The sequence below is a fragment of the Cytobacillus sp. OWB-43 genome (assembly GCF_034651445.1).
GTDB lineage: Bacteria > Bacillota > Bacilli > Bacillales > Cytobacillaceae > Cytobacillus > Cytobacillus kochii.
This window is the reverse complement of record NZ_JAYEFF010000002.1, coordinates 115,343-172,362: the sequence shown is the minus strand read 5'-3', so window position 1 is coordinate 172,362 and position 57,020 is coordinate 115,343. Positions and strand designations below refer to the sequence as shown.

Here is a 57,020-nt window from a genome sequence, read left to right as displayed (position 1 = left end):
CAAAAACCCAGGTTATATGACGGAAACTGAAAATGAACCAAATATTAATCAAGTAAATGTTCGTTTCATTGCCGATATTGATAGCTCACTTTCTGCCTTACGTAACGGAGAAACACATATCCAATACAGCGTACCAGAAAATAAATATGAGACAGTAGAAGGCGATAGCAAACTACAATTACAAAGCATTCCAAGTAATGCTGTATCATACCTTCTATTCAATACAGAAGGTCGTGCCGTTTCTGAAAGTGCCGATCTAAGAAGAGCCGTACTTTACTCTATCAACCAAGAGGAAATCATTGACTACTACCAAGGTAATAAAATCAAAGCCTCATCTACAGTAAGTCCACTAGTAGATACTGGCAATGAGCTAAAAGCCGATGCTGATAAAGTGAAGGAATTCTTAGGTAAGTATCAAGCTGAATAATGGATAGAAATGAAAGATACCCCTCACAGGAATTTGTGGGGGGTTTTTTTGTATGGAGCTATCGTTCTAGATGTGTGATGGGGTCAGTAAAAGGAGGAGAACAAATTTCAGTGTGACATATCGCGCTAGCAAGAGTAATCATTGCTTTCGATATAAAATACTGATTGGTTACTTGATAATAAAGTAATTTAATATTGAAGCAACAAATTCGTATTCCAACGTTCACAAATGCATGAACCCTGTGGTAACTAATTATTTTTTTCGTTTGTCAACTTCAATCGCAATGAACAGTGGCAAATAGCTGGGAGTACAACCTTTTGCTACCTTTTCATCTTTGTAAAGACCCGTTTTCTCACCAAGGTTCATACAACGTGTACGATTCTTTTCATCATAAACGCCTATCCAGCCTGCGGTGAAATTCATAGCCCATTGAACTTCCGGTTCCTCCTGCATAATATTAGCTTCTAATGCAGATAGCAAGTCTGCGGTGTTATCAGGCGGTGTTTGTCCAGTCCATCTCAATCGCCCTTGATAATACCAGAAAGCTCGCCTTTGAAGAGCAAAAGGACTATTTTTCCATGACTCCATCAATGCAATTTTCTTCTTGTCTTTGGTGAGCTGATTAGCCATTAACCAATCCATTAAGTTATTTCGCTCATCAAAAGTGTGAGTCTGCATATCCTTATCAAGCTTATTTAGCACATCTTGAGAAAGAAGTTTTTTGTCCATAATTAAGATTGCTAATAGTCTAGGCAAAAACTCTTCGGTTGACCAAAGTTCCATAGCTAGTTCGTGATCTTTTTTAATATCCTTCGCGATCTTTCGTAAGTCGCCTAGCTTCGTTTTACTATTGATCTGAAGTAGAATGTGTTCTGCTTTTGAAGAGCGCTTTATTTCTGTATCTTTGTTTTTATCCATTTTATCCAACTCCTTTTTAAAAGCACTGTTTCACAATATGTCCTTGATGGTCTATATAATTTTAATCCGTGGTGGTGTGCCCCCAAAGTTCACTGTTTTTTATATGTTAGCATATATCGTATTAATGCATTAGGTGTATATGTAGTACGTTTCGTACACATTACAAAATTGTCCTTTCCCATATAATTTCTTTATATTATTATTCAACATCAATAATCATGTACCTTCTCAATTAACCGTCCCTTTAGATAAACAAAAATATCTATTCCATTGATTCTTGTAACCAAAAGTTAATTTTAAGTTTATATTCCTTAAGTATGATTACATTCGAATACTTTAAGGAGGTTTGATTGTGAACAAACTGCTATATCCTATTACAAATTGGGTTTCAACTAAGCGAGGAATGTGGATAACGATTATTGCTTGGTTAGTACTAATGGTTGGATTAAGTGCTGGACCAAATCTTGGTGATTTTAAAGTAACAAATTTCCAGTCTCTGCCTGATGAAGCGAAATCCATCATCGCTGAAAAAAAAGTAGAAGACATTTTCCCAAATGAGCAAGGAACACCAGGAATACTTGTATTTCATAATGAAAATGGAGACATAAATATCGACGAATCTAAACAGATTTTAGATGGCATACTAGCTGAAGAAATTAATGGGGTCGAATCAATTCTCAATATTAACCAACTCCAGCCACAAGCGTTGAATACCTTTATCTCTGAAGATGGTTCAACTTTAATTGTTCCAATGGAGCTAGAACAAGGGCTTGGTAATGACGAATATTCGCAAATCAATGAACAAGCTTCTGAAATTGGTAATCATATTGCTAAAAATCTTGAAAGCACTTCCTTTTACATCACAGGCCCGGCAGGAATTGCGGGAGATACGGTTAAATTGTTCGAACAAGCTGATTTTGTCTTACTTATTGCTACAATTGTCATTATTTTAATATTGCTTATTGTCATCTATCGCTCACCATTACTTGCCTTTATTCCTTTACTCGCTACAATTATTGTTTACCAGGTAGTAAATCAAAGTGTGGCCTTAATGGGTGCAGCGGGCCTTGAGATTAATAACTCAACGACTTCAATTATGAGCATCTTGTTGTTTGCAGCTGTCATTGATTATTCATTATTTGTTTTCTCTCGTTACCGTGAGGAACTTAACAAATATGAAAGTAAGTACGAGGCGATGAAATATGCGATGCATGCAACTGGAGAACCTGTATTCTTTGCAGGTGGAACAGTTTTAGCTGCGATGCTCATTTTATTCTTCGCTGATTTTCGTGATTATCAAAACTTTGCTCCTATTTTCGGGATAGCAATGTTCATTATTATGCTGGCATCAATTACGTTAGTTCCAGCTTTATTTACGTTGTTTGGCCGTAGAGCATTCTGGCCAAAGGTGCCGAAATTCAAGATGGAAAAAGAAGTGAAACATGGTATTTGGGGCCCAATTGCAAAATTTGTTGTTAATAAACCCGTCTTATCCGGTGTATTCGTTGCCTTATTTATGATGATCACTGCTTTGAATGTCATAAATCTTAATTATGAATTTGACACAGTGAAAAACTTCCCAGAAGACCTTCCTTCGAGAGTAGGATATGAAATTGTTGAAACAAAATATGACAAAGGAGAGCTGGCTCCTTCCATATTTCTGATTGATAGTGATGAAGCTCTGACACAAGAAGAGCAAACGGCAATTATTGAAGAACTGTATACCTTTGACGAAGTTGCAGCTGTCCGATTGACTGCAATAAATGATGATACAAGCGCCATAAAATTGAATGTAGCTTTGTCTATCAGTCCCTATTCTACAGAAGCCATTGACTTTATTCAGGAATTACAGGATCAAACACCTGAGATTCTTAAGGACCTTTCAGTGGATGGAGAAGCCTATATTAGTGGAGTTACTGCCAAGTTAGTAGATGAGCGAGCAATTAATAACAATGATCTTATTAAGATTGTTATTTTAGAAACTTTACTAATATTAGCGTTATTATTCGTTCTTACACGTTCCATTAAGATGCCAATTTATATGATGGCAACAATCTTACTTTCCTACGTCTCAGCTTTAGGCCTCGGGATATTTCTCATAGATACCCTGTTTGGCTATGAGGCCTTAAGTACTCGTGTCCCAATTTATGCTTTTATCTTCCTCGTAGCATTAGGAATAGATTATAACATCATTCTTGTTTCACGTTTTATTGAAGAAAGGAAAACACATCGAGTAAAAAAGGCACTTGAAATCTCAATACGAAATACAGGAGGAGTCATTTCATCCGCCGGTATTATTTTGGCCGCTACTTTTTCTGCTTTAACAACTATGCCCATTGCGGATCTGTTTGTTTTTGGATTCATAGTAGCAATTGGGATTCTGATAGATACATTCCTTGTTCGCGGAATGCTACTACCAGCTTTAATGCTGTTATTTGAGAAAGAAAAAAATCCTTCTCACAATGATCAGTAGACTACAAAGAGATTCTTCTTTGTATAATAACTTTAAGGAGGGTCTCTTTATGAAAATACTTGTTGTAGATGATGATATCTACATTCAACAACTAGTTTCTATACACTTAAGCCGAGAGGGCTATCATGTATATCGGGCTAATCACGCTGAAGAAGCACTATCTTTTTTAGAAGATTCGATAGTTGATTTAGCTATTGTTGACGTCATGATGCCAGGGATGAATGGATTTGAATTGACCAAGCTGTTATCAGAAGACTTTCTTATCCCAGTCATCCTACTAACTGCGAAGGATCAACTGGATGATAAGGAAAAAGGCTTCCTATCCGGTTCGGAAGATTATATTGTTAAGCCATTCGAAGTGAAAGAATTATTGTTCCGTGTTGCTGTCATATTACGGCGTACGCAACGGGCTATGGAAACTGTGATTAAAGTGGGGAATTTAATGATGGATCGTCGAAGCTTCGAGGTAATGATTAATCAACAAACCATTCTTCTACCGTTAAAGGAGTTTGAACTACTCAGTCTCCTTGCTTCACGTGTAAATAAAATTACACCTCGTGCTGCTCTAATCGAGCAAGCGTGGGGATTGGAATATGAAGGCAGCGAACAAACACTTAATACCCATATCAATCGCATCCGAGAACGATTAAAAAGAAATCAATCATTGGTGGAAATTCAAACGATACGAGGAATTGGCTATAAGCTTAAGGTCATACAATGAAGACGCTTTATAGAAAATTCATCTTTGCCACAATTGTCATTTTAACTATAAGTATCATAATTGGGTTTTTATTAGCCAATTGGGTTTACATGACTTCGACAAAAGATAAAGTTGATCAGCAAAATGTAGAGATTGCAGAAGAAATCGCTTCGGGAATTGAGAAAATGCATTCCTCGAGCACCTCTTTTAAGCCTTATTTAGAATCACTTTCTAACCTGGGATATCAGATTTATGTGCTAAGTGAATCGGGTGAAGAGTACTATTTTGGCCAACCTTTTTCTGACAAGGAACTCCCTGAAGAAGCCTTAAAAGTGCTTAATAATAATGAGATTTATCATGGAATGAATAATTTCTCAAATCAATTTTTCATGATGGGTCATTTTTCAAATGAATTAAAAAATACTGTAGGTGTGCCCTTAACCAAGAATGGACAACAATATGGTCTATTCCTACGCCCCGATAACAAGCTGCTTTTTTCTGATATTCACATGATTCTCATGGGTTTCATTGTTGCTGTTGCTTTTGTAAGTATTAGTGGGATGATTTGGTTTGCTAAATACCTTATACAACCAATAACAAAGTTAACTGAAGCGGTAAAAGAAGTAGCACAAGAGAACTTCCATTACTCTTTAAAAATTAAAAGAAACGACGAGATTGGCCAGTTGATAGACAGCTTCATCAGGATGCAAACACAATTGAAACATAATGATGAAGCCCGAAAAGCCTTCATCAATAATGTATCGCATGATTTCCAATCACCATTGATGAATATTCAGGGATATGCAGAAATTTTGAAAGGGAATAAGTTAACAGAAAGGGAGCGTAACGAATATCTGCAAATTATTAACGACGAATCTAAGCGCCTTTCAAATCTTACTAAGCAACTGTTGCTTTTAACATCGCTTGATCAAAGATCTTATCCTATTAAGCTTTCGAACGTCCGATTAGATAAACAGCTTATACAAACGATACGTAGATATCAATGGAGGTTAGAAGAAAAAGAAATTGATATATCTTATAAGCTTCCCCCTCTTTATTTTAGAGCGGACCCTGAACTGATGATTAATGTTTGGGACAACCTGCTTACAAATGCGATAAAATATAATGTTCATGGGGGGAGTATTTTAATTAACCTTTCTCAAACAGATTCTCTGATTACAATTATTATTAAAGATACAGGTATTGGGATGAATGTTGAAGCTATCAGTCAGGTTTTTGATCGCTTTTATCGTGTTGACTCAGCAAGAAGAAAAGATGGGACAGGACTAGGGCTGGCTATAGTTAAGCAAATTCTCGATTTGCATGAAGGGAAAATTACAGTCGACAGTACGGAGGGCGAAGGAACAGCGTTTACAATTTTACTAAAAACAAAAAAAAATAAGGGAGAATGAAGAAATGGAACAAATATGGAGTATTCGATTAATTCGTTTCGCTGCGATATTTGGAATAATAGGCACATTCATTGGCTCTCAAATGTCTGGGAATATGGATTATTCATTAAGGCCCATTCATGCACATATTCTGCTAGTAGGATGGCTATCTGTCTTTGCATGGGGAATTTTTTATCGTGTATATACAATTAAGTATAAAAAGCTTGTTTCTATCCACAGTATTTTGGGAATGATAGGGGCCTTCGGATTGACTATAGGGATGTGGATGTACAACCTAAATCCATTTAATTTAAATGACATTTTTGTGATGGTACTTTTTATTATTGGAGGAACATTACTATTGATGGCATTTTTATTATTCGTCCCTATTACTTTTCTTATTGAAAAACAGGATAAAGATTTATAACTCTTTTATTTTTATATAAAAGCGTTCTAGATATCGATTTAGGGCGCATTATTTTTATTGCAAGGCGTCAACTTTAGATGCATGGCAGCGTTGAATTCATTTGTCATTTCTCCTTTTTTATCACCTTGTGTTAGATTGATAGAATTAGATTAAGTTACTATCATAACATTTACCGAACCTGCTCCGTTACCTTAGCAACAGATTAATTTTCGACCTTCATTTCTATCCTCATGATAAAGTAACAAATAAACATAATATAAAAGTAATACCTGATAATGGTGTCATAATAAGCCTTTCTTTCTTGCTTCGAGATATTAGGTTTGCTATTGTATTAAAACCGAGGAATAGGGTAATAACCCATACTAATATGTTTGTAGGTAAAGAACTAAACCCATTCAAGACACCTGTATGTTGCAGAAAAACAAAGCCCATAAATAAGAGAATTATGGCATTTATTACACTCACAATACGTAATTTTTGGGGTAAAACCTTATAATAGCCACCCATTGCGTATTCACCTAATGGATAACCAAGTGAAAGTAATATTTGAAAGACTGATATGGATATAAAGATAATTGCTACAATAATTGATGATAGAGACGCGAATTCCATTTCCTTATCTTTCCTCCAAACTCTTTTTAGTTTTTCTTTTGGTTAAAGCACCCTGCACCAAGACGAAAAAGAGCTGACGATCCATTTTGATTCCACACTATTAATTCCTGGGCGCTCTTTTCAATGAATACCTCTTACCAAAACATATCTATTTTCCTACTAAAATTTATATTCTCTCTTGGCTAAAAATATCCTTGTTCAACTAACCTGCTCCATGAGTAGAAGGAAAATATTTAAAAAACTATTTTTTAAAAGAGACTTTATTTTATCTCTACACTGATTAGAGAACGTTGCAAAATGCGAATCACGCATTCGAGAGAGAAAGTTGAACTGAGAGTGGTGCAAAAGAAGAAACCTCCACAATTGATAAGGAGAATAATGAGCTAAAAGTGATAAACCGGTCATCAAAGAGCTATTCACACCTTGTCTACCACCAAATTCATTGCATTGATTTCAACAATAATCTTTTCGCATTTCCCCATTGCCCACAAGTAGTGCTTGGATGTATTCGCAGCAAAATAGCTATATAGATTGCTTGTTTTTGTCCATTTGTAATGCTTTTTGGTTATGATTTCTTCAGTGGTATGGGTCCTGATAATGTTCATGATTCGCTCATGGCTTAATTTACATTTCATGATTGCTTGGTTGAGTTTCATATCTTGGTAGTTTTCCCAAATTTGTTGATTAAGCGGTTGAATATCTCGCCACTTATACCCGGGTGCCGGCATGGATGGTGTATCTCCGGCCATGCCTTCTCTATACCAGCGTTCCAACATCGCATGCCATTCATATAGGTGCATAAGAATATCACGAAAATTTTTATCCCGCTCAGCTGTCTCGATAGAAAGGCTTCTTTTTCTTACAGGAACAGATTCAATCAGTTTCATTAATGAGTGGAAATGTTGTTCACTTTCCTGTATGAGGCGTTCCTTTGTATCATCCATTTCGGCCATATCCCTCCATTTTCAAATCTATTGTTGCACCCCGTAAATAATAATGCTTAAAAAAACACTAATAAATAAAGTAATCAGCCAGTCTCTTTTTCTTGTCATTTTCAACAGAATATTAAGCACAGCACTAATGAGAAATAGAATAAGAAAAATAATAAAAACGTATATTAATTCCATAGTATACCCCTATAGACGATATTTTGTATGAAAACAATCATATGTATGAACATCACAATGGCGCAAAATAAAGCGATCCCTTTATGACCTTGTTGAAATAGAGTAATAGTCATAATAAGTAACATCAACCCTAATAGCAGTAACGACAATGGCTGCAATGTGAAATCTTCCGTTATGAAAATATATGTAATGGTAATTAAAGCGAGAATAGATAAGATCATTTGTAGAATTTTAAGCACACTTTCTCTCCATTCTTAAATTCTTATTAAGGCAGAAAAAAGATTCTTCTACTACAAAAATAATAACAAATATTTCCTTGTTTTACATGATAATATTTTTAAAGTTTGAAAAAATGTGTATGTTCAGTCCATAAAGTCAATAATTGTACAAATTACCTTGTAATACGATGTACATCGTATTACAATATATTTAGCGACTTTCCAAATAAAGGAGAAACAGAATGGACAAAGAAATCATGAAGGGTAGTATTGATATTTTATTGCTTTCATTATTATCTAAAAAAAATATGTACGGATATGAGATGGTGAAGAGCTTAAAGGAAAACAGTCATGAGTTGTATAACATGAGTGAAGGGACATTGTATCCGGCTTTAAAGAGGCTGGAGAAGAATGGCTGGATTGAAGCGTATTGGGAAGATTCACAGCTTGGTGGTCGAAGGAAGTATTATCAATTAACAAACGGGGGAAAAACAGAATTAAGTAGGAAACTAGGCGAGTGGCAAAAAGTGAATGATTTGATTAACGTAACAACGGAGGGGCTCAAGTGGACAAAGAGATTGAATCCTATATCAACCAAATTGTAAATACAATTGATTGTGATCATGTTGAAAAACAAGAGATCATTGATGAAATGAAAGACCATATTTTTTTACTGAAACAAGAACATAGGCAAAATGGCAAGAGTGAAAAAGAGGCCGTACAGTTGGCTCTAGCTGATTTTGGCAATCAGAAAAGTATTGCACATGGTTATAATCAATCTATCTTCCCATTCTATCGGCTCTATAAAGTGAGTAGCTGGTTGCTGTTTTCATTGTTTACGCTAGTCGTCTTATGGCAGTTAATTATCGGTCGGCTCTTGGAGAGAGTAATGAATTACGCTAATGGTTATGTAGATAATTTTTATTTTTTCTCAAGAGAAGCACAAATGAGCTTTTTTAACTTTAATTTATCTGAATGGGGCATGAATGTAAATATTATTCCTTTTAAAACGACAATCACCTATCTTTTAGGTGCTGATCGCTTTAATTTGGATATTATTATCACTAACACAATTGGAAATATCCTTATTTTTCTGCCATTAGGATTATTGCTCCCGGTGCTTTTTAAACATTGTCGTCTTTTTTCAGTCGTAACCATCACGGCCATTACTGCGAGTTTTTCTATTGAGCTTCTACAGTTTTTCTTGCAGGTCGGCCAGTTTGATATTGATGATATTATCCTCAATACGATGGGTGCAATGGTAGGTTACTTGATGTTTAAAACGATCTTTAAGGTGAATTTGTTCATAAAGGAAGCTAATTTAAAACTGAATAAAGGATAAAAGAAGAGTTGGTTCGAGTTTACGAACCAACTCTTTTTAGGTATTTATTCTCAAAAATTAGATTTTTCATAAATAAACGTTTCTAAACGAGCTTGAAAAGTGTATAATTACACTAAATTAAACAAAATGAGGTATAAGATGATTGTGATCATTTGTTTACTTCTTGGCTCGGTATTGGCCATTTTTGGTCAAGATTTTGCTTATTCCCTTCATGCCATTTTGCCTAATGTTTATCCACTCACTTTTTTAGCAATCGTAACGATAAGCAGTTATTTATTTTATATGCTAGCGATTGCGATAACATTTTACAGAGTAATTAAACATAAAATGAAGGTAAAATACTTGGAGATTCTTGGAGTGGTAGTTATTATAAGCTTCATCATGTCAATCTGGTCAACTTTTGTGTTAGCCATGTGGTGGAGTTAAGAAAGGTGGAGGTTATATTGTCGAGTGATGAAGAGTTGATGGTAGAAAAGGCGAAAAAGACAAGTAATAAAGTGAAAGAAGAAAGAAAAGAAGGGGAACCATCAGCAGCTTTTAAAGGTGCTTCATGGGCAGCCCTATTAGTAGGTGTGACTGCTTATATAATTGGTCTATTTAATGCTGCAATGGAACTCAATGAGAAGGGCTATTATTTTGCTGTTCTAATATTTGGATTGTATGCCGCTGTTTCTTTACAAAAGGCGGTAAGAGACAAGGAAGATGGTATTTCTGTGACGGGTATTTATTACGGGATCAGTTGGTTCGCTTTAATTGTCGCCGTTTCATTAATGGCCATTGGGTTATATAACGCTGGTAGTATTATTCTAAGTGAAAAGGGATTTTATGCGATGGCTTTTGTCCTTAGCTTATTTGCAAGTGTCGCAGTGCAAAAGAATATTCGTGATACGCAAGCTGCAAGGGATCGAGAATAATAGAGGAAAAAAGGGAAAATGCAGTAAATATAGCTATCTATTGCTTTTCCCTACAGTCCGAAACAAAAAGGGGTGTATGAATGCCATCAGAAGATAGAAAGAAAAAGGAAGAGAACCAACCCACAGTTACGCTAAATGATAGCATCAATAAAAGTCAGAGTCCGTCCCCTGATGTAAGTGGGATGGGCTGGAAGGATTTACTCTTACTCGTAATCATTGTTATTGGGGGTTTTTTCTTTTATCAGTGGTTCTTTTGATACTGGGAAAAGTAGCTCTCGATAGAAACCTTTATTTTCCCTGTGTTAACAAATAGCGTCTAATCGGTGGTGGGTATTCAATAAACAAACAATATTCGAACAGTTAATGGAAAAAAGGGAAAATCTATATCATCCCATGCCTTTTGAAGACTTAACAAAGATCTATAATGATTTTGGTGATTCATATCCATTAGAAGATTTATCTGCAGATTTAAATACATACTGGATGAATATAGCAGGTAGTCTAAGTTACATTGCCAATAACCGCATAGATCAGCTTTCACAAAGGCAAGTATCATTATTGACATCCAACTTTTTTGAGCATTTCCCTACATATGAATTTTTAAAATGGATAATGAGAAATTATCCTCATTTTTTAGATGAATATAGGATGTACGATGAGGTACGTGTGTTACTGTTAACGTATTTGGTGGAGTAGAAGTTAATGAATATGGAAACAAATTTTTATTAGCTGAAATTTCAGTTTATGCTATTAGTTGTTTCTTATATATTTAGGTACATAAAGAGTGGCTATAGGAAAATGTGTCCTATATACTAATTAAGCAATAAGATTTTCATTTAGTTGGGAGTAGAAGCCATGGGGTTTGGGGATATGTTTTCATTGGTGAATGGAATCATAATATTGACATTTGTTCTTATCATTCCTACCTTACTTATCATTGTATTTGTAGCAGCGAGTAAGGTCATTAAAAGGTATTTAAAAAACGGAGAATTGATGGAGGAGAAATTAAGAATGGAGCTTGATGAAAGGCAGAAACTAGAGCATCGTGTAACGGAGCTAGAAAATCAATTGAAGATGAAGCAAAAATAAAGTAAACCGTTATTTTGCAATAACGGCTTAAAGGTGTTCAAGTCATTTTTATCAATACTCCCCCTATTGCGCCAGCTAAAACAATGAGCCACGGGGGGAGTTTCCAATAAACCAACATAAAGAATAATATAGCTGCTAAGGAAAAATCTAATGGCGTAATAATAGCACTCGTCCATATGGGCATATAAAAGGCTGATATTAGTATTCCAACAACAGCAGCGTTAATGGCAATAAATGCTCCTCTTATGTGATGATTCTTCCTTAATGCATGCCAAAAAGGTAAGACACCATAGATAAGTAGTATGGCAGGTAAAAAGATAGAAAATGTTGCAATCATGCCTCCTAACCAACCATTCATATCAGCGCCAATAAATGCTGCGAAGGTAAATAGTGGACCAGGCACAGCCTGTGCAGCGGCATAACCAGATAAAAAGGCTTCCTCACTAATGAATCCAGTAGGAACAAATTCTCTTTCTAATAAGGGAAGAACTACATGTCCTCCTCCAAATACCAATGCCCCAGCCCGGTAGAAACTGTCAACCATACTTAGCCAAGTACTTGAAATTATACTGTTTAAAATCGGAAGGATGGTTAAAAGCCCGAAAAATAAACTTAAACAAACCAATCCTACCTTCTTTGAAAATGGTACTTGTAATGATAAACCGTCATGCTCCTCTTTTTTACTAAACATAAAATAACCAAGCAATCCAGCTACCAGAATGACCCCAATCTGCGATAGGTTATGGGGAATAAGTAAGGTAATTAATAGCGCGAATAAAGCGATTGATTTTCGAGTCAAGTCAGGGGTTAAACTCTTAGCCATCCCTAAAATGGCATGAGCAACAATGACTACAGCAACTATTTTCAACCCTTGGATGATGCCAAATTCCATTAGACCAAGCTGTTGAGCAAAATAAGCGAATAAAATAAGAGCAATGACTGAGGGCATTGTAAAGCCAATAAAAGATACAATCCCACCTAAAACGCCACCTCTCATGACACCAATGCCAATTCCGACTTGACTGCTTGCAGGGCCGGGTAGAAATTGACTTAATGCTACGAGATCAGCATAACTTTTTTCGTCCATCCATTTTCTTTTTCGAACATATTCCTGATGAAAATAACCTAAATGTGCGACTGGTCCACCAAAAGAAGTGAAACCAAGTCTTGTTGATACAATGAAAATCTCAAGTAGTTTTTTAAAGTATTGCATGCAGGACTCCTTTACTCTTTAATTTCTTTGAATAATTCATAGGCCTTTGCTCTTGCTTCAATTAAAATAGCTTCACCTTTTTCAGTAATGCGATAATATTTTCTTATTTTTCCATCTACCAATTGGTCTTCTTTTAGCAACAAACCATCAGCTTCCATTCCGTGGAATATAGGGTATAGAGTACCTGCACTAATGGTATAACCATGTTCTCTTAATTCGTCTAACATCCAGCTTCCATATATGGGATGCTCTTTGGCATGATGTAAAATATGAATATGGATAAAGCCTAAAAATAACTTTCTTAATATCTTATTGTTTTCCAACCATAAGGACTCCCTTTGTTTTCTAATAACGATATCGGTTTTCGATAACAATATTAATATAAAAGACTTTAGATGTAAATAATTAATAAATGAAAATTAACTTTGACTACTTATTGTTTTTTCTGATAATATAAATATGTTAAAACAAAATATATAAAAAATTACGGTCATGTGTTGACGTGAGACCTCATAAATACATTAGCTAATGTTTAGTTAATGGGTATTTATGAGGTCTTTTTTATTTGAAAAGGAGAGATTGGATGTCTAAGAAGAGAAGAATGCGTCGAATATTTGCTGAAGACGGTAAAGCATTAGTGCTTGCCCTAGATGGCTATTACTTTTCTAACAAAACAGAGGGGATTGATAGGGCCATTCATGTGTTACCTCAAATGGTAAACCAAGGTTTAGATGCCATATTAGTTACTTACGGAATGGCCAATATCTATGAGGAAGAGTTTCCAGATGTAGGGATGCTTTTGCGAGTGGATATGTCGAGTAAAATTTATGATCCAAGTGTACCGTATACACAAGCTGCTTTTTCAGTTGAAGATGCAGTGCGCTTAGGAGCAGATGGGGTCATTTCTATGACTTTCCCTGGTGCTGAAAATGAGGAAGTAGCTCATGATATTGCTTTGAAATTAGCGAAAGAAGCAGATCACTGGCAGATGCCTTATATGTGTGAAACATTACCTTATGGTTATGCTGTAACAAATGAGGCTTCCAAAAGTCCTGACGTTATTGCTACTGCTGCTAGACTAGGAACGGAACTAGGTGCAGATATTATAAAAACTAGATTTACTGGTACAAAAGATGATCAGTTAATTATTCAAGCTGCTAAACGGCCTGTATTAGCATTAGGCGGGCCTAAAACAAATGATTTTCAAGAATATCTTGAATTTGTTCATCATTGTATGAGTGTGGGAGCGAAAGGAGTAGCGGTAGGGAGAAACGTAACGCAAAATGAACATCCTGTTGCTGCTATAGCGGCACTCCATACGATTATTCATAAAGGTGGCACTGTTGCCGATGCCTATCAGGATTATAAGGCATTAAGCCAAAGATAGGATCATAGACTTGAAGTAGAACAGATTGACACTATTATGTAAGCGTTTTACGATAAAATTATCAAAAAATAGAAGGTGTCATATGTTTAATGAAAAAACAGTTATCCCATCCATTCGACAGTTAAAATATTTAGATGATGCTTTAAAGAGTCAGTCACCATTTATATTGTTATCTGATGTTCATATTGGGAACTTAGGTCAATTAACAAAAAGATGCCATGAACATAATAAAAAGGTACTTGTTCATATTGATTTAGTCGAAGGGTTAACAAAGGATGCAAAAGGAGTAAAGTGGTTGAAGGATTTATTTAAAGTGGATGGGGTCATTTCACCTAATCAGCGTGTACTTCAACAAGCGAGGAAGATAGGATTAATAGCAATCTATCGAATTTTTCTATTGGATTCACGTTCTTTTGAACAATCTCTCAGTGCTTTAAATGGATCGCAATTCGATGCAGTAGAAGTCTTACCAGGTCCATTTGCAACACAGTATATTAAACGTATTAGAGAGGTTTTACCACATACACCTTTGTTGGCAGGTGGATTTATTGATCAAAAAGAACAACTTGATTCTGTTTTTAAAGCTGGCTTTTTGGCTGTAACAACTAGTCAATCTTCTTTATGGTTATTTTGACAACAAAATAGATTTGAGGGTTCAGTGTCCATGAGAAATAACCCCCATAAGGAATTGGTATGTCTAGTACCGTTTCTTTGTGGGGGATTTTTTATTTAAAAAAAGTTTAGGGGGAGCGTTATGGAGCTTATAAATTGGGTTATTGATTTAGGTCCATCTGTCATGATGCCGATTATTTTCTTTCTATTGGCACTATGCTTTAGGGTACCTATTGGTAAAGCGTTTAAAGCAGCCATGCTAGTTGGGATTGGTTTTGTGGGTATTAATCTCATTATTACCTTATTGCTTGAAAGCATTGGACCAGCAGCAGAATCAATGGTTGAGCGTTTTAATTTGAACTTAACGATTATAGACCCAGGCTGGCCAGTAGCTGCAGCAATTGGTTGGGGGTCACCAATAGTGCCATTCGCTGTTTTTGGGCTTATACTAGTAAATATAATTTTGCTTTTCTTGAAGGCAACAAAAACAGTGAATATTGATATCTTTAATTTTTGGATTTTTATGATTGTTGGCGCAATTGTTTACACGCTATCAGGGAATATTTGGTTAGGAGTTATAGCATCGATTGTCCATTTTCTGGTAACACTCTATATCGCTGATAAGACGGCTTCACGTATACAAGAAGATTATCAATTAAAAGGGATTTCATTTCCGCATGGGACCACAGCCATTTTTGTTCCTGTAGGTATAGCGATTAATTGGATCATAGAAAGAATTCCAGGTTTAAGGGATGTAAAGGCAGATCCTGAAACGGTTACAAAGAAGTTTGGGATATTTGGAGAGCCCATGACATTGGGCGCATTAATTGGAACATTATTGGGGATTTTAGCTGGTTTCGATGTAGCTGCTGTCCTGACTCTTGGTATAACGGTTGCGGCAGTAATGGTTCTACTACCTAAAATGGTCGATGTGCTTGTGGAAGGATTAAATATTATTAGAGAAGCTGCCGAGGCGTTTTTAAAAAGAAGGTTCCCAGATCGAGAGTTTTATATTGCGATGGACACGGCATTATTGATTGCAAGACCGTCGGTGTTAGCTACGGGTTTACTAATGATACCAACGACATTATTACTTGCTGTTATTTTACCAGGTAATCGTTTATTGCCATTCACTGATTTGGCATCGCTTTCATTTCTGTTTGCCATGTGTGCGCCCTACCTTAAACAAAATATGGTGAGATTATATATTACCGGAATAGCGATTATGACATTAGTGCTCTATATAGGGACCGATATTGCTGCTGGATTTACAGAAGCTGCTAACCTATCTAATGTCGCTTTACCTAGTAGTTTTCATAAAGAGACTGAGCTTGCTAATCTTGTTGGGGGAGCGACCACCCCGTTAGGGTGGATAATTATTAAGATTGCTGGATTATTATCTTAGGGGGTAGAACAATGGAGAAGTATATTATGGGAATCGATAATGGAGGTACGATCACAAAAGCAGCATTATATACTTTGGGTGGCAAAGAAGTTGGCATAGCATCTAAGAAGACAAAAATGATTATGCCAAAACCCTATCATACAGAGCGTGATATGTATGAGTTATGGGAAGCGAATCTAGCAGTCATTCGAGAGTTAATTAATCATTGTTCAATTGATACAAGTAAAATTGTTGGTCTTGCGATTACTGGACATGGGAATGGTTTATATCTTTCAGATAAAAAAGGAGAGCCAGTGTATAACGGGATTATCTCAACAGATAATCGTGCCAAGAAATATATAGAAGAATGGTACGGCGATAGTAATTTTGAAGAAAAGGTGCTACCAAAGACAATGCAATCTGTTTGGGCGGGTCAGCCTGTAGCATTACTGCGATGGTTAAAGGATTACCAACCATCTGTTATAGAAGAAGCAGATTATATATTTACAGTGAAAGATTATGTACGTTTTAAATTAACGGGCGAAGCTTTTTTAGAACTAACAGATGTCTCAGGAACAAATTTGTTAAATGTCCGTGACCGCTGTTATGATCAACAATTATTATCCTTTTTTGGTATCGACGATCTCATTGATAAATTGCCACCACTTAAACAGTCAACAGATTATTGTGGGGCCATTACTAAAGAGATTGCTGAAATGACAGGGTTACAGGAAGGAACGCCTGTAGCAGGTGGGATTTTTGATATTGCAGCTTCGGCAGTTGCCTCTGGTTTGGTAAAAGAAGACCGATTAGCGATTGTTGCAGGTACATGGAGTATAAATGAATATATTACGAAAAAACCAGTTATTGATCGTGAACTATTTATGACATCGATTTACTGCTTGGATGACTATTGGCTAACCACGGAAGCAAGCCCAACCTCAGCAAGTAACCTGGAGTGGTTTATTGATCATTTTATGATAGAGGAAAAACAACAATGTGCACTGACAGGACAATCGATTTATGATATTTGCAATGAGTTGGTGGAAGAAACGACACCAGAGGAGAGTCAGCTTGTATTCTTTCCGTTTTTATTCGGTTCGAATACAGTGCCACATGCGACATCATGCTTTATTGGAATGAATAGTTGGCATGAAAAGAAACATTTTATTCAAGCTGTTTATGAGGGGATTGTTTTTGGACATATCTATCATATTGAAAGATTATTAAAATATATTGAAAAACCTGAAGCCTCTAGAATAGCTGGCGGTGTGACAAAATCTGATGTGTGGTTACAGATATTTGCTGATAGCTTGCAAATACCATTAGAAATTGTTGAAGTAAAAGAACATGGAACGCTGGGAACTGCGATGTGTGCAGCCGTTATGAATGGGGACTACGAATCAATTAAAGAAGCGGCTGAAGCAATGGTGAAAGTGAATCGTATGATTCAACCTCGCCCTGAGAACAAGGCAATCTATGAAAAAAAATATCAACAATATAAACAGACACTAGCGAAAATGGAAGAGGTATGGAAGGTAGGGATATAAGAATGGATTTAGGTTTAAGAGGAAAAACAGCTGTTGTGACCGGCGCCTCTCGTGGCGTAGGCAAAGAGATTGCTAGAACCATCGGTAAAGAGGGGGCGAATGTGGTCCTTACTTACCAAGGGAACAGAGAACAAGCAGAGGCAGTAGTTAAAGAGATACAAGGATATGGACAAAAATCAGTGGCCATTCAACTCGACCTTTCGAATGAGAAAGCAGTAGCAGAGTTAATGGAAAAGGCAAGTGAACGGATAGAGGAATCGATTGATATTTTAGTGAATAATGCTGCAGTATGGCCAACCAATTATATTAAAGATATGTCCTTACAAGAATGGCAGAAGACAATCGGAATTAATCTTGATAGTGTGTTTCTAACTTCACAAGGGTTTATAAAACACTGTTTATTTCATAAGAAAAGTGGTCGTATCCTCAATATTACGTCACAGGCAGCGTTTTATGGCTCAACAACAGGTCATTCACACTATGCAGCTAGTAAGTCTGGGATGATTGCGTTTGCGATTTCACTTGCTAGAGAACATGCAAAGGATGATATTACAGTTAATAACTTGGCACTCGGTATTGTAGAAACCGATATGATTAAAGATTCCTTGCAGCAAAAAGGTGATTATTATGTCAATCGAATTCCAGTTGGGAGAGTAGCAAAACCAGAAGAAATGGCAGATATTGCAGCTTTTTTAGTATCAGAAAAATCTAAGTATATGACCGGGGCGACAGTTGATGCTACTGGTGGAATGTTAATGAGATAAGGAGAGAAGCACAGATGAAATGCTTAGCAATTGCGGATTTATTTATTACGAAGGAAATGATGGAACAAGGATTAAAAACTTTAATAGATAACGGTATCGAGCTGGCGATTCGAGAATGGCGGCATGAGAGTTTAGAAGCGTTGCAAAAGGATAATCTTGCTATTGAGCAACAAGGTAGTGAAGCAGTATGTTTACCAGAAAACTTATATGACGATATCAATCAGTATGAGGTGATTATTACACAATTTGCACCAATTGGTCAAAAAGTGATCGAGAAAGCCACAAATCTTAAATTGATAGGGGTTTTACGTGGAGGTGTAGAAAATATTCACATTAATGAGGCTAAAGCAAGAGGGGTAGAAGTGATTAATACACCCGGTAGAAATGCAAGAAGTGTAGCTGAATTTACGGTGGGGATGATTCTATCTGAAATTCGAAATATTGCCCGTTCACATGCTGCCTTAAAACAAGGAGATTGGCGCAAAGATTTTAGTAATGCTGATTTCGTACCAGAATTAGAAGATAGAACAATAGGAATCATTGGCTATGGTCATATTGGGCAACTTGTTGGCAAATTTCTAAGTGGGTTTGATACTAGAATTATTTTCTATGATCCCTATTTTCAGGGGGAAACGGCTTTTGAACAAGTAGATTTAGAAACTATATTGTCAGATTCAGATGTTGTGACTCTACATGGGAGATTAACGGAGGAAACGAAGCATCTTATCGGGTATGAACAGTTAGCGATGATGAAAAGTACTGCTGTTCTTATCAATACAGCTAGATCAGGACTAGTATGTGAAGAAGATCTTATTCGAGCATTAAATGAGAAACAAATTGCTGGTGCAGCGATTGATACTTTTGACCATGAACCTTTAGGAGAGGCAAGTCCGTTTTTAGATCTTGATAATGTAACAATTACTGCACATTTAGCTGGGAGCACAATAGACGCTTTTAAAAATACGCCAAAAAAGTTAGCTAAATCGATTGTACAATGGAAAGAAAGTCAGAAAGCATAAGAAAGTTTATATTCGAAAGAGGAAGTCGGGCTTGTTATGTTTAAGGGCAGCCCGACTTTAACTTTTAATATAAAATAGTTGCTTTATTTCACCCGCAAAACTTGCCCAGGATAAATCGTATAATTAGCGTCTAATCCATTCCAGCTTCGAATTTGTGCAATTGTGCTTCCATACCTTTGAGATAAGGCGTAGACAGTATCTCCGCTGACAACTGTATGATAGATAGCTCCTCCTGATGGAACCAGGTTGAAGGCACGTACGAGTCCATTTACATGTCCCTGGGCAATGGCTTGAATAAATGACGCTTGTTTTAATTTGTTGGCATCAGCAACTGTGTCAATAAAACCGTTCTCTGTTAAAATAGCAGGCATATTGCTTTCTCTTAATACGTGAAAATTGGCTTGCTTTCTCCCACGATCGGCGAAGTTAACGACTTTCATTATTTCTTCATGGATGATATTTTGATAGGTTGTTGTAGGTGTGCCGGATCCAGGATAGATATAATCCTCATAGCCAGTACCGCCACCGGCATTAATATGAATGGATAAGAAGTAATTGGCCCCCCAAGCGTTGGCATCGTTTGTTCTTTGGGCAAGAGAAACGGTTTGGTCACCTGTTCGACTCATTCGTACCTCAGCATTACTATATCCTAATAATAAATCTCTTACCTTTGTAGCTATTTGTAGTGTAAGGTTCTTTTCCTGTAAACCATTACCTACTGCTCCAGGGTCAGTACCACCATGACCAGGATCGATATATATTTTTACCATATGAAAATACCTCCTTTTCTAATAGTTTTATGCAAAGGATGCATTTAGTGCTTGTACACTTAAACTACTTTTTAACCATTTGATTGATTCGCACAAGGAAGGTTGGTAGGAAGAGGTAGATTCTAAACAAGGCCATTAAAGAGGTATGGAGATATTTAGCTTATAAAAGCGGGAATGACTATGCTGTCAAAGAGAGAAGAGGAGACTTTCGTCTAATAGGAATGTTAAGACATGGGAACGTGAAGAAGAGCAGTAGGAGTTACTGCTCTTCTTCACGTTCCACAATTTGATAACCTAATTTTTTTAGTCCATCTTCAATACTTCTGACAAATGTTACTTCTAAATCTTGGAATTGGTCTCTCATTCTTGTTGAGCTAGCAAGTGCTGTTGGAATACCAGAAAGCATTACCTTCACGCCCATAAGTTTAAGAGCCGAGACTAATCGATTAAGTGCATCAGAAAATTCATAATTAGAGATTTGCATTTCAGATAAGTCAATGAGAAAAGAAGAAATTTTATGGCTTAATGTATAATTTAATGTATCTTCAAGAATTTTTCTTTCCCTTTTATCGTTGACGTTGCCTTGTAGTGCCAAGATAGCAATCCCTTTTGATATCGGAATAATGGGTACGCTGAGTAAATCAATATCTTCATAAAGGTCATCGAGTTCAATAATATAGGAGAGGACATCGGCAATGGACAGGACCATTTCCACTTGTTCATTGGTAAAGGTTTTTTCATCTTTATCCATTAAACAGAGCGTGCCGAAGTTTGATCCATCTGTGCGATTTAACGGAACCCCAATAAAGGCTTTCACACCAAGCTCATCGGTGATTTTTCGCTTTTTTGTTTCTTCATCAGCCATTAAATTCATCACGGTTTTCGCAGGTTCATTATTTTCTAATACAAGTTTGCAATTCGATTCTTGATAATCAACAGCAATATCGTCTGGTATGATAAATTCCACTTTATTATAGGAATTAATAACAGTCATTTTATTGCCTACTTTTTTGGCTATATATGCAGAATTGACATCTAAGTTTTTAGTTAACAACTCAAATAATTTAGTAGACGTATCCACTAGAGATTGGTAAACTGTTTTATCCTTTACTTTACTGATCATCGAACATCTCTCCAAAATTGATTGATACTATAATTTTAGCATAAAAATAGAATCACTGATTACAGATGCAAGAACTTAATTCTTTTCGCACTTCATCAATTCTTCTTCAAAGAAAAATGTACCAGGATATTTATTAACGACATAAGAGTATCTTTTCATATTTTTTACATACTGGCTTTTTGATATAATCACTTGCTCTTTCGTCCTTTTTATATTTACCATTTCCCCGATACGAAACATTTCTACGCTCATAATCTCAATCCCTTTCATTAGTGAAGATAATGTGTCCTTACCGTTAATGAAAAAAAGACTCCTAGATGGAGTCTTTTTTTCTATAGTAATTATGCTTTGTTAACGTTAGCTGCTTGAAGACCACGTTGACCTTGTTCGATGTCAAATGTTACTTTTTGACCTTCGTCTAAAGATTTGAAGCCTTCGCTTTGAATTGCGCTGAAATGTACGAATACATCTTCTCCGCCTTCTTGCTCGATAAATCCAAAACCTTTTTCTGCGTTAAACCATTTTACTGTACCTGTTTCCATGTTATCGTCTCCTGTTGTGGGGTTACCACAAATGTATTACTACCCTTGTTCAAACATACGATTTTAAGACAAAAAATTCCTTAGAAGAGATTTCCTCTCTCTCAATTTTACACCGAACAAAAATAATTATATTCATCATACCATTTTTCAATGATATTAGCAAATACAGGAAGGTGTTATTTAATGTAAAAAAAGAAACTCGCTCATTTTACAGAAGCGAGTTTCTTGTTTTTATAACGATTCATTTACTTGTACATGGTATCTGCCCCTAGGTACAACCATAGGTGAGAGGGAGACAGGGTCATTGATGACAGTGCAATCTAGACCAAAGACTTGTTTCACAAGATCAGTTGTGATGACTTGAGAAGGTTCACCTTCTGCGATGAGCTGCCCTTTTTCTAATGCGAAAATGTAATCTGCGTAACGTGCAGATAAGTTAATGTCATGCAAAACCATGACGATAGTTGTCCCGTATTTACGATTGAGATCGGTTAATAAATCTAAAATTTCTACTTGATAGGCAATGTCCAAAAACGTAGTCGGCTCGTCTAAAAATAAAATATCTGTTTGTTGTGTCAGTGCCATGGCGATCCATACTCGTTGTCTCTGACCACCAGATAGTTCGTCAATATTACGATCGGCAAGTTCTGCGATATTCATAATTTCCATTGCTTCAGCTACCGCTTCATAATCCTTCTTAGACCAACCACTGAACATTTTCTGGTGAGGATAACGCCCTCTACCAACGAGATCAGTTACTGTAATTCCCTCTGGAACAATAGGGGACTGTGGTAAAATACCGAGTACCCGAGCGAGTTGCTTCGGTGGAATTTGATCAATTGATTTCCCATCAAGAATAACCTGACCGGACTGTGGTTTGATTAGCCTCGCCATCGTTTTTAACAAAGTCGATTTTCCACAAGCATTTGCCCCGATAATGACATTTATTTTATTGCTTGGAATCTCCACATCCAACCCATGGAGAATCGTTTTCTGATCATAACCGGCTACGACTTCCTTCGTTTCAAATTGGTGTATTGTTTTCATTATAAATTACCCTTTCGATTCATACGGATAAGTAAGTAAATTAGATATGGTGCCCCGAGTAATCCAGTAATAATACCAACAGGATATCTAGTTGTAAAAGCAAACTGACCAATCAAGTCAGCTGCTAAAACAAGATTCACACCAACGAGACCTGCAGGAATGACATTAGAATACCCGACACCAACTAGTCTTTTGGCAATCGGTCCAGCTAAAAAGGCAACGAAAGCAATCGGTCCGGTCGTTGCGGTGGCAATGGCTAGCATGGCGACCGAAGTTAGTACAAGGAGTATTCTTGTTTGATTTGTATTGAGTCCGAGCGATGTCGCCGATTCTTCACCTAATTCAAGAATCCCAAGCTGTCTACCCAAAATGGCAACAATAGGCGCGCATAGGATGACAGTAATCATTAATGGAATCGTTGAATCTAGCTGAGCACCATTCAAGCTGCCGTTTAACCATCGTAAGGCAGTAGGTATATCTTCTTGCGCACCTCGCATTAATAGAAAAGAAATGGCTGCACTCAACATAGCTTGAATCCCAATACCGACTAGTATTAATCGTCCGATGGAAAAAGATTTTCCTTTAGATAAAATAAAAATAAGGAAAACCGTTAATAATCCGGCAATGACAGATGCAATAGATACGACCGTGTTACTTGTATGGAAAATAAGAATACAAATTAAAGCTGCCACACTTGAACCAGCAGTAATACCCAGAATATCGGGGTTAGCAAGCGGGTTCCTTAGCATCGTTTGAAATGTATTCCCTGCTATGCCGAAAGCAATACCAGCAAAAAAACCAGCTAACATTCTCGGGAAACGGATTGTATTGACGGCAAAGGAAGCACCGCCAGCAGCATTCCCTGTTAGTGCATTCCAAATCTCTTGTGGCGGATAATAGGAGTTACCAAACATGAGCATGGCACAGCATAATGCTAAGGCTGTAGCAAATAGTATGCTATTAATCAGTAACCAGCGCTGTCTTCTTTTTATTCGTCCCTGTTTAATAACGGCTAATAATGGATGTTTCATAGTGAACGCACCTTCATTCTAATCGCTAAAAATATTAATAAAGGCGCTCCAATAAAGGCTGTAACAACTCCAGCTTCTAACTCCCCTGGGCTACCGATGATACGACCAGCGATATCTGCGATTGTTAAAATGACTGCACCTGATATTGCCGACATGGGAATGGTGAATCTAAGATCAGCGCCTAGAATGAGTCGCATCAAATGCATCGCTAATAAACCGACAAAGCCAATTGGACCGGCTAGCGCAGTTGCGGCACCACATAAAATGACCCCTGCAAATGCAGCGATTAAACGAATCATACCGGTTCTGACACCTTGTCCGGTAGCCACTTCGTCACCGAGTGCTAATGCATTCAAAGCAGAAGCAGTCATGATCGCAAGCAAAATCCCTGCAACTAAAAAAGGTAAAAAAGTGAGGATTAAGTTCCAGTTAGCAGATCCTACACTACCTACTTGCCAAAATCTAAATTGATCCATGACATATGTACGAGATAGCATAATGGCACTAACGAGGGAAGAGAGAGCGGCACTTGTTGCTGCCCCAGCTAAGACGAGCTTAAGTGGGGTCGCACCTGAACTCCCCATTGAACCAATTCCATATACAAAAATCGCTGTTAGCATAGCTCCAACAATCGCAAACCAAATATATTCAGCTGCACTGCTAATTTGAAAAAAAGCTATCCCACAGACGACAAAAAGCGCTGCCCCTGTATTTACGCCAAGAATACTAGGGTCAGCAATTGGATTTCTTGTTACAGATTGCATGAGTGCACCGGAAACACCAAGAGCAGCACCGCATAATAAACTAAAAATCGTACGAGGGATGCGTTCTTGCACAACACTTGAACTAAATGATTCTATTTCTGGGTGAAATAGACCGGTAAGTAACTCATTCCATGATACAAACCTTGCGCCAAATGCCAAAGAGGCAACAACACATAAGCATAGTAGAATGATAGATGCGACGAGCACAATTATCAAATGCTTTGGTAGATGCCTTTTTGGGACTTGCTTTTCAATTAAATTATTCATCAACTTTCTCAACCGCATCTGCGATTAATTCTAAGTATTCATCGATTGTATATTCGATAGAAAGCGGGTTAGGGTTCCCGGAAGCTGCAAGTGGTGTGTTGTTACCAATAAAGACAACCGATCCTCTTTCTATAGCTTTAATTTTGCCAAGACGAGCGTCTGCTTTTACTGCGTCATATGTGCTTTCATCATTATAACCGATGATAATATCAGCATCATTAAGTACATCAGCATTTTCAGCACTTAAAGATAAAGAGAATGCATTTTCATCTTGGATTAGATTGGTAATACTCTCAGGTGTTTCTAATCCCATTTCCTTTAGGAATGCCACACGTGGATCAGCAGGTGTATAGAGGTGGAACTGAGACAAATCGTTTGCTGAGAAGTTAGCCCAAACTACTTTTTTCCCCTTTAATTCAGGATACTCTGCAACTTTTTCCGCAACTAAATCCTCTGTATCTTTAATGAGTTGTTCTCCTTCTTTCTCCATACCCATCCCTTTGGCATTAAGAAGCACTTGTTCACGCCATGTTGTTGTCCAAGGAGTAGTTGGATATGCGACAACTGGTGCAATTTGTGTTAATAAATCGTAATCTTCTTGTGTAATTCCAGAGTAACCAGCAAGGATAACATCAGGGTTGGAGTCTGCAATCGCTTCAAAATCAAGACCATCTGTATCTTGATAAATATTAGGATCTTTAATATCAAGTTCTTCAAGTTTCTTCGTAGTCCATGGAAGTAAGCCACTACCATCTTCTACACCATAGTTTGCTGCAGAAAAACCGACAGGCTCAACGCCAAGGGCTAGTACAACATCATGGTTCGCCCATTGAATTGTTGCTACTCTTTCAGGTTTTTCTTCTATCACTGTTTCACCAAAAGCATGTTCAATCGTAATTGGATATTCTGTTTCGGATGATTGATCTGTAGTTGTTTCCGCCTCTTTATCTTTTTCATCTTCAGAAGCGGTTGATTCATTATTTGAGCAACCAATTAAGGCAAACATGGCGGTAGATACAAGTAATAGTAGTAATAAGAACGACTTCTTTGCTTTCATTTTTTTCCCCTTCTCTTCTATTAAACTGTGACAATCGTATGTAGTAATTTAATAACGATAATCATTCTCATTCAGTGTATAATTACCTAGAGTAGAAGTCAATCATTTTCGGAAATTTATAATAACTTTATCGGTGAAGGATTAAGGCAATCAAGCTATTTTTGATAGAATCCTGTCATGTGAAAAATTTACAAAAGAAGAAATCATTGTTTAAAGGAAATCCATCAATGGGGGATGGGGGGAGCATAGAAACGAGAATCACCTGACATAATCAAGGAATGGTACACTTTCATGAGATAACTGCCAAGATGTATAGGCAAAAGGAAAATGCGTACACAAAAGATGAAAACCCGCCAAGATGTGTTGGCAACTCCCATAAAACCCCACATCATATATTTCATTTTGTACTTACTGAAATAATCAAATATGTACATCGCTAGCTTGACACTGACAGTTGAATGTAATTAAAGAGCGCCGCAAAGGAGCAGTCACTGCCTTCTAGGAGAATAATTTTAATAGCCACCAGAATGCCATGTTCGCCTCCCCTGACCGTGTGAAAACAATCACTCTAGATAACTACCAATATCAACTTAAATGAATGTATAATAATACCAAATGAATAAAAGGAGCTTATTCTAATTTATGAAGTTCACTCAAGCAGTTTTACCTCTTCTAGTTATCGTAACGATATTGTACTTGATGGTTAATCTTCTACTGTTCATTTTGTTTTCGCTGGCTGATGTTAATATGAATCTTCATACGGTGCTATATGCCATTTTACCAAGTGTATTGTATTTTTTATGTGTGTGGTTTGCGATAAAACGCTTACGTCCAAATAGGAGGGAGAAGCCCAAGCAACTTTGGTTGTTTTCTTTAGCATTGGTATTGCCAATCGCATTGATTAGCCTACTAGTTTTTAATGGCGTTCATGCCAAATTTAATGAAATGGATTGGAGAAATAATCCACACAAACGAGTGGGAATGATAGACGATTTGTTAAATACGTATGATTTAAAAAATAGACATTATAACGAAGTAATTGAAAAACTAGGAACACCAACAGAAAACACGTATTTTAAGAGTGACAATAACATCGTTTATTATTTGGGTAATGAAAGGAGTATCATTAGTATTGATAGTGAATGGCTAATCATTACATTTAAAGAGAATCGAGTAGCTCATTATGAATTGAAAACAGATTAATAAGAAAAGCGCAAGGCGCCTGCCTATCGGCTTATGACCTCGAGCCGATGGCGCCTGGAGCTAGACATGAAAACTCATTGAAAAATTTTATACTTTCTTATCTAATAAAAAAGGGATGCAAGTAATTTAATTGCACCCCTTTTTATCATCATGCTTTTACTAGCGTTTGATCAACTACTTTACCCTCAAAGGCGGCTTCATAAATTGTATATATATCCTCTTTACACAATTCCATTGGACTTCGCGCGAGTAAACGAGTTTGTTTTGTCGCATCTTCTGTTAACGAATCAAGTGCATCATGGCCAATGTTAAAGCCTTTTAAAGAAGACGGGATGCCAACATCTTCGACTAAGCGTTTTAATTCTTCTACACAACGGTGGGAAGCTTCTTCTTGTGAAAGATGGGTAGAGCTAAAGCCCATTGTATCGAGAATATCCTTCATCCTTTTTTCACATGCAGAACGAATATAGCCCATCACATATGGCAGAAGAACAGCGTTTGAATCACCATGGGCAATATGGAATTGCCCGCCTAATGGATAAGCAAGTGCATGAACCCCAGCTACACCTGCGTTAAAGAAAGCAATACCAGCTAAATAACTACCATAGCTCAAGTCAATGCGTGCTTGTTTATTGTCGCCATGATGAACAGCTGTGCGGATGGATTGACTGATTAGGCGAATGGCCTGTAGTGCTAAAGCGTCCGTGACTGGGCTAGCATTTTTAGACACATATGCTTCAATCGCATGTGTAAGGGCATCGATCCCAGTAGCAGCTGTTACCTTTGCAGGAAGAGACATTGTGAGTGCTGGGTCAACAATAGCTACATCTGCAAGTAAATAATCATGCGTGACGACATCTTTTGTTGTTTCCAATGAAAGGACGGAGATATTTGTTACTTCTGATCCTGTTCCAGATGTAGTTGGAATTAAGATACTCGGTAATCCTTTTTTTGTAATCGATTTTGTGCCGGTTAGATTTAAATAATCAGCTACATCACCTTCATGAACAGCGATAACGCCAGCTAATTTTGTTAAGTCAAGTGCACTTCCGCCACCGATGCCGATGACCATATCAAAAGCGTGCTCGCGCGTATAGGAGACCAGTTTTTCCCCAACGGCAAGTGGTGGTTCAGGAACAACATCAGTGTAAACATCAGTGATATATCCTGCCTCATTAAGTGGATGCGTCACTTTATCCGTTAAGCCAATTTCTTTTAAAAAAGGGTCAGTAATCACAAGGATTTTTTTGACGTTAAACTTTTCTACTTCTTCAACGAGGTGGGAAAGAGCATCCCAGCCTGTGTAGCTTATAGGTGTAAAGGTGATTTTCTCAGACATGATGGTCACTCCTCTAATTAATTTTGGTTCCAAACAATTAATTTAGTTTCAGTCATTTCGTGAATCGCGTATTTCAAACCTTCTTTGCCCGTACCGCTTTCTTTCACTCCGCCATATGGCATTTGGTCTACACGATAGGTCGGAATATCATTAATCATCACGCCGCCCACTTCAAGTGCTTTAGAAGCATGGAAGGCAGTTTGAATATCATTAGTGAAAATACCAGCCTGCAAACCATAGTCAGAATCATTGATTGCAATAATACCATCTTCAATTGAAGAGATACGGTTAACAATAACAATAGGGGCAAACACTTCTTGGCAAGAAACCTTTGCAGTCGCATCGACATTCGTTAAGATGGTTGGTAAAAATACGCCATTTTCAATTTTTCCGCCTGTAATAATCTCTGCTCCTAAGGAGACTGCTTCATCAACCCAACTCAATGCTCGCTCCTGTTCAGCTGGATGAATCATCGCTGATAGGTCAGTTGTTGCATGCATTGGATCTCCGATTGTTAACGCCTGAGTAGCTTCGGCAAACTTTTCAACGAACGCAGGAAAAATCTCTTCTAGTACGTAAGTGCGTTGCAGAGAAATACAGACTTGCCCTTGGTTAGAAAAGGCACCTGTTACACATTTAGCTACGATTTCTTCTAAGTCTACGTTTCTATCAATAATCAGTCCTGCATTAGAGCCGAGTTCTAAAGCAACTTTCTTTAGTCCTGCTTTATTGCGAATACCAATACCAACGGCTGGGCTACCAGTGAAAGTAATCATTTTCACAAGCGGATTCTCGACAAGGGCATCTCCGACAATACGACCACTGCCAGTAACTACGTTAAATGCACCCTTAGGTAAAGAAGTTTGGTCAAGGAGTTCAGCAAGAAATAGAGCAGATAATGGTGTTTGCGATGCTGGTTTTAATACAATCGGGTTTCCAGAGGCAATCGCTGGTCCCACTTTATGTGCTACTAAATTTTGTGGAAAATTAAATGGTGTAATGGCACCAATTACGCCAATCGGTTCCTCGATTGTATAACCGAATCGATTAGCCCCGTTTTTGGCTGCGTCCATCGGGATCATTTCTCCTGTTAAGCGTTTTGCTTCCTCAGCCGCGAATTTATATGTCTCAATCGTACGGTCAATTTCACCTAGTGAGAATTTCAATGGTTTCGCTGATTCTAAAGAAATGATTTCAGCAGCTTTTTGTCGATTTTCCTTAAATAATAGAACAAGCTCTTCTAGTATTTCTGCACGCTCGTAGGCAGTCAAACGAGCCATCGCTGTTCTTTTTTGATGCGCCATCTCAATGGTTTCTTCCACTTCCTCCTTTGAAGCTTGTGGAATTTCCGCAATCACTTTATTTGTATAGGGGGAAAGGAGGTCAGCATAGTTTGCTGAGTCTCTCCATTCACCATTGATATATAATTGTTTCTTCATATTAACTCACCTGCTTTTCTTGATTTTTGAGATCTTCACTATCTTTATTAAACGTTTTGTCTATTTCTCCTTTAAAGAAATCTTTTCCGTATAATAATAGACAAAGAATAATACCTACCGCAAACGCCCAAGCAGCGCCTTTAATACATAGAACAGCTGCGACAATCCCAGCTACACCAAGATCTTTTTGACTTCGTGCTTCTAAAATACCAACTTTCACACTTACATATCCTTGAATGAGAAGAGTTAATGCCATCGCAACACCTAGTATAGGCTCAACGAAACTTACGATTGGAAGTAACCATAAGCCGGTATTCGTTCCCCAGCGGAATGAACCCATACCACCGAAAATCGAGTCCATAGCTTTTCTTCCTTTTTTGAAACGCTCAACCATTACCACCTGCATCGCACTCCATACGGGTCCTGCCATCGTGACATCAGGTCCAATAATACTCATGGCACCATTACGAATACCGAAAATCCAGTGAGATCGGTTAGGGTTGTAATCAACCTTTTCATCAGGGCGGATAGATTGACCATCTTCCACTAATGCTTTTACTTGTAATACATCACCGAAAAGAACAATATAAGCAGCGAGAACAGTAGGGATGGCTGTAATAAACATCATGAATGGGGGTAAGCCTAATCCGAATACCGTGTACTCATTCCACAATGTAATAAAATCTGGAGATGAGAATCCCCATTCAATTGTTGGCCACTTTGCTTCCCCAAATAATGGGGCAATAAATACGGCTACTAGTATCACAGGGAAAATACCTAGTTTAGCAATGGTTTTCCAAAAGGCATTGCGGTTTTGGAATTGAATAAAATGTTTTGAAAATAAAAGATAAAACCCAATTCCAATAGCAATCGAGATGGTCCAAGGGAACAATTCAAAACGGCCACCAACTTGGAAAACAGAGATGACAGCTGCTAAACCAGCTCCTAGGATAACACCAGCTTTTAATGCGGGCGGAATAAAGCGAACAACCTTTGATGCCAACCCAGTAGCACCGAGTAATAATGATAGAATACCGAGTGTTAATTGGAAGGCGATCAGTGAGTGAACACGTTCAGGTCCTTCAGGGAATTGCTGACAGTACAGCATGATTAAAGGAATGGCTGGTGTAATCCAACCAGGTACAGCCGGATCACCTAGTAAATGATGTAATAAGTAAAAAAGTCCATTTAAAACAACAATAGCGAGTGCTACTTCAAAAGGCATACCGAGTAATTCCATTAAAAGTGGGATGGCTGATAAATCAACAGCACACATTAATAGTCCTTGCACATAATCGGGCCATTCAAAACGGTAATGGATAAAAGGTAAGCGAACCTTAAAAGGTCCTGCTGGGATATACGGTGATTCTTCGCCGTATTTTCTGTTTTTCCATTTCATGACGGTTTTTCTCCTCCTTAATTGTAAACCCTTACAAGTTAGAATATTAAATTATGAATACGTAACCATTTTTCTGTAAAGCGATTCCACATGAGTCGTTCAAGCTCATATGGAAGAGGGTAAGGGATTATGCTTTAAAATGGTTACGTATTCATTTTTGCATAGATAAAAACTATTGATATGCCTTTGTTGTTTTCCTATTAAATACTTTAACAGATTCAGTGATTTTTACGCAACTGTTTTTTTTATTTTCAATCATTTCAATCAGTTCATTGATGGCTAGAAAACCTAAATTTTGCTCAGAGATACTTCCGACGGTTGTTAACTCGATACTACCGTGTTTACTTAAGTCAACATTATCGATACCGACTACGCTAATATCGCCTGGGACACGATAACCGGCCTTTGTTGCTTCATCAATTGTTTGTAGAGCGATTGCATCTGTGGCAGCACAAATAGCTGTCGGTGGAGTCGGTAATTGCATCAGTTTTTCAAATGCTTCTTTTACCGCTTGTTTTGATGTATTCGTTTGAATCACATATTGCGATGCAAGGTATTGAGTGTTCATCCCTTCAACGAAGCCATCGTATCTATTTTTAAATGTACTAACGGTAGAGGGACCTCCAATCCAAGCAATTTGTTTATGACCTAACTCTAGCATATGATGAGCTGAAAGTATGCCAGCCTGAAAATTATCGATTTCAACAAAATGTTTATTATTAATATGTTTTCGATTATATGTAATAAATGGTATATCCATTTTCTCAAACTTCTCGAAAATAGGATCATCAAGTAAGATACAGGACATCACGACTCCATCTACCTTATTTTCAACTACTGAAGTATATGCCTCATTTAATTTCTCATCATTCACAAATTGAACATGCACACGATAACCTTTGCTATTAGCGTAATTAACAATTGCAGCTGTTGTATCGACAAAAAAAGGATTATGAAGGGGTCCAGAAAGTAACGCAATCGTGTTTGTTTTATTTTGTACAAGAGAACGGGCATGGGCATTCGGAATGTAATGAAGTTCTTCAATCGCAGCCATCACTTTATCTACTGTTGGTTTTTTGACTAGGTTTGGAGTATTAAGTACACGTGATACGGTCGTTTGAGAAACGCCAGCATGTTTGGCAACATCCTTAGAAGAGACCATCTAGTTTCCTCCTTTCAAGAAAAACTGTGCTTCCTTATTTTATCAGATTCCCATGGGAGAGAGAAGTCAAAATGACCTAGATTAAGTACCAGTGAAAAGGGTAAGCAGAGAGTATGAAAGGAAGCGAATAAAATGAAAAAAACGATGATTTTAGTGTTTACGAGTATTTTATTGTTTTCTGGCTCTGCTGTGTCGGCTAAAACAATCCATTCATTTAGCGACCAGACAACAATTTATGATTATATTGTCTCTGAAAGCTACAGTAAGAACGGTGCAAAGGTAGCCGTTATTGGCAGTAGTGTTGCTCGTGGGAAAGGGGCATCTCATCCGATGTTTTCTTGGTTTCGTTTATTAGAAAAGGAAGTGCGAGAACGCCATTTGCCACATAAAAAAAAGCTGTCATTTCATAACTTTGCTAAAAGCGGTTACACCTTAAATATGCTACTTAAGGATGGAACGGTTGAAAAGTTGGTAAAATCAGAGCCTGATTTGGTAATGATTGAAACAGGTGTCGTTAATAGTTATCAATATCATCAAAGCATAAAAGAAACAGAGCAAGCGATTGAAAAAACCGTTGATAAAATTAAAAAGGCCTCTCCTGATACGAAAATTCTATTTCTTTCTCCCAATCCGACAACTGTTCTTTATAACGGAAAAATTGATAATAAGCGCAATCATTCTTATCAAGACTATTTAAAAGCAACAGAACAGTATATTAAAGAAAACGAGTGGCCATATATAGATATTTATCGACCGATGGCAAAAAGAATGGCGGACGGTTCATTTGAGTTAAAAGACACATTGGCAGATGGGGTGCATCCGAATAATATTGGTTACTATATTTGGTTTCAAGTAATGAATGAGTACTTTAATAAGCCAATCCCGTGGTAAAATGAAAGAAAACCTCGGAGCTGATGAATGTTGAAACAACAATTAACTTTAATGGAAGCATATATGATTGAGCTGTTACGTAATAAAGGTGTAACGGACGAAGAAATTATAAGAAAATCTTTGTCAAACGAAGCGACAGAGTGGAGAAAGTACAACGAGCAGTTCGAATTTGAACAATTAGCTCATCTGGCTCAAAAAGATGAGGCAAACTTTGTTTCAATGATTAACAATGGTTACCGCATCAAATTCCTTACCTTCCCTGGCTTGCAACGCATGTTAAGTATGAAGTTCGGATTAGAGAAAGACCAAGATTACACGCTCGTAGAAAACGGAGTAACTAATATAAAGGTAAGTGAGGAGCAATTAAACGAGATAGAAAAAGTTTTATCACTCAACTGGAAAATAAAGAGAGAAAAAACTTCGGTTTCTATTCAAAATGGCTAAAGAAAGATAGCATTCGTTTCTTCATTAGGCGAATGCTTTTATCATTTCTCTTTACTAGAAGACCATAAATAATAGAATATAGAAAAGAATAAAGAAGCTCCTATTGCGTATGGTATGGGAGAACGAAAAAGAATTAATAGACAAAAGGGCATGGTAATAAAAATGGTTTTTTTCCAAAACAAGCAATGATCTTCCTTTCCAAAAAAGGTTGAATATGTGAAAAAGAAAACTTAGGAGGAAATAATCACTTGATGAATTATAAATTTTCACCTGAATTAAGTCAGGCGATTGTTGATGGTATATTAAAAGGATATAGGCATTACATTCATGAGCGTGAACAGAAGAAACGTGAAATGCTTATTAGTACAGGTTATGCATGGGTAAAAGGCAATCATATTGAAGATGCCGTAGCACAAGAATGTCGCAAGCTTGGGATTCAATTTGAATTTTCTAAAGCCGGTTATGCATGGGGTTATCTTAAATTCGAAAATAAGGCAACAAACTCTTTATTTATCATTAAAAGTGGAGGACCTTCACCACAATCATCACCGAGTCGAAAAGAGGAGCACTATTTAGTTGAACTCTCCAAGATTAATCGTCATAGTGATTGGCAGCAATTAGAACAAATGAATGAAGTAGGAGAACAGTTAATGTTAGAAGACGTCACTTCTCAGAATTTTGAACAATTAAGCTTCGGTGAATTCGATTCTCTTAAACAAACGTTTGATCAATTTTATATTGTCTCCTATGAAATGGATGAAACAAAACTATTATCAAAAATTCAACTGCTTATGCCAACTCCAGGCATGAAGAAAATTCATTTAGTTGAAGACTGGTTACCTCTGGCATTTCATTCATCTTATCATATTACAGAGATTGAAGTAGAAGGAATTAGAGGAGAATAACAGGAGGGCTATCTATAGTAGATAGCCCTTCTTAATTATTGTTTTTGTTCTTTTATCCAATGAGTAATGGTATCGATGATCGTTTCTTGTTGTTTCTTAATAGAAATGTCGGCTGGGTTGTCACCAGATTGTTCTCCGTATACACCAAAATAGGCATGGTTTCCTCCTTCGATTTCTACGAAGTCTGCTTCATCTGGAAGAAAAACCTTCTTCTCTTCAACTTTAGCGGGCGTACTTAGGCCATCATTTGAGCCACTTATGGATAAGACAGGTAGTTTCGAATTTGTCAGTGTATCATTATCAGAGGCATAGGCACCCAGTAGTATTAAACCATGTACTTGATCTATGTTTTTATCGGCGTACATGGCTGCTGCTGCACCGCCCATTGAATGGCCTCCAACAAACCAATTTACATCTTTATACGTACTAATGATTTCGTTAGCTTTAGAAACATCAAGTATGGCGATGTTTAGTGTTACATGTGGTATAGCGATGAATAGATTTTCTTTAGCTAATTCTTGACCGATATAAGCATAAGCATCGGGTTCTACTTTTGCACCCGGATAAAGAATAATACCTATTTGACTATTAGGGTCACCGAATAAAAGCCAATCATCTTCAACGCTTATTTGGTTGTCTACGGGGATCGTTGGCTCACCCACTGAATGATAAGTGAGCTGAGTCCAGATGAAAAATCCACCGATTGCTGTAACTACTAGAGCTGATAGGATAAGGAATACTTTTGATTTGATTATCTTCTTCATAATTTGCCTCTTAAGTTGTATTTACTTTTTGAAAAATTTGTAGAGCGTATAGATAAAAATAACGATTAATAAAAGGATGAGGATCATCACAAAGCTTTTCACAGCATCATTAGGTGTTTTAGCATATATACCAATGTATGCCCAGATGAAAACAAGTGTATAAATAAAGTCTTTAAATCGAATAGAGAAAACAATCGCTAATATTGTAGCAACTGCTAACATAATAAAGGTCCAAGTCACTTCATTCAATCCGAGAAAAACAGTTTGTTCCATCCCTACAAACCAAACAAATACATTTAAAATACTTGCTACAGAAACCCAACCAATATAAATGGAAAATGGCAGTTTTTCAAAGAAAGTATGAGTTGTATCGTTTATTCTACCGTAGATTAGAATTAAGGTGACAAGTAAAGCAAAAATGATGATTACTGATGTTAGTAGTGCTTGAGCAGTAAAAGCTAGAATCCAACAGCCATTTAATAAAAAGTTAAGAGCTGGTAGGTAGCTAGTTTTTACATAAACAGCATCACCTCTCACAAAAAAAGCTCTGATAATCCAAATAAATAAAAGTAAATAAATGAACCCCCAAATGGAAAATGCAAAACCAGCAGGTTGTATTAAAGGTTGGTTAGCATCAGCAACATTGCCAACATTTGTAGCTGACCAATAATTTAAGAAAATCATTATAGCGAAAGTAATAAGGTAGACGATACCTAGTTTCTTTGACTGATTCATGAATGAGCCTCCCCTTGATAAATAAAATGATGGTATTAATTGTAATACCCTAAAGTGAACGGTAATAATCATAGTTATCTACCATGGGGAAGGCGAAGTGACATATTTCTTAATTTGATAGTAGTTGTTTTATTTTTTCCTCAAAATCACTTGGTTTATCTGTAGGACCGAAGCGCTCTACCACATTTCCATTTTGATTAATGAGAAACTTAGTAAAGTTCCATTTAATGCTTTTGCTTAGAAAACCTTTTGCTTCTGTCGTTAAATAATTGAATAAAGGGTGTGCTTCTTTTCCATTCACTTTAATGATTTCATGCATAGGGAATGAAACACCATAGGTCATCCGACAAGCTTCACTCGCTTCCTCAGCAGAGTCGAGCTCTTGTTTAAATTGATCCGAAGGAAATCCTAATATAACCAGTCCCGCATCTTTATATTTTTGATATAGGTTCTCAAGTTCTGCAAATTGTGGGGCCAAGCCACATTTTGTTGCGGTATTGACAATTAGTAATACCTTGCCTTCATATTGCTCCAATTGATAATTGGTACCGTTTTCGAGTTTTACGTTTATATCATATAAATTCATTTTTTCTCCTCCCCTTCATTTAATTGAGATAACAGTGTATTCAATTCTTGTAATTTTAATTTGAATTGATCATCAAATATAGCGAATGAATCCCATTTTGTAGCTTTAGTTGAAATCATTTCTGATATCGTACTTTCGGAGTTTCTACCTTTTGTGGTCAATGAAATGACTACAGATCTTTTGTCCATAGGTGAGGGTGTTTTCATTACATAATCTTTTTCTACTAGTTTAGAAATAATGGGGTTTAAAGTACCAATCCCTAACGATAACTTTTCACTTAATTGTTTAATAATCATATGATCATTTTCCCACAGAGCCAGTAAGACAATATATTGAGGGTAAGTGAGGTCAAACGGTTCCAGTGCTTTCCGGTATAACTTAGTATATTGATTTGTTGCTTTATAAATAGCGAAACATAATTGATTTTCTAATGTCTGTGCTTTTACTTTGACCACCTCCTCATTTACATCGTACACGATACATTATATATCGGGTACGATGTAAATGCAAAAATAAGATAACAATTAAATCATATGTAACAGTTGCTTTCAGTTTCTGTAAATTCCTCCTTTACAATACCTCAGTGATGTTATAATACGAGCAATAATTGTAAGGAGGTCCATTTTCATGATACTTCAAGAAGAAATTAAAGGACTAACGACGAAAGTATTTGGAAAAAACAATCAACTAATATACGATGAAGAATCGTTTATTTTTAAAAATGCTGAATTAAAAATCACTGGTTCAAATAATAAAATCCATATTGGAAAAGGGACAAAACTATCCAATATATTAATTCACATACGAGGTTCAAATAATGAAATTATGATAGGGGAAGATACCGACTTGATTGGTCATATTTTATTAAAAGGCAAAAAACAATCGATTAAAGTTGGTGACCGAACGACCTTTAAGAATGTCTATCTACTATCACAAGAAGGAAAGAATATTACCATTGGAGCGGACTGTATGTTTTCTTATGATATAGCCGTGAGAACAACAGATGCTCATTCCGTTCTTGACCTTGAAACAAATGAAAGATTGAACGGTGCAAAGGATGTGGTCATTGGTAATCATGTTTGGGTTGCTGCTAGTTGCTTGATTTCCAAAGGCGCGGTGATTCCGGACGATACGATCATCGGAGCAAGATCAGTTGTTACTAAACCTTTCTCCGAAGCACATACAACCATTGCGGGCTCTCCAGCTAAGATAATCAAAACAGGAACAACTTGGAGTCGAGAGCGGTTATAGTAGGATGAGATAAAATGCTAGATTTCACTAGTTTAAAAAGAACATGATGATATCTTAAATGTAATAAGGCTTTAAAATTTAATTGACTTATCATTCCATTTATTTGGCTTGACTAAAGCGTTTAGGGGAAGAAGCGATGATTTATCTTCCTGATTTTGGTTAGAGCTAACAATTATCCTTATAATATATGTATAAATATTGGGGAATTTAATTAATGGAATATCCATTATAAAAACGCCACAAACTCTTTTTGGGTTTGTAGCGTTTCTATGTTTATGGTAACTTCAAGAAATGGTTTCAGCGTTAGAGCGTTTATTTCCTTTGTAGATGAAATAAACAGCAATAATCATAAATATTAGTGCAACAAGTCGTTTCCAGTCTAAAGGTATGATTAAACTATCAAACCAACCAAAGTGATCAATAATCATACTACTTGCCAGTTGTCCGCTGATAATGGCAACATTGGCTGCTATAACCCCGATTTTTGGAACAGCTATGACAGAGAGAAGTAAGAACGCCGTACCTAAAAGTGCAGCGCTTAACTGCCATACAGGTGCTGAAAGGATTCCAAGTACATTGCCTTGACCGAAAAATATAATAATAATTGTCAGAAAGACTAAACCAGTTAACATGGTTAAAAAAGTTGTTTCGATAGTTCCAGCTTTCCGGCTGAAGGTTGCGTGGACGGATGACTGTGCACTTAATGCGATACCACCTAATAAGGTAAATAGAATCATTAAACTATCCATAAGGAGACCTCCTAGTTAATTAATATAAGGGCAATAATCATAGAAATTACTGCAAATACTTTTTCTTTATTGATTTTAGTTTGTTTAATACCAAGCCAACCAAAGTGTTCAATGATCATACTCATAATCAGTTGACCAATAATTACTGTAACCATCGTTATCCCAACACCAACAAAAGGAACACTTATAACGATAGCTGTTAAATATATGACTCCTAAAATTCCTCCAGAAAGTGACCATTTTGGTGCTTCCATCGTATAGGAAAGTTTCCCCTTACCAAAAAATAACCATATTATTCCCATGATAAGAGTGCCCATAAAGAAGTTATAAAAACTGGTCTCTAGCTTTCCTATTGCTTCTCCAAGTTGACCGTATATTGCGCTTTCGAAGCTAAGTGCTGTTCCTGCCAATACGGCTAAAATATATGCTAAGTAACGCACGAAAAACATCCCCCTAAATTTTAATTTTTATGTCCAAAATGAATGAGTTTCCCATGGAATATAGAACTCGAAAGTTAATTAATTATCTTGATAGGAACTTTGATGATTGAAGAGCATGATGAATCACCTCGCATTTTATTTGTTTGCGCATGCAAATAATAATTCAATCTTTGTTTCCTGTCAACTTAATTGGCTTAATGAGCATAGAACTTTGATTGTAGTGTGTTTAACGATATAATATGCTTATTAGATGCGTAATATAGTTTTTCGAGGTAGGGGATTGCATTGGAAACGCCTGAACGATTAGTCGACTTTTGGGTAAACTACTCAAAATTTTATAACCGTTTATATAACGCGATAGATAACGTTATACAACAGCAATACCATTTAAACCTTAATGAATTTTATCTCTTGTATCATTTATCACAAGCAGATAAATTTAAATTAAGGTTAACGGATTTACAACCCAAAATCGGACTTAGTCATAGCGCTTTGTCTCGATTAGTTACACGCATGGAGAATTACCAAAACAAACAACTTGTATGGAGATCAATTTGTGAAGACGATAAAAGAGCTAGTTATATTACTCTTACCAAAGAAGGAAGTCAGTTGTTTGAATCGATTTCTAATGTATTAAACCAAACTTTAGATGCATCGCTGACGAAACCAGACCTTGACCATATTATAAGAATGGTAAAAGGATAAATATCGAGGGACCAAAAAAAGCCGTTATGTGAGCTTTTTTGGTCCCTTTTTTTAGCAATCTAATGAGATTTCCTTACTTTACCGATATGCTGGATATCAGTTTGATGACGAAAACGGATCACTATTATTTAATAGCAAGATTATCATCCAACTCATGGTGTTTTTCTCCCTTGATCCAGATGCGCTGGTGATGATGATGATATTCTTACGCCAAATGGATACATATACGCAAATAACAATCTGCTAAATTAGTTGACCCAGATGGTCACAGAGCAAAGCTCGTTAGCGGAGCTGGTAAATTGGTTTGGAAGAACGGAAAGAAAGTGAGGAATCAGGAATAAAGGTAGGTAAAAAAGCTTGGAAAAATCGAAAGTGGGCTATAAAAGAACCTGACAAACGAAGTGGAAGAATTTTTGCTATCGATAAACAGAAAGTAGACGACAAATAAACATACTGACTCCAGGTTATTAGCACTTGATTATCATAAATTACGGAAAAAAAGAAAAAGACAAAGACAAAAGTTGTTCACTGTCATTAGAAGTATAAAAAAATAAACATTATATAGTTTATCCCTCTCGCAAAAAATACCGCTTGTGCATTTCTTATAAAGTGGATAATTCTAGAAAACACTGGATATATACAGAACAGAATAAATTTTTCTGATAACATCTCTAGTATCAGGATATCCATCTAAGTAACAAATATTGTGTAACTCCTAAGAGATTTCCCAATTGATATAGAAAAATTGATAGCATAAGAAGCTGACTGTAAACCCCCCTCCTTCACGTTAAGTTAATATGCTCCCCTTTAGGAAGACAGATTAAAAAGTAAAAATCTGGCTCTTATGGGGGAGTATTTATTATGAGTAATCTAATTTATTCTAAAAAGAAAAAAACGGTAAGAGGACCTATGCCTCAATAATTGAATGGCATACGCCATACAACAATTATGGCTAACACTTATCTCTTTTTGAAAATGCTACCTATTCACATACATTGGCAATTGCTATACTTAATAAAGAACATTATAATCAATCGACTACTCCCAATGCTCTTCTAATTCAATTTTCGAAATGCAGGTGAAGCTTGTGTTAATTAAAGATTCTTGGTTTACTGTGCAATTAATTGATAGTAAAACGTATGCGATTAGTGAATATGGCCACTGGGAAAAAGTACATTCGTTTTTGCTCATTGGTGAAGAAAAAGCGGTACTCATTGATACAGGTCTTGGAATAGATAACATTAAACGTATAACCGATCAATTAACTTCCTTACCTATTGAGGTCATAACAACGCATGTTCATGTCGATCATATTGGTGGACATGGATTGTACGATACGATTTACGTTCATGAGCTAGATAAAGACTGGTTAGTTAATGGTATTAGTGGTCTTACGCTCCAACAAATCCGCACTGATATACAAAGAGATATTACAATCCCCAAACCGAAAACATTTAATCCTGAAACATATCAGCCTTTTACAGGAGAGCCGACCGCTTTACTAGCGGATGGTGATGTGCTGCAATTAGGGAATCGAAAACTTAAAATCTATCATACGCCAGGACACTCACCGGGGCATATTACTATTTATGATGAAACACATAACTACCTATTTACAGGCGATTTATTGTATGATACCGAGCCTATATTCGCTTTTTATCCTTCTACGAGTCCATCTGATCTCGTGCGATCAATTGAAAAAATAGCGATGATTCCCAATGTAGCAAAAGTGTTCGGATCACATCATACATTAGGATTAGCACCGACTGTTTTGCAGGAAGCTTATGATGCAGTTCAGTATTTAAAGAGTCATCAATTGGATCAATTTGGGACAGGTATACATTCCTTTCAACAGATAAGCTTTCGATTTTAGTTTTTGTACAGAAAGAAGGGTGAATGGTGAAAATATACATGACAAGACATGGTCAGACAGAATGGAATAGAGAAAGAAGGCTACAGGGAAGATTAGATTCTGACCTAACAACAATTGGGAGTGAGAACGCCAAATTATTAGGAGAACATTTAAGCAAAGTCCCGTTTGATGCGATTTATGCCAGTCCAAGTGGAAGAACGATGATGACGGCGAGCCTGATTAAAGGCAATCGCCCAATTAAGGTTTTTACTGATGAGGATTTACAAGAGATTTATATGGGAAGTTGGGAAGGGCAGCAACAATCAGATGTCCAAAAACAATACGCAGATGAATTCCATGCCTTTTGGTGTGCGCCTCATCTCTATCATCCAACAGAACGAGAAAGTTTTCAGCAAGTACAGGATCGAGCAGTAAAAGTGCTAAAAAGAGTGATGACAAACCATAAGAATGGAAATGTTTTGCTTGTTACACATACGGTCGTAATCAAAACGCTTCTTGCCTACTTGAAACAAATACCTATGGAAAAACTTTGGGATGCCCCGTACATTCATGATACTTGTCTTTCAGTAATTGAAATTGTAAATGGTCAGAAAAACATCCTATTGGAAGCAGATATGTCTCATCTTCAACCTGACCAATATGAATTCACTTAGGGAGGTTATGTTGTGCAGAGAGAAATGACGGAAGCGGGCCATCTATTAAATGATAAAGGGGAACTTGTTCAATCAGGGTATGCAAAACAGCTCCTGCTTACATATGATCGCAAGGCCATCAAGGCTCAAGCGTGGAGAATAAAGGAATGGGATTATTATTTAGTTTGTAATGATGATTTTGGTGTGGCTCTGACCATTGCCGACAATTCCTACATGGCTTTATTGAGTGTGTCTTTTCTTGATTTTAAGCGTGCTTCCTATCGAACGACAAGCATTATGAAGCCTCTTACATTTGGGAAGTTGAACTTACCGTCGACTTCAAAGGAAGGCGATATTGTTTACGAAGATAAGCGAATTAAGATGTCTTTTTCGCATATAAAGAATGGTAGGAAATTATGTTGTCATATGAAAAATTTCGATGGTAAAACTGACTTTGCCTGTTACATTGATTTAGTTAATGTGGCTAAAGATTCTATTGTAATGGCTATTCCATTTAAGGAAGATCGACAAGCGTTTTACTATAATCAAAAGATCAATGGGATGCGTGCAAAGGGCAGTGTCCACTATGGGCAAACAGAATATCAATTTCAGGAAAAGAATAGCTTTGCTACATTAGACTGGGGCAGGGGGGTATGGACATATAAAAATACGTGGTATTGGGGATCAGCATCTGGCGTTGTCGAGGGGAAAACATTCGGCTTTAATATCGGCTATGGTTTTGGCGATACTTCACTTGCCAGTGAAAATATGCTCTTCTATGATGGAGTGGCCCATAAACTGGAAGAGGTTACTTTCCATATCCCACAGAATAATGGAATCTTTGACTATCTCTCACCTTGGCGATTCACTTCAAGCGATGGAAGGTTCGAAATGGACTTCATCCCCATTTTAGATCGTAAAGATTACACCTCGGTCATAGTTATTTCTAGTGATCAGCATCAAGTATTTGGTCATTTCACTGGTAAAGCGGTATTAGATGATGGAACAACCATTGTACTGAAAGACTTTCTTGGTTTTGCTGAGAGGGTGGAGAATAAATGGTGAGCAAAAGGTGGTTATTATGGGTTGGTTAAATATAGGGAGTCTGGTTTTAGGCATAGTTGCTTGGATCTTACCGTTGCTTAATCTTGGTCGAGAACAAGAAAATGCCAAACGGTGGATGACGTATTCATTTTTAAGTTTCATCTGTTGTAGTACGGCTATTTTATTTCAATTAATGGTGCAAAAATTTCTTATAGAAATAGAAGATTTTAGTGCCTTGATGGATATAACAAGTTCGGTTGTCCTTGCTTCAAGTGTGCTTTTAATCGTGACAATTCTATTGAATGTATTGGCATGGGTAAAATATACGAAAACGATATAGAAGGGGAATGAGGTAGGGTCGATGATAAACGGAGAATTTATCAAAGTGTGGAGTCATTACTTATCGCGTCTATTAAGTGATCGTTTTTATGAACTTATCCTTCCCCTCATTGTTCTCGGTATGTCTGGGTCTCCTATTGTAACGACGGCTGTATTAATGGTGCAAAAGGCGGCATCGATTCTCTTTGCCATTCCAGTAGGAACGTTTATTGAAAGAATCAATGTGGTGACTGTAGCTTGGGTTGCCAATTTCGTATACGGCTGTTTGTTATTTTTTCTTTCTTATATTTTCGCTAGAGATATAGGGGATCTATGGTTGATTACTATCATTATATTTTTACTCGGTTTTGTTGGTCTTGTTATTCAAATTGCCCAACAAGCAATGATTCCCCGCATTGTTTCGAGGGAAAGGCTTTTAAGTGCGAATAATTTACTTGAGGCAGCGGATGCCATTGTTACATTCATTGGCCCAGCCTTAGGTGGCTATCTCTTTGCAACATATGGTGGCTCGACTACCCTCATCATTTGTGGCACGCTCTATCTCGCAGCCATGCTTCTGCTAATTTTCACAAAATACAATCATCAACCAACGGTGAAAAAACAACAAACTTTAGTAAAAAGTGTAAGGGCTTTTATCGAAGAATCGAAAGCAGGAATGGGCCACCTTTTTATTAATGCTTCACAAAAGTTAATCAGTCTAACGGCGATTGTGCTCTCCTTTAGTACCACTTTTATCATTCTCAGTGTCATCATTCATGCAGATTTAACACTAGCTTTTTCAGAAACACAAATTGGACTGTTACTGTCATGCGCCGGTATTGGTAATCTGCTAGGTGTTTTTCTCATGCTGCGGTTTAATCAAATGAATTGGCTACCTTTCCTAGGTCTCCTCATGGCTATCTCAGGGGTTGGGATTATACTTTTGACCACTAGTCATTTTTATTTGATGTGTTTGGGGATGGTTCTATTCGATGGTGCGCTTTCAATGGGATTTGTTGTCCAAATCTCTGTCCAACAAGGAATTACACCCGATCATTTAATCGCTCGCGTCAGAAGCGCAGTATATGTTCTGACAAGTCTTACCGGAATGCTCGCTACTTTCTTAGCAGGTGTGATAACTGAATGGAACACTTATTTGCCCTTCTTAATCGGGACCACAATATTAAGCTTATTATCTCTGTTTCTATTCAAATATAGACACAATGGTGTGAGGCTAAGTGAAATGAGACCACTGGATTGAAGGAAAATAGGGATAGTGAAGGTAATTAGGTAAAAAAAAGATAAAAAGAAGCCTTGGGAAATGTAAAAGGTTCAATACGAACACAACTAGGATGAAAAGCAGATAGATGAGTTGTCAAATTGGAGATACGAACACAACTCGGATGGAAAGCAGGTAGATGAGTTGCCAAATTAGGAATACGAACATAACTCGGATGAAAAGCAGGTAGATGAGTTGTCAAATGGGGGATACGAACACAACTAGGATGAAAAGCAGGTAGATGAGTTGTCAAATGGGGGATACGAACACAACTAGGATGAAAAGCAGGTAGATGAGTTGTCAAATGGGAGATACGAACACAACTAGGATGGAGAGCAGTGAGATGAGTTGTCAAATTGGAGATACGGACACAACTAGAATGGAAAGCAGTGAGGTGAGTTGTCAAAATGGGAATACGAACATAACTCGGACGAAAAGCAGTGAGATGAGTTGTCAAATTAGGAATACGAACACAACTTGTATGAAAAGCAAGTAGGTGTGTTGCCAAAAACGAAATCCGAACACATCCCAAATAAAAAGCAAAAAGATGTGGGGACGGACCTAAAAAAGTCATTAGTAAAAGCAAGCGGTAAGATAGATTGCCAAATTCGTGATGACAAACATTACAAGTGACAAAGATGCGCTGAGTCGAAGTCCTCAATTTCCCTACTAATCCCCACAGTTTTAAAATACTCAACTCCTTACAAAGCTCTCCCCTAACGCCACAAAAAAAGACACGGAGAAATTTCATTTTGGAATTCCCGCGTGTCTGATTTTAGCTTGCCCTTATTTATACTGAGCAATCGCTGATTCAGCAAGTTTTTGAATGGTGATATTGTCCATTGGCGGATTATGAAGACCAGCACGGACGTCTCGGTAATATCTTTGAAGTGGATTATTACGTTGTAAGCTTTTTGCTCCTGCGACACGCATCGCTTTATCGACAACGTTAAGTGCTGCATGTGTTACTTGGTATTTAGCAACAGCTAGTTCGTTTTCAATATATTTTCTTCTATTTATATCATCGTATACTTCGGCCACGTGATAGAGTAGATGTCTTGCAGCAAGCAAAGCGGCATCGATTTCACCGAGAAGTGTTTGTACATTCGGTAATTCACTAATAGACCCTTTTATACTATTTGGTTTATGCTCTAAGGCAAATTGTACGGCATAATCTCTAGCTGCTTGAGCAATTCCGAGATAGCAGGCGGGGATATGTAGTACCCATCCGTTTAAAGATTTTCCCCTGTCAGCAATTGTTTCAACGAGTGCCTCTTCAGGAATGACTACTTGATCTAATACGAGATCATGACTTCCTGTTCCTCTCATAGCCACGACGTCCCATGTTTCGTCAATAGATAATCCTGGCGTATCTTTATGAATTAAGAAAAAGCCAATCGTTTGTTTCTCCTCTATCCAGGCAGAAGTGAGAAAATAGGTTAAAGCAGGCGACATTGTTGTAAAATTTTTACGACCATTAATAACCCACGATCCATTTTTGCGCACAGCGGTAGTTCCGGGTCTGCCACCTCTTGTCGGGCTACCCGTTTGTGCTTCGCTCACAGACCGATTCACAAGTGCGCCTTTTTGTACATCATTTGCAAAAGAGGCAAGTTGTTTCTCTGTCCATAATTGCTTTTCATAGATTTCACCTAATCCACCAACATGCCATCCGATACTTAAGGCAGTGGCACTATCGTAGGAAGCAAGGGTTTCTTGGAAAAGAACCATGTCATACACACCAAGCCCCTCACCGCCATATCTTTTAGGTAATGTCACTTTTGTATAACCTAATTCCACTAATTCACGAATATTCTCATGAGGGAATTTCGCCTCTTCATCTATCTCTTGTGAACGACTAAGAAACGTCGCTTTTTTTGTTTGTAATGCATGTAACCATTTTCTCTGCTCTTCCGTCTTCACGAATAATTGTGAAACCAATGTCTCTTCCTCCTCTAATGAACTATCTAATCCCTACTTCCTTTGTTGGTTTAAATGTTAAACAAGTGGTTCATGTTCGTCAAGGAGAGGATACTGGTTTGTTGAAATATTTAAAAAATAATAAAATTCCGACTTTACATATAGAAATTGTTTTGTTAATCTTTTTTTATAAAATTCTAACACCAATGCAGTAATGCAGGAAAGTGAGGTTTAAATGATCTTACTGAAGCATATTCATAAAAAGTTTAAAAATAACCATGTATTAAAAGGTATTGATTTAGAAGTATCAAAAGGGGATGTTGTTACAATTATTGGTCCGAGCGGTTCAGGAAAAACAACGCTCCTTAGATGTGTGAACTATTTGGAAAAACCAGACGAAGGAACAATATCAATCCATGATTTAACGATACAAACAAAAAAACCAGTAAAGAAAGACATTCTCCAATTAAGAAGAAGGACGGCGATGGTTTTTCAACACTATAATCTTTTTGAGAATAAAACGGTTCTAGAAAACGTCACAGAAGGTTTAATCGTTGCACAAAAGAAATCGAAAAAAATGGCGAGAGAAATCGGGATAGACATTCTAACTAAGGTAGGTTTAGCAGATAAAATCAATGCGTATCCGCAACAACTATCTGGAGGTCAAAAACAAAGAGTGGGGATTGCCCGGGCGTTAGCACTAAATCCGGACGTTATATTGTTTGACGAACCAACTTCAGCACTTGACCCGGAAATGGTAGGAGAAGTGCTAGAAATTATTCGAGAAATTGCTAGTGGCGGGGTTACGATGATGATTGTCACCCATGAGATAGATTTTGCTCGTGAGGTTTCGAATAGAGTGGTATTTATGGATGATGGTCAGATTATTGAACAAGGGCCACCTGACGACATTCTTATTCACCCGAAACAAGAGAGAACAAGAAAGTTTTTAAAAAGAATAATGAAGGAACCAGACTTTACTATCTAAGAGAATGGAGGACTAATATGAAAGGGTTAAAAATTACATTTTTACTTATAATAAGCGTTTTATTCATTGCTGGGTGCTCGTCTTCAAGTAATGGGACAACTGAAGATGGTAAGAAAGTTATTACTGTCGCCATAAGTGACGAGGTGAATCCACCATTCCTATATGCGGATGATAATAATGAGCCAATTGGTTACGATATGGATTATTTGAAAGAAGTAGAAAAGAAATTAGAAGACTACCATTTTGAATATGTTTGGGGAGAAGAGGAAGCAAATTTAGTTGGCGTGGATACAGGCAAATATGATTTTGCGATTAATTGGTTTTTTAAAAACCCTGAAAGAGAAGAAAAGTTCCTTTATCCTGAACAGGAATTTGGTTATTCACTCACTTCTCTCGTAACACAACCAAATCGTGATGATATCAAAACATTAGAAGATATGGTAGGCAAGAAATTAGCACCGATGTCTCCTAGTGGTGGTTTAAGAACAATATTAAATAGTTATAACAAAAACAATCCTGATGAGCAAATTGATATTGAGAGTATTGAATTTCCTTCTAATGCAGATAACCTAGGGCGGGTTAATGATGGTAAGGATGATGCCATGTTTATTAATGTAACAACTTTCAATGCTGTCCAAAAAGAGTTGGATTTAAATTTGAAAGTGGCCGGGATTGTGTCAAAAGAGCCTGTTTATACCGTTTTTAATAAAGAACACACAGAACTAGCTAAAGAGTTCGATGATGTGACGAAAGAGCTGATTGAGGATGGTACCTTACCAGATTTGGCTGAAAAATGGTTTGAAGTCAATTTCTTTGAGAACCTAGATTATATCAATGAGGAAAACTATAAATTTAATCCGTAATCACGTCGAATTACGGATTATTCTTTGTTATTAGAAAGGGGAGAAGGTTGGATGTCGGTGGTGAATGATTGGTTTAGTTTGTTTATACAAGTATTAGATAAGCTACCAATCACTTTATTTATGTTACTCATTTCCTTAGTTTGTTCATTAGTCTTAGGTGTAGCTATAGCGATTATCCGTATTAAGAGATTCAAAGTAATTTATCAAATCGCAACATTTTATCTCTCATTCTGTCGATCGACACCTTTATTAGTGCAATTATTTCTTGTTTATTTTGGGTTACCACAGCTGTTATTAGCTTTTCAAATTGATATTAATAGTATGGATCGGATGATTTTTGTTTTAATTAGTCTCTCCCTGCATAATGCTGCTTATCTTTCAGAAGTTGTACGTTCTGCCTATTTGGCAGTTGGTGAGGATCAATTTGAAGCAGCATATAGTGTAGGAATGACCTATACACAAGCATTATGGAGAGTGGTGTTGCCTCAAGCCTTCGTATTATCTTTACCGAATTTAGGTAATAACATTATCGAACTATTAAAAGATACTTCCTTAGCATTCACGATTGGTATTATCGATATTATGGGTCAAGTAAGGATTATATTAGGTAATAACCATGGTATAGGTATGTTTGAGATTTATGTCGTCATTTCTCTTATATACTGGGGCACTTGTATTTTAATAGAAATGGTCATTAGTACATTAGAAAAGGTTTTAAAGAAAGGAAAGGTCAGTTTATCCAAATCATAATGAAGGAATGAACACTTAATGCCTATCATCAATTTTGAATTTGCTATTGAGCAGATTCCCGAGGTTTTAAAAGGGGTGCCAATCACCTTAGCAATTGCTGTTGTTGCAATGGTGTTTGGATTGATATTCGGTCTGCTAATTGCTCTTTGCCGAATTTATCGCGTCCCTATCCTTAATCGCCTTTTCATTATTTATATATCATTTATTAGGGGTACGCCATTATTGGTACAATTATATGTATTCTTCTACGGTGTGCCTGTTCTATTAGAAAAAATGAATCAATCTTTCGGTACAGCCTATAATGCTGATCATATTTCACCACTGCTTTATGCTTTTATTGCATTCACCATTAATGTATCAGCTTATCAAGCAGAAATTATGCGGGCATCCTTAAATGCTGTACAAATCGGGCAAATGGAAGCGGCCCATTCTGTGGGAATGACTACTTTTCAAGCATTAAAAAGAATTGTCCTACCGCAAGCTTTCTTAGTGGCCTTACCAAACTTGGGAAATACATTTATTGGTTTAATAAAGGCGACCTCACTAGCATTTGCGGTAAAAGTTGTAGAAGTGATGGCGCTGGCAAAAATCATTGCTAATGATGGTTATCACTTTTTGGAAATGTACTTAGTCGCTGCTCTGATCTATTGGTTGATTTGTTGGTTATTGGAAGTGCTTTTTACCTATATAGAAGCAAAAATGAGGAATAAAGAGATAAAGCAAAAGAAAATGAACACAACGATTAGTAAAGATGTTCCTTTAAGAGTCTAAAGCTAAAAATGAAGTCTACGGGCTTCTTTTTTTTGGAAAATTTCATTCAGTACCTTGCAATGTATAATACTACCTGCTATAGTATGATTACAGAAATTAATAACACATATTGTTTAGTACTATATAATATATAGTAGTGGGAGGAGGAAGAAAATGAACGTCCAGTTTAAGAAGGGTGTGCTCGAGTTATGCGTCTTAGTTTTGCTTGATAAGCAGGATCATTATGGATATGAGCTAGTACAGAAGATATCTGACCAAATTCAAATATCTGAAGGTACGGTTTATCCATTATTGCGCAGGTTAACGAAGGAAGAGTATTTTACAACTTATTTACAGGAATCTAAAGAAGGTCCCCCAAGAAAATATTATCAGTTAACAGATAAAGGACGCATCTATTTACAGGCGTTGTTAGCAGAGTGGTACGAATTTACAAACGGGGTTAATCATTTAATAAAAGAAGGTGTTAAAGATGAATAAACAGGAATTTCTCATCACCTTAGAAGCGGAATTAAAAGATATTGATAAACAAGAAAGAATGGAATTACTTCAAGATTATGAAGCCCATTTTGAATTTGGTTTAGAAGAGGGGAAAACAGAGGAGGAAATTGCTAAAGATCTCGGTTCACCGAGAGGTATTGCTAAGGAGGTTAAGGCGAGTTACCATATCGAGCAAGCAAAAGGTGATGGTGGCATCCAAAATATTTTGCAGGCGACATTGGCTGTCATTGGATTAGGTCTATTTAATCTAATCATTGTCCTCGGTCCCTTCCTTGCCATCGTTAGTATAATCTTTTCCGGTTGGATTGTAAGTTTTGCAGGTATTATTTCACCCTTATTAGTGCTCATCGACATTTTTATAACCTCATCATTTGAATTAGTGAACTTATTTGCTGCTATTCTTTTTTGTGGGTTGGGGTTATTATTATTGGTCGCTATGATGTATGTTACTAAATTCATGAAGAAAATTTTTATTCGTTATCTTTCTTATAACGTCTCGATTGTTAAAGGAGGTATGAAGGGTGATTAAGAAGTTATTATTAATTGGTGGATTGCTCGTTTGCGTTGGTGGAGTAGGGTTTGCGTTTACCTATGGGCAATTGCAAGCAGAAAATGTTTCAGAGACGAAAACAATTGAAGAAGCCTTTAACAATGTTGAGGTTAAAACAGATAATGCCCAAGTTATCCTCGCTCCAACCGATGGCGAGGCAGAGGTGAGATTAAGTGGTGAAATGAAAGGAAAAGAACATGAGGATTTCAAAGTATCCGTTGCAGGAGATACTTTGAAAGTAGAGCATCAAACGGATAAAAGAACGTTTCGCTTATTTAGTTTTGATTTAGAAGAGTTTAATAAACAAATAGAAGTTTATTTACCAAGAGAAGCATATGAAGAAATAAGTGTCGAAAGCAGCAATGGTGTCATAGATGTATCGGAGTTGAATGCCAATCAAGTCATATTAGATACGAAGAATGGAAAGCTACGATTAAAGCAACTTGATAGTGATTATATTCATGCAAAAACGAGTAATGGTGCAATCATTGCAAATGATATACAAGGTGAAATAAAAGCTCAAACGAGTAATGGCGCTATCCAGATGTCACTACCAACTATTCACTCTCCGTTAGACTTGGCTACTTCCAATGGAGCGATTATTGTTGAGGTAGAAGAAGCAGTTAACAATACAACCATCACAGCTAACACGAGCAATGGTTCGGTGCATATCCTTGGATCGAATGAAGGAAATCGAACCATTGGTGACGGGTCGGTAGAAGTGAAGTTGAAGACAAGTAATGGGAGAATTGAATTAACGGAAAAATAAGGAAGGTAGGAGGCAGTCCCTTGAGGCTGTCTCTTTTTTCTCGGCAGAAACCTATTTGTGGTAAATATTGTAATTTAGTATGTTAAGGGAGGCTGTCCGGGTGATTAAGAGTTGCTAAAAGGAAGGAACGTTGTACTCGGCTTGGAATCGAGGGTTAGTATAGAAAAATAAGTAATCACGGCACTCAGACAGGAGGGAAAAACGAATGCGGTGTGCGCAAAAGGGAAATACGCGCAAAAACTAAACAAAACTCAATGCAAACTGCGCGTAAAAGGGAGATACGCGCAAAAGCAAAGAAAGACCCAGTGGCAACTGCGCGCAAGGGAGATACGCGCAAAAACAAAAGAAAACTTAGAGCCAACTGCGCGTAAAAGAGAAATACGCGCAAAAGCAAAGGAAAACTTAGAGCCAACTGCGCGTAAAAGGGAAATACGCGCAAAAGCAAAGGAAAACTCAGAGCCAACTGCGCGTAAAAGAGAAATACGCGCAAAAACAAAGGAAAACTTAGAGCCAACTGCGCGTAAAAGGGAGATACGCGCAAAAACAAAGGAAAACGCAGAGCTAACTGCGTGTAAAAAGGGAATACGCGCAAAAGCAAAGAAAAACCCAGAGCCAACTGCGCGTAAAAGGGAAATACGCGCAAAAGCAAAGGAAAACTCAGGGCCAACTGCGCGTAAAAGGAAGATACGCGCAAAAAAAAAGAAAAACTCAGAGCCAACTGCGCGTAAAAGAGAAATACGCGCAAAAGCAAAGGAAAACTTAGAGTCAATTGCGCGTAAAAGAGAAATACGCGCAAAAGCAAAGGAAAACTTAGAGCCAACTGCGCGCAAAAGGGAGATACGCGCAAAAACAAAGGAAAACGCAGAGCTAACTGCGTGTAAAAGGGGAATACGCGCAAAAGCAAAGGAAAACGCAGAGTCAACTGCGCGTAAAAGGGGAATACGCGCAAAAGCAAAGGAAAACCCAGAGCCAACTGCGCGCAAAAGGGAAATACGCGCAAAAGCAAAGAAAAACTTAGAGCCAACTGCGCGTAAAAGAGAGATACGCGCAAAACAAAAGAAAAACTTAGGGCTAACTGCGCGTAAAAGAGAGGTACGCGCAAAAGCAAAAGAAAACCCAGAGCCAACTGCGCGTAATACGATCTTATTGCATATGGGTATTCCTCGTTTTGTAGAAGGCGACTTATGACAACGCACATAAAGTGGTAAGAGATTGCTGCCACAAGTATATAAAAAGAAGCCTTCGCCGCCCTCAGTAAACCCTACACCCTCTTAGAGTGGATCACATCAATCATGATTCTAAAACAAAGTGCCTCAGAACAGATTAAAGCGTCTCAATAACTGTGGTATCCACTACACCTTGCTGTTCCATATACTTTACTGTTGCTGTGGCGAGCATATTTGCTGCAATGAGCATGCCTCTTTCATCAATATCAAATTTAGGGTGATGATGAGGGTATGGTGTTCTTCCAACAATAGCTGCACCGGTATTGAAGAAGGTGCCAGGTACTTTTTGTAAATAGTAAGCGAAGTCTTCACCACCCATACGAGGGGCAATTTCAACAGCCGCAGTTACACCAGGAACCTCACTAGCTAATTGAGCAACAAACTTTGTTTCAGCTGCATGGTTGACAAGAGCTGGGTAGCCATGAACATAGTTATAATCATAACTTGCAGCTGCAGTTAAGCAGGTTCCTTCAATTACTCGCTCGATTTCTCTTTCCATCTTATTCCTTATGTTTTCGTTAAAGGTTCGAACTGTTCCTGTAAGTGTGACAGAATCAGCTATGACATTGAATGCATTTTTGGCATCGAATTCACCAATAGAAAGAACAGCAGATTCGAGTGGATCAATACGGCGGCTAACGATTTGTTGGAGATTAACAATGAGTTGAGCGCCGAGAACGATACTGTCATTGGCTTCGTGAGGATGGGCGCCATGTCCACCTCTTCCCTGGAGTTTAATATGGAAGCGGTCAGCTGCTGCCATGAGTGGTCCAGAACGATAGCCGATTTCACCTAATGGTTCACCGGATGAAATATGTTGACCGAAAATAACATCGACCCCTTCCAAGCAACCATCTTCAATCATCGCAATCGCACCACCCGGCATATATTCTTCCGCATGTTGATGAATGAAGACAATTGTGCCCTCAATTTCATTTTGAAGTTTATTGAGTACTTTTGCTAAAACAAGTAATGTCGCTGTGTGTGTATCGTGACCGCAAGCATGCATGACACCGGGTTTTTTAGACTTATAAGGAAAATCATTTTCCTCATGAATGGGTAATGCATCGAAATCCGCTCTTAAAGCGATGGTTTTTCCGGGCTTTGCTCCATGTAATTTAGCGACAACACCACGCTCTCCTACACCAGTTCGGACTTCATGTCCAAGCTTTTGGTGATAGTTAGCAATGAACTTGGGTGTTTCTACTTCTTGAAAAGAAAGTTCAGGGTGCTGGTGCAAATGTCTTCTGATTTCAACCATCTCGTTATAATGTTCTTGTAGTAATGAATAAAGCTTTTCTAACATATACATCCTCCTTCTATGTAAAAAAATATGGTGAATCCTTCATCACGTTTGAGTGAATAAGTTTATAATAGTTGAAGAGGAGAATAAATTCCAATATATTTTTTGAATATTTCGTTTCATTTCTTGCAGGAGGTGCCTTTCATGTTTATTGAAGACCGTTCAAAGACAAGGGAAAAGCTAGAAAGAGAGGAATTCTTGAAAGTAAGGTATTGGATGTCGCCTGATCCACCTTGTATTTCTTTAGGAGAAACATTAGGACAAGCTGGTGAAAAGATGAATCGATATCAAGTAAATAGCTTACCAGTCATTGATGATCATAAGAAGCTAGTTGGCATCGTATCTATGAAAAAATTATTTTCTTATCTACTTAAAGGTCAAGATAGAGATATCAACATTCATCCGGTGCCAACGAGGAATTTTGCCTATGTCCGGTTGGATGATTCCATCCTCTATGCAGCTTCCTTTCCTTATGAGGAACTGCCAGTAGTAGATGAAAATGATTGTGTTGTCGGAATGATTCATACAAGAGAGATGATGGATGGATATAAAAAATGGATTCATCGCCTTGAACAGCAAGAGAATGCCACAGAAGTATTGAAGGTTATTTTAGAACGAGCTTACGAAGGGATCGCTGTTGTTGATCAGTATGGGGTCGTGCAGGAATTTAATGAAGCATATAGTCAGTTTGTTGGTGTGAAGAGAGAGGATGCGATTGGCCGTCATGTGACTGAAGTGATTGAAAATACGAATCTTCATCAAACGGTTAAAACAGCTACACCAGAACGTGGGGTAGTCCAAAGAATAAATGGCCAAGATATGATCGTTCACCGTATTCCACTATGGCAAGATGGGAAAGTGATTGGTGCCATTGGCATGCTTATTTTTGAGGGTGTGACAGAAGTATACAAAATCTATCAATCATTACAAAAGAATCAACATGAAAACAGTAATAATCGTCCGCCCTTTGTCGAACAACTTAAAAACGATCGCCATGTTACATTAGACGATATTGTTGGTGAAAGTAGGGAAATTAAAGAGATTAAACGATTAACAAGGCGTGCTGCGCGTACAATGGCTACCACACTGATTACGGGAGAAAGCGGAACAGGAAAAGAAATGGTTGCGAAAAGCATGCATGTATTGAGTCCGTTTGCCGAGGGTCCTTTTATTAGTGTGAATTGCGGGGCAATCCCAGAAAGTCTGTTTGAATCAGAGCTATTTGGCTATGAAGAAGGTGCTTTTACTGGAGCAAAGAAAGGTGGGAAATTAGGTAAATTTGAATTGGCGCAGTATGGAACTCTCTTTTTAGATGAGATTGGCGAATTACCTTTAGTCATGCAAACGAAACTATTACGAGTCTTGCAAGAAAAAGAAGCGGAGAGAATTGGTGGTAACAAGAAATACCCGATTCGTGCGCGGATCATTGCCGCAACTAATCGTAACTTGAAAAAATGTATTCAAGAGGGGAGCTTCCGTGAGGATTTATATTATCGTCTAAATATCATCGAAATTCTCCTTCCTTCCTTGAAAGAGAGGAAAACAGACATTCCGTTATTATTAAATGATTATACGAAAAAAATCTGCAAGCAATATCAAATCAAAGAGAAGATCTACACACCTGAAGCAATTGGAATACTTGTACAACGGGATTGGCCGGGGAATATTCGTGAACTTGTTAATGTCATAGAAAGGTTAGTTACCCTCGTCGAACAATCCGTGATTGACATTACCCATATACATACTTATTTAGAAGAACAACCAAAATCTATCACAAAGGAACCTTCTTTAATAGAAGAAGCGAAAGATATGGGGAGAAAACGGGAAAGAGACCTTATTATAGATACTTTGCGTCAAGTTGGTGGCAATAAGAAAAAAGCAGCGGAACGTTTAGGTATTCATCGAACCACATTATATCAAAAGTTGAAAAAGTATCAAATATGAATGAGTGTAGATGTTGCACTACATAAAATCTACACATGTAGTGATTCTACTACACTACAACCCTTACAATCTTTTGAATGTAAGGGTTTTCTTTTTGGCACATCAATTGCAT

66 protein-coding genes and 1 pseudogene (1 of these 67 cut by a window edge) are annotated in these 57,020 nt (G+C 37.3%); 40 read left to right on the top strand and 27 right to left on the bottom strand.

The genetic code is table 11. From position 1 onward, the window contains the following. Positions 1-427, top strand: the 3' end of a protein-coding gene (locus U9M49_RS10695; protein ID WP_322909762.1) for an ABC transporter substrate-binding protein. Its footprint begins 1,373 nt before the window's first position; 427 of the gene's 1,800 nt are visible here — the last part of the coding sequence; its start codon lies beyond the left edge, outside the window; the stop codon is at positions 425-427. Between the two features lie 252 nt (positions 428-679). Here U9M49_RS10695 and U9M49_RS10690 read toward each other — a convergent pair whose 3' ends face one another. Continuing rightward, the gene (locus U9M49_RS10690; protein WP_322909761.1) at positions 680-1,345 is read right to left on the bottom strand and encodes a DNA alkylation repair protein; all 666 of its coding nucleotides are present in this window, start codon (positions 1,343-1,345) and stop codon (positions 680-682) included. A gap of 352 nt (positions 1,346-1,697) precedes the next feature. On the opposite strand from U9M49_RS10690, the gene U9M49_RS10685 reads away from it, so the two are divergent. The 4 genes from U9M49_RS10685 to U9M49_RS10670 are packed head-to-tail and all read left to right on the top strand — an operon-like array spanning position 1,698 to position 6,336. Next, positions 1,698-3,818: an MMPL family transporter gene (locus U9M49_RS10685; RefSeq protein WP_322909760.1), complete on the top strand. Its 2,121-nt coding sequence runs from the start codon at positions 1,698-1,700 to the stop codon at positions 3,816-3,818. Positions 3,819-3,867: 49 nt separating this feature from the next. Then, entirely contained in the window at positions 3,868-4,539 is a 672-nt protein-coding gene (locus U9M49_RS10680; protein WP_307316091.1) for a response regulator transcription factor, read from the top strand. After that, positions 4,536-5,930 (top strand): sensor histidine kinase, encoded by a 1,395-nt coding sequence (locus tag U9M49_RS10675; protein WP_307316090.1) that lies wholly within the window; start codon positions 4,536-4,538, stop codon positions 5,928-5,930. The genes U9M49_RS10680 and U9M49_RS10675 overlap by 4 nt, the downstream gene beginning before the upstream one ends. Positions 5,931-5,934: 4 nt before the next feature. Continuing rightward, positions 5,935-6,336 (top strand): hypothetical protein, encoded by a 402-nt coding sequence (locus U9M49_RS10670; RefSeq protein WP_307316089.1) that lies wholly within the window; start codon positions 5,935-5,937, stop codon positions 6,334-6,336. Between the two features lie 228 nt (positions 6,337-6,564). On the opposite strand, the gene U9M49_RS10665 is transcribed toward U9M49_RS10670, so the two are convergent. From U9M49_RS10665 to U9M49_RS10650, 4 genes are all read right to left on the bottom strand, one after another. Further along, the gene (locus tag U9M49_RS10665; RefSeq protein ID WP_307316088.1) at positions 6,565-6,948 is read right to left on the bottom strand and encodes a hypothetical protein; all 384 of its coding nucleotides are present in this window, start codon (positions 6,946-6,948) and stop codon (positions 6,565-6,567) included. Positions 6,949-7,364: 416 nt separating this feature from the next. Further along, positions 7,365-7,892, bottom strand: coding sequence for a ClbS/DfsB family four-helix bundle protein (locus tag U9M49_RS10660; RefSeq protein WP_307316087.1), 528 nt, complete (start codon positions 7,890-7,892; stop codon positions 7,365-7,367). A gap of 27 nt (positions 7,893-7,919) precedes the next feature. After that, entirely contained in the window at positions 7,920-8,075 is a 156-nt protein-coding gene (locus tag U9M49_RS10655) for a hypothetical protein (RefSeq protein ID WP_180316918.1), read from the bottom strand. Next, entirely contained in the window at positions 8,066-8,314 is a 249-nt protein-coding gene (locus tag U9M49_RS10650; RefSeq protein ID WP_322909759.1) for a hypothetical protein, read from the bottom strand. Before U9M49_RS10650 ends, U9M49_RS10655 begins: the two co-directional genes overlap by 10 nt. Before the next feature lie 221 nt (positions 8,315-8,535). Between U9M49_RS10650 and U9M49_RS10645 the strand changes: the two genes are divergently transcribed. From U9M49_RS10645 to U9M49_RS10615, 7 genes are all read left to right on the top strand, one after another. Continuing rightward, the gene (locus U9M49_RS10645) at positions 8,536-8,898 is read left to right on the top strand and encodes a PadR family transcriptional regulator (protein ID WP_307316080.1); all 363 of its coding nucleotides are present in this window, start codon (positions 8,536-8,538) and stop codon (positions 8,896-8,898) included. Continuing rightward, positions 8,859-9,635: a VanZ family protein gene (locus U9M49_RS10640; protein ID WP_322909758.1), complete on the top strand. Its 777-nt coding sequence runs from the start codon at positions 8,859-8,861 to the stop codon at positions 9,633-9,635. Before U9M49_RS10645 ends, U9M49_RS10640 begins: the two co-directional genes overlap by 40 nt. 138 nt (positions 9,636-9,773) lie before the next feature. Beyond that, positions 9,774-10,061 (top strand): hypothetical protein, encoded by a 288-nt coding sequence (locus U9M49_RS10635; RefSeq protein WP_095371712.1) that lies wholly within the window; start codon positions 9,774-9,776, stop codon positions 10,059-10,061. A gap of 38 nt (positions 10,062-10,099) precedes the next feature. Further along, the gene (gene yiaA, locus U9M49_RS10630) at positions 10,100-10,549 is read left to right on the top strand and encodes an inner membrane protein YiaA (RefSeq protein ID WP_411675023.1); all 450 of its coding nucleotides are present in this window, start codon (positions 10,100-10,102) and stop codon (positions 10,547-10,549) included. 80 nt (positions 10,550-10,629) lie between these two features. Beyond that, positions 10,630-10,806, top strand: a complete 177-nt coding sequence (locus U9M49_RS10625) for a DUF6366 family protein (RefSeq protein WP_095371714.1) — start codon at positions 10,630-10,632, stop codon at positions 10,804-10,806. Positions 10,807-10,912: 106 nt separating this feature from the next. Beyond that, positions 10,913-11,245 carry a YxiJ family protein gene (locus U9M49_RS10620; protein WP_095371715.1) on the top strand — a complete coding sequence of 111 codons (333 nt, stop codon included), beginning with the start codon at positions 10,913-10,915 and terminating at the stop codon, positions 11,243-11,245. 159 nt (positions 11,246-11,404) lie between these two features. Further along, entirely contained in the window at positions 11,405-11,638 is a 234-nt protein-coding gene (locus U9M49_RS10615; RefSeq protein ID WP_095371716.1) for a hypothetical protein, read from the top strand. Between the two features lie 37 nt (positions 11,639-11,675). Here U9M49_RS10615 and chrA read toward each other — a convergent pair whose 3' ends face one another. Both chrA and U9M49_RS10605 read right to left on the bottom strand, forming a co-directional pair. Beyond that, positions 11,676-12,851: a chromate efflux transporter gene (gene chrA, locus U9M49_RS10610; protein WP_322909757.1), complete on the bottom strand. Its 1,176-nt coding sequence runs from the start codon at positions 12,849-12,851 to the stop codon at positions 11,676-11,678. Positions 12,852-12,862: 11 nt separating this feature from the next. After that, positions 12,863-13,174 (bottom strand): PadR family transcriptional regulator, encoded by a 312-nt coding sequence (locus U9M49_RS10605; protein ID WP_180316920.1) that lies wholly within the window; start codon positions 13,172-13,174, stop codon positions 12,863-12,865. Positions 13,175-13,434: 260 nt separating this feature from the next. Here U9M49_RS10605 and U9M49_RS10600 point away from each other — a divergent pair, with 260 nt between their 5' ends. The 6 genes from U9M49_RS10600 to U9M49_RS10575 all read left to right on the top strand — a co-directional run bounded on the left by U9M49_RS10600 (position 13,435) and on the right by U9M49_RS10575 (position 19,567). Beyond that, positions 13,435-14,238, top strand: a complete 804-nt coding sequence (locus U9M49_RS10600; RefSeq protein ID WP_095371718.1) for a class I fructose-bisphosphate aldolase — start codon at positions 13,435-13,437, stop codon at positions 14,236-14,238. Positions 14,239-14,320: 82 nt separating this feature from the next. Beyond that, positions 14,321-14,872 carry a glycerol-3-phosphate responsive antiterminator gene (locus U9M49_RS10595; RefSeq protein WP_095371719.1) on the top strand — a complete coding sequence of 184 codons (552 nt, stop codon included), beginning with the start codon at positions 14,321-14,323 and terminating at the stop codon, positions 14,870-14,872. Positions 14,873-14,992: 120 nt separating this feature from the next. Continuing rightward, on the top strand, positions 14,993-16,255 hold the full coding sequence (locus U9M49_RS10590) for a PTS galactitol transporter subunit IIC (protein ID WP_322909756.1): 1,263 nt from the start codon (positions 14,993-14,995) through the stop codon (positions 16,253-16,255). Positions 16,256-16,266: 11 nt separating this feature from the next. Beyond that, positions 16,267-17,784, top strand: coding sequence for an FGGY-family carbohydrate kinase (locus tag U9M49_RS10585; RefSeq protein ID WP_322909755.1), 1,518 nt, complete (start codon positions 16,267-16,269; stop codon positions 17,782-17,784). 2 nt (positions 17,785-17,786) lie between these two features. Continuing rightward, positions 17,787-18,548, top strand: a complete 762-nt coding sequence (locus U9M49_RS10580) for an SDR family NAD(P)-dependent oxidoreductase (protein WP_095371722.1) — start codon at positions 17,787-17,789, stop codon at positions 18,546-18,548. A 14-nt stretch (positions 18,549-18,562) separates the two neighbouring features. Then, positions 18,563-19,567, top strand: coding sequence for a 2-hydroxyacid dehydrogenase (locus tag U9M49_RS10575; RefSeq protein WP_322909754.1), 1,005 nt, complete (start codon positions 18,563-18,565; stop codon positions 19,565-19,567). A gap of 83 nt (positions 19,568-19,650) precedes the next feature. Here the strand turns inward: U9M49_RS10575 and U9M49_RS10570 are convergent, their stop codons facing one another. From U9M49_RS10570 to U9M49_RS10535, 8 genes are all read right to left on the bottom strand, one after another. Further along, positions 19,651-20,337 carry an N-acetylmuramoyl-L-alanine amidase gene (locus U9M49_RS10570; protein WP_095371724.1) on the bottom strand — a complete coding sequence of 229 codons (687 nt, stop codon included), beginning with the start codon at positions 20,335-20,337 and terminating at the stop codon, positions 19,651-19,653. A 259-nt stretch (positions 20,338-20,596) separates the two neighbouring features. After that, positions 20,597-21,460, bottom strand: coding sequence for a GAF domain-containing protein (locus U9M49_RS10565; RefSeq protein ID WP_322909753.1), 864 nt, complete (start codon positions 21,458-21,460; stop codon positions 20,597-20,599). A 75-nt stretch (positions 21,461-21,535) separates the two neighbouring features. After that, positions 21,536-21,712, bottom strand: a complete 177-nt coding sequence (locus tag U9M49_RS10560) for a hypothetical protein (RefSeq protein ID WP_180316921.1) — start codon at positions 21,710-21,712, stop codon at positions 21,536-21,538. Positions 21,713-21,801: 89 nt separating this feature from the next. Further along, on the bottom strand, positions 21,802-22,002 hold the full coding sequence (locus U9M49_RS10555; protein ID WP_095371726.1) for a cold-shock protein: 201 nt from the start codon (positions 22,000-22,002) through the stop codon (positions 21,802-21,804). 231 nt (positions 22,003-22,233) lie between these two features. After that, positions 22,234-23,049, bottom strand: coding sequence for an ABC transporter ATP-binding protein (locus U9M49_RS10550; protein WP_095371727.1), 816 nt, complete (start codon positions 23,047-23,049; stop codon positions 22,234-22,236). Continuing rightward, the gene (locus U9M49_RS10545) at positions 23,049-24,080 is read right to left on the bottom strand and encodes a FecCD family ABC transporter permease (protein ID WP_322909752.1); all 1,032 of its coding nucleotides are present in this window, start codon (positions 24,078-24,080) and stop codon (positions 23,049-23,051) included. Before U9M49_RS10545 ends, U9M49_RS10550 begins: the two co-directional genes overlap by 1 nt. Next, entirely contained in the window at positions 24,077-25,111 is a 1,035-nt protein-coding gene (locus tag U9M49_RS10540) for a FecCD family ABC transporter permease (RefSeq protein WP_307316040.1), read from the bottom strand. The genes U9M49_RS10545 and U9M49_RS10540 overlap by 4 nt, the downstream gene beginning before the upstream one ends. Continuing rightward, positions 25,104-26,168 (bottom strand): ABC transporter substrate-binding protein, encoded by a 1,065-nt coding sequence (locus U9M49_RS10535; RefSeq protein WP_307316036.1) that lies wholly within the window; start codon positions 26,166-26,168, stop codon positions 25,104-25,106. The genes U9M49_RS10540 and U9M49_RS10535 overlap by 8 nt, the downstream gene beginning before the upstream one ends. 642 nt (positions 26,169-26,810) lie before the next feature. Between U9M49_RS10535 and U9M49_RS10530 the strand changes: the two genes are divergently transcribed. Next, positions 26,811-27,371, top strand: a complete 561-nt coding sequence (locus U9M49_RS10530; RefSeq protein ID WP_322909751.1) for a hypothetical protein — start codon at positions 26,811-26,813, stop codon at positions 27,369-27,371. A 148-nt stretch (positions 27,372-27,519) separates the two neighbouring features. On the opposite strand, the gene U9M49_RS10525 is transcribed toward U9M49_RS10530, so the two are convergent. The 4 genes from U9M49_RS10525 to U9M49_RS10510 all read right to left on the bottom strand — a co-directional run bounded on the left by U9M49_RS10525 (position 27,520) and on the right by U9M49_RS10510 (position 32,710). Continuing rightward, positions 27,520-28,710: an iron-containing alcohol dehydrogenase gene (locus tag U9M49_RS10525; RefSeq protein ID WP_251162207.1), complete on the bottom strand. Its 1,191-nt coding sequence runs from the start codon at positions 28,708-28,710 to the stop codon at positions 27,520-27,522. A gap of 17 nt (positions 28,711-28,727) precedes the next feature. Continuing rightward, positions 28,728-30,149, bottom strand: coding sequence for an aldehyde dehydrogenase family protein (locus tag U9M49_RS10520; protein WP_322909750.1), 1,422 nt, complete (start codon positions 30,147-30,149; stop codon positions 28,728-28,730). Position 30,150: 1 nt separating this feature from the next. Continuing rightward, the gene (locus tag U9M49_RS10515; protein WP_307316023.1) at positions 30,151-31,548 is read right to left on the bottom strand and encodes a hypothetical protein; all 1,398 of its coding nucleotides are present in this window, start codon (positions 31,546-31,548) and stop codon (positions 30,151-30,153) included. Positions 31,549-31,720: 172 nt separating this feature from the next. Next, positions 31,721-32,710 (bottom strand): LacI family DNA-binding transcriptional regulator, encoded by a 990-nt coding sequence (locus tag U9M49_RS10510; protein ID WP_095371735.1) that lies wholly within the window; start codon positions 32,708-32,710, stop codon positions 31,721-31,723. A 132-nt stretch (positions 32,711-32,842) separates the two neighbouring features. Between U9M49_RS10510 and U9M49_RS10505 the strand changes: the two genes are divergently transcribed. The 3 genes from U9M49_RS10505 to U9M49_RS10495 all read left to right on the top strand — a co-directional run bounded on the left by U9M49_RS10505 (position 32,843) and on the right by U9M49_RS10495 (position 34,950). Next, positions 32,843-33,601, top strand: a complete 759-nt coding sequence (locus U9M49_RS10505) for an SGNH/GDSL hydrolase family protein (protein WP_307316018.1) — start codon at positions 32,843-32,845, stop codon at positions 33,599-33,601. A gap of 27 nt (positions 33,602-33,628) precedes the next feature. Beyond that, entirely contained in the window at positions 33,629-34,045 is a 417-nt protein-coding gene (locus U9M49_RS10500; protein ID WP_307316017.1) for a hypothetical protein, read from the top strand. Between the two features lie 248 nt (positions 34,046-34,293). Beyond that, positions 34,294-34,950 carry a hypothetical protein gene (locus U9M49_RS10495; RefSeq protein WP_322909748.1) on the top strand — a complete coding sequence of 219 codons (657 nt, stop codon included), beginning with the start codon at positions 34,294-34,296 and terminating at the stop codon, positions 34,948-34,950. Between the two features lie 35 nt (positions 34,951-34,985). On the opposite strand, the gene U9M49_RS10490 is transcribed toward U9M49_RS10495, so the two are convergent. The 4 genes from U9M49_RS10490 to U9M49_RS10475 all read right to left on the bottom strand — a co-directional run bounded on the left by U9M49_RS10490 (position 34,986) and on the right by U9M49_RS10475 (position 37,490). After that, on the bottom strand, positions 34,986-35,714 hold the full coding sequence (locus U9M49_RS10490) for an alpha/beta family hydrolase (RefSeq protein ID WP_322909747.1): 729 nt from the start codon (positions 35,712-35,714) through the stop codon (positions 34,986-34,988). A gap of 21 nt (positions 35,715-35,735) precedes the next feature. Next, complete coding sequence (locus U9M49_RS10485; RefSeq protein ID WP_095371740.1) at positions 35,736-36,449, bottom strand: tryptophan-rich sensory protein; 714 nt, start codon at positions 36,447-36,449, stop codon at positions 35,736-35,738. 109 nt (positions 36,450-36,558) lie between these two features. Next, a complete protein-coding gene (locus U9M49_RS10480) occupies positions 36,559-37,035 on the bottom strand; it encodes a glutathione peroxidase (protein ID WP_307316008.1) in 477 nt (158 codons plus the stop codon). Beyond that, complete coding sequence (locus tag U9M49_RS10475) at positions 37,032-37,490, bottom strand: MarR family winged helix-turn-helix transcriptional regulator (RefSeq protein WP_157733876.1); 459 nt, start codon at positions 37,488-37,490, stop codon at positions 37,032-37,034. The genes U9M49_RS10480 and U9M49_RS10475 overlap by 4 nt, the downstream gene beginning before the upstream one ends. A 172-nt stretch (positions 37,491-37,662) precedes the next feature. Here U9M49_RS10475 and U9M49_RS10470 point away from each other — a divergent pair, with 172 nt between their 5' ends. Further along, complete coding sequence (locus tag U9M49_RS10470) at positions 37,663-38,286, top strand: acyltransferase (RefSeq protein WP_095371743.1); 624 nt, start codon at positions 37,663-37,665, stop codon at positions 38,284-38,286. Between the two features lie 284 nt (positions 38,287-38,570). Here U9M49_RS10470 and U9M49_RS10465 read toward each other — a convergent pair whose 3' ends face one another. Together U9M49_RS10465 and U9M49_RS10460 are read right to left on the bottom strand one after the other, a co-directional pair. Beyond that, positions 38,571-39,035 carry a DMT family transporter gene (locus U9M49_RS10465; RefSeq protein WP_095371744.1) on the bottom strand — a complete coding sequence of 155 codons (465 nt, stop codon included), beginning with the start codon at positions 39,033-39,035 and terminating at the stop codon, positions 38,571-38,573. A gap of 11 nt (positions 39,036-39,046) precedes the next feature. Beyond that, on the bottom strand, positions 39,047-39,484 hold the full coding sequence (locus tag U9M49_RS10460) for a DMT family transporter (RefSeq protein ID WP_412728600.1): 438 nt from the start codon (positions 39,482-39,484) through the stop codon (positions 39,047-39,049). Positions 39,485-39,760: 276 nt separating this feature from the next. Here U9M49_RS10460 and U9M49_RS10455 point away from each other — a divergent pair, with 276 nt between their 5' ends. The 8 genes and pseudogenes from U9M49_RS10455 (at position 39,761) to U9M49_RS10425 (ending at position 45,308) form a co-directional block, all read left to right on the top strand. After that, positions 39,761-40,180, top strand: a complete 420-nt coding sequence (locus tag U9M49_RS10455; protein ID WP_157733877.1) for a MarR family winged helix-turn-helix transcriptional regulator — start codon at positions 39,761-39,763, stop codon at positions 40,178-40,180. A 79-nt stretch (positions 40,181-40,259) separates the two neighbouring features. Beyond that, a pseudogene (locus U9M49_RS22685) lies at positions 40,260-40,521 on the top strand (RHS repeat-associated core domain-containing protein); the annotation flags it as partial. Further along, complete coding sequence (locus tag U9M49_RS10450; protein WP_157733878.1) at positions 40,485-40,628, top strand: hypothetical protein; 144 nt, start codon at positions 40,485-40,487, stop codon at positions 40,626-40,628. The pseudogene U9M49_RS22685 and the gene U9M49_RS10450, both read left to right, overlap by 37 nt. Before the next feature lie 624 nt (positions 40,629-41,252). Continuing rightward, on the top strand, positions 41,253-42,053 hold the full coding sequence (locus U9M49_RS10445) for an MBL fold metallo-hydrolase (RefSeq protein ID WP_322909745.1): 801 nt from the start codon (positions 41,253-41,255) through the stop codon (positions 42,051-42,053). 26 nt (positions 42,054-42,079) lie between these two features. Then, positions 42,080-42,706 carry a histidine phosphatase family protein gene (locus tag U9M49_RS10440; protein WP_322909744.1) on the top strand — a complete coding sequence of 209 codons (627 nt, stop codon included), beginning with the start codon at positions 42,080-42,082 and terminating at the stop codon, positions 42,704-42,706. Between the two features lie 12 nt (positions 42,707-42,718). Next, on the top strand, positions 42,719-43,750 hold the full coding sequence (locus tag U9M49_RS10435) for a DUF2804 domain-containing protein (protein WP_322909743.1): 1,032 nt from the start codon (positions 42,719-42,721) through the stop codon (positions 43,748-43,750). 16 nt (positions 43,751-43,766) lie between these two features. Beyond that, positions 43,767-44,069, top strand: a complete 303-nt coding sequence (locus U9M49_RS10430) for a hypothetical protein (protein WP_322909742.1) — start codon at positions 43,767-43,769, stop codon at positions 44,067-44,069. A gap of 21 nt (positions 44,070-44,090) precedes the next feature. Beyond that, positions 44,091-45,308, top strand: coding sequence for an MFS transporter (locus U9M49_RS10425; RefSeq protein WP_322909741.1), 1,218 nt, complete (start codon positions 44,091-44,093; stop codon positions 45,306-45,308). Positions 45,309-46,112: 804 nt separating this feature from the next. Here U9M49_RS10425 and U9M49_RS10420 read toward each other — a convergent pair. Further along, entirely contained in the window at positions 46,113-47,267 is a 1,155-nt protein-coding gene (locus U9M49_RS10420; RefSeq protein WP_322909740.1) for an acyl-CoA dehydrogenase family protein, read from the bottom strand. A gap of 214 nt (positions 47,268-47,481) precedes the next feature. On the opposite strand from U9M49_RS10420, the gene U9M49_RS10415 reads away from it, so the two are divergent. The 8 genes from U9M49_RS10415 to U9M49_RS10380 all read left to right on the top strand — a co-directional run bounded on the left by U9M49_RS10415 (position 47,482) and on the right by U9M49_RS10380 (position 53,623). Further along, on the top strand, positions 47,482-48,234 hold the full coding sequence (locus U9M49_RS10415) for an amino acid ABC transporter ATP-binding protein (RefSeq protein WP_095371753.1): 753 nt from the start codon (positions 47,482-47,484) through the stop codon (positions 48,232-48,234). A 17-nt stretch (positions 48,235-48,251) separates the two neighbouring features. Next, positions 48,252-49,097, top strand: coding sequence for a transporter substrate-binding domain-containing protein (locus tag U9M49_RS10410; RefSeq protein ID WP_322909739.1), 846 nt, complete (start codon positions 48,252-48,254; stop codon positions 49,095-49,097). A gap of 51 nt (positions 49,098-49,148) precedes the next feature. Beyond that, on the top strand, positions 49,149-49,847 hold the full coding sequence (locus U9M49_RS10405; RefSeq protein ID WP_095371755.1) for an amino acid ABC transporter permease: 699 nt from the start codon (positions 49,149-49,151) through the stop codon (positions 49,845-49,847). A gap of 18 nt (positions 49,848-49,865) precedes the next feature. Continuing rightward, a complete protein-coding gene (locus tag U9M49_RS10400) occupies positions 49,866-50,618 on the top strand; it encodes an amino acid ABC transporter permease (protein ID WP_095371756.1) in 753 nt (250 codons plus the stop codon). Between the two features lie 153 nt (positions 50,619-50,771). Continuing rightward, a complete protein-coding gene (locus U9M49_RS10395; RefSeq protein WP_095371757.1) occupies positions 50,772-51,095 on the top strand; it encodes a PadR family transcriptional regulator in 324 nt (107 codons plus the stop codon). Continuing rightward, positions 51,088-51,645, top strand: coding sequence for an HAAS signaling domain-containing protein (locus tag U9M49_RS10390; RefSeq protein WP_322909738.1), 558 nt, complete (start codon positions 51,088-51,090; stop codon positions 51,643-51,645). The genes U9M49_RS10395 and U9M49_RS10390 overlap by 8 nt, the downstream gene beginning before the upstream one ends. Continuing rightward, positions 51,638-52,435 (top strand): DUF4097 family beta strand repeat-containing protein, encoded by a 798-nt coding sequence (locus U9M49_RS10385; RefSeq protein ID WP_281202716.1) that lies wholly within the window; start codon positions 51,638-51,640, stop codon positions 52,433-52,435. Before U9M49_RS10390 ends, U9M49_RS10385 begins: the two co-directional genes overlap by 8 nt. A 210-nt stretch (positions 52,436-52,645) precedes the next feature. Beyond that, entirely contained in the window at positions 52,646-53,623 is a 978-nt protein-coding gene (locus U9M49_RS10380) for a hypothetical protein (protein WP_322909737.1), read from the top strand. A gap of 135 nt (positions 53,624-53,758) precedes the next feature. Here the strand turns inward: U9M49_RS10380 and U9M49_RS10375 are convergent, their stop codons facing one another. Further along, entirely contained in the window at positions 53,759-54,967 is a 1,209-nt protein-coding gene (locus U9M49_RS10375; protein WP_095371761.1) for a M20 family metallopeptidase, read from the bottom strand. A 141-nt stretch (positions 54,968-55,108) separates the two neighbouring features. Between U9M49_RS10375 and U9M49_RS10370 the strand changes: the two genes are divergently transcribed. Further along, the gene (locus U9M49_RS10370; RefSeq protein WP_322909736.1) at positions 55,109-56,908 is read left to right on the top strand and encodes a sigma 54-interacting transcriptional regulator; all 1,800 of its coding nucleotides are present in this window, start codon (positions 55,109-55,111) and stop codon (positions 56,906-56,908) included. Positions 56,909-57,020 lie beyond the last annotated feature (112 nt).

Excerpts from the sequence above, each read along its gene's own strand:
- U9M49_RS10625 (WP_095371714.1), top strand. The coding sequence starts at position 10,630 with ATGCCATCAGAAGATAGAAAGAAAAAGGAAGAGAACCAACCCACAGTT.
- U9M49_RS10595 (WP_095371719.1), top strand. The coding sequence starts at position 14,321 with ATGTTTAATGAAAAAACAGTTATCCCATCCATTCGACAGTTAAAATAT.
- U9M49_RS10540 (WP_307316040.1), bottom strand. The coding sequence starts at position 25,111 with ATGAATAATTTAATTGAAAAGCAAGTCCCAAAAAGGCATCTACCAAAG.
- U9M49_RS10560 (WP_180316921.1), bottom strand. The coding sequence starts at position 21,712 with ATGAGCGTAGAAATGTTTCGTATCGGGGAAATGGTAAATATAAAAAGG.
- U9M49_RS10535 (WP_307316036.1), bottom strand. The coding sequence starts at position 26,168 with ATGAAAGCAAAGAAGTCGTTCTTATTACTACTATTACTTGTATCTACC.
- U9M49_RS10550 (WP_095371727.1), bottom strand. The coding sequence starts at position 23,049 with ATGAAAACAATACACCAATTTGAAACGAAGGAAGTCGTAGCCGGTTAT.
- U9M49_RS10645 (WP_307316080.1), top strand. The coding sequence starts at position 8,536 with ATGGACAAAGAAATCATGAAGGGTAGTATTGATATTTTATTGCTTTCA.
- U9M49_RS10590 (WP_322909756.1), top strand. The coding sequence starts at position 14,993 with ATGGAGCTTATAAATTGGGTTATTGATTTAGGTCCATCTGTCATGATG.
- U9M49_RS10575 (WP_322909754.1), top strand. The coding sequence starts at position 18,563 with ATGAAATGCTTAGCAATTGCGGATTTATTTATTACGAAGGAAATGATG.
- U9M49_RS10370 (WP_322909736.1), top strand. The coding sequence starts at position 55,109 with ATGTTTATTGAAGACCGTTCAAAGACAAGGGAAAAGCTAGAAAGAGAG.
- U9M49_RS10490 (WP_322909747.1), bottom strand. The coding sequence starts at position 35,714 with ATGAAGAAGATAATCAAATCAAAAGTATTCCTTATCCTATCAGCTCTA.
- U9M49_RS10690 (WP_322909761.1), bottom strand. The coding sequence starts at position 1,345 with ATGGATAAAAACAAAGATACAGAAATAAAGCGCTCTTCAAAAGCAGAA.
- U9M49_RS10520 (WP_322909750.1), bottom strand. The coding sequence starts at position 30,149 with ATGAAGAAACAATTATATATCAATGGTGAATGGAGAGACTCAGCAAAC.
- U9M49_RS10500 (WP_307316017.1), top strand. The coding sequence starts at position 33,629 with ATGTTGAAACAACAATTAACTTTAATGGAAGCATATATGATTGAGCTG.
- U9M49_RS10680 (WP_307316091.1), top strand. The coding sequence starts at position 3,868 with ATGAAAATACTTGTTGTAGATGATGATATCTACATTCAACAACTAGTT.
- U9M49_RS10655 (WP_180316918.1), bottom strand. The coding sequence starts at position 8,075 with ATGGAATTAATATACGTTTTTATTATTTTTCTTATTCTATTTCTCATT.
- U9M49_RS10580 (WP_095371722.1), top strand. The coding sequence starts at position 17,787 with ATGGATTTAGGTTTAAGAGGAAAAACAGCTGTTGTGACCGGCGCCTCT.
- U9M49_RS10585 (WP_322909755.1), top strand. The coding sequence starts at position 16,267 with ATGGAGAAGTATATTATGGGAATCGATAATGGAGGTACGATCACAAAA.
- U9M49_RS10470 (WP_095371743.1), top strand. The coding sequence starts at position 37,663 with ATGATACTTCAAGAAGAAATTAAAGGACTAACGACGAAAGTATTTGGA.
- U9M49_RS10510 (WP_095371735.1), bottom strand. The coding sequence starts at position 32,710 with ATGGTCTCTTCTAAGGATGTTGCCAAACATGCTGGCGTTTCTCAAACG.
- U9M49_RS10665 (WP_307316088.1), bottom strand. The coding sequence starts at position 6,948 with ATGGAATTCGCGTCTCTATCATCAATTATTGTAGCAATTATCTTTATA.
- U9M49_RS10660 (WP_307316087.1), bottom strand. The coding sequence starts at position 7,892 with ATGGATGATACAAAGGAACGCCTCATACAGGAAAGTGAACAACATTTC.
- U9M49_RS10635 (WP_095371712.1), top strand. The coding sequence starts at position 9,774 with ATGATTGTGATCATTTGTTTACTTCTTGGCTCGGTATTGGCCATTTTT.
- U9M49_RS10675 (WP_307316090.1), top strand. The coding sequence starts at position 4,536 with ATGAAGACGCTTTATAGAAAATTCATCTTTGCCACAATTGTCATTTTA.
- U9M49_RS10405 (WP_095371755.1), top strand. The coding sequence starts at position 49,149 with ATGTCGGTGGTGAATGATTGGTTTAGTTTGTTTATACAAGTATTAGAT.
- U9M49_RS10410 (WP_322909739.1), top strand. The coding sequence starts at position 48,252 with ATGAAAGGGTTAAAAATTACATTTTTACTTATAATAAGCGTTTTATTC.
- U9M49_RS10525 (WP_251162207.1), bottom strand. The coding sequence starts at position 28,710 with ATGTCTGAGAAAATCACCTTTACACCTATAAGCTACACAGGCTGGGAT.
- chrA (WP_322909757.1), bottom strand. The coding sequence starts at position 12,851 with ATGCAATACTTTAAAAAACTACTTGAGATTTTCATTGTATCAACAAGA.
- U9M49_RS10620 (WP_095371715.1), top strand. The coding sequence starts at position 10,913 with ATGGAAAAAAGGGAAAATCTATATCATCCCATGCCTTTTGAAGACTTA.
- U9M49_RS10375 (WP_095371761.1), bottom strand. The coding sequence starts at position 54,967 with ATGTTAGAAAAGCTTTATTCATTACTACAAGAACATTATAACGAGATG.
- U9M49_RS10400 (WP_095371756.1), top strand. The coding sequence starts at position 49,866 with ATGCCTATCATCAATTTTGAATTTGCTATTGAGCAGATTCCCGAGGTT.
- U9M49_RS10415 (WP_095371753.1), top strand. The coding sequence starts at position 47,482 with ATGATCTTACTGAAGCATATTCATAAAAAGTTTAAAAATAACCATGTA.
- U9M49_RS10390 (WP_322909738.1), top strand. The coding sequence starts at position 51,088 with ATGAATAAACAGGAATTTCTCATCACCTTAGAAGCGGAATTAAAAGAT.
- U9M49_RS10460 (WP_412728600.1), bottom strand. The coding sequence starts at position 39,484 with ATGTTTTTCGTGCGTTACTTAGCATATATTTTAGCCGTATTGGCAGGA.
- yiaA (WP_411675023.1), top strand. The coding sequence starts at position 10,100 with ATGGTAGAAAAGGCGAAAAAGACAAGTAATAAAGTGAAAGAAGAAAGA.
- U9M49_RS10430 (WP_322909742.1), top strand. The coding sequence starts at position 43,767 with ATGGGTTGGTTAAATATAGGGAGTCTGGTTTTAGGCATAGTTGCTTGG.
- U9M49_RS10530 (WP_322909751.1), top strand. The coding sequence starts at position 26,811 with ATGAAGTTCACTCAAGCAGTTTTACCTCTTCTAGTTATCGTAACGATA.
- U9M49_RS10395 (WP_095371757.1), top strand. The coding sequence starts at position 50,772 with ATGAACGTCCAGTTTAAGAAGGGTGTGCTCGAGTTATGCGTCTTAGTT.
- U9M49_RS10485 (WP_095371740.1), bottom strand. The coding sequence starts at position 36,449 with ATGAATCAGTCAAAGAAACTAGGTATCGTCTACCTTATTACTTTCGCT.
- U9M49_RS10670 (WP_307316089.1), top strand. The coding sequence starts at position 5,935 with ATGGAACAAATATGGAGTATTCGATTAATTCGTTTCGCTGCGATATTT.
- U9M49_RS10565 (WP_322909753.1), bottom strand. The coding sequence starts at position 21,460 with ATGATCAGTAAAGTAAAGGATAAAACAGTTTACCAATCTCTAGTGGAT.
- U9M49_RS10555 (WP_095371726.1), bottom strand. The coding sequence starts at position 22,002 with ATGGAAACAGGTACAGTAAAATGGTTTAACGCAGAAAAAGGTTTTGGA.
- U9M49_RS10515 (WP_307316023.1), bottom strand. The coding sequence starts at position 31,548 with ATGAAATGGAAAAACAGAAAATACGGCGAAGAATCACCGTATATCCCA.
- U9M49_RS10465 (WP_095371744.1), bottom strand. The coding sequence starts at position 39,035 with ATGGATAGTTTAATGATTCTATTTACCTTATTAGGTGGTATCGCATTA.
- U9M49_RS10445 (WP_322909745.1), top strand. The coding sequence starts at position 41,253 with ATGCAGGTGAAGCTTGTGTTAATTAAAGATTCTTGGTTTACTGTGCAA.
- U9M49_RS10570 (WP_095371724.1), bottom strand. The coding sequence starts at position 20,337 with ATGGTAAAAATATATATCGATCCTGGTCATGGTGGTACTGACCCTGGA.
- U9M49_RS10600 (WP_095371718.1), top strand. The coding sequence starts at position 13,435 with ATGTCTAAGAAGAGAAGAATGCGTCGAATATTTGCTGAAGACGGTAAA.
- U9M49_RS10545 (WP_322909752.1), bottom strand. The coding sequence starts at position 24,080 with ATGAAACATCCATTATTAGCCGTTATTAAACAGGGACGAATAAAAAGA.
- U9M49_RS10615 (WP_095371716.1), top strand. The coding sequence starts at position 11,405 with ATGGGGTTTGGGGATATGTTTTCATTGGTGAATGGAATCATAATATTG.
- U9M49_RS10505 (WP_307316018.1), top strand. The coding sequence starts at position 32,843 with ATGAAAAAAACGATGATTTTAGTGTTTACGAGTATTTTATTGTTTTCT.
- U9M49_RS10425 (WP_322909741.1), top strand. The coding sequence starts at position 44,091 with ATGATAAACGGAGAATTTATCAAAGTGTGGAGTCATTACTTATCGCGT.
- U9M49_RS10480 (WP_307316008.1), bottom strand. The coding sequence starts at position 37,035 with ATGAATTTATATGATATAAACGTAAAACTCGAAAACGGTACCAATTAT.